Here is a 56563-nt window from a genome sequence, read left to right as displayed (position 1 = left end):
GCGGTGAAGATCAGCTCGGCGGCCCGGGCCGCACCCACCCGGCGCGGCAGCAGCTGCGTGCCGCCGCCGCCCGGTACGACACCGACCGACACCTCGGGCAGGCCCAGCACCGCGGTGGGGTCGGCCACGATCAGGTCGCAGGACAGCGCCAGTTCGTACCCGCCGCCCAGCGCGTAGCCGTGCACGGCGGCGATCGTCGGCATCGGCAGCTCCAGCACCCCGGTGTAGGCGGCCCGGGCGTGCGGACGCTGGGCCGCCAGTTCCGCGTCGCTGAAGGAGTTGCGCTCCTTGAGGTCGGCGCCCACGCAGAACGCGCGCTCGTGCGTGGAGGTCAGTACGGTGGCCCGCACCTCGCCGTCCCGCGCGAGCGCGGCGCACGCGTCGGCCAGGGCGCCGGCGAACGCCGTCGACACGGCGTTCATGGCCCCTCTCCGGTCCATCACCAGCTCCGCGACGTGCCCGTCCTTGCGGACCCGCACCCACTCCCCGAACGCCTGCTCGCTGAGATCCATGGCCGCCACGATAACGGTCGCTAACTTCCGCCCGTCAACGTCCGGCGCGCACCCGCCGGCCGCGCCCCCACATCGATGCCCCGGACACGGAGTGGTCACATGACCGGCCGGAGACGTCCTAGTCGCCGGTCGTCCCGTCGAGCATCTCGCGCAGGATGTCCAGGTGGCCGTTGTGGCGGGCCGTCTCCTCGGTGAGGTGGAGGAGGATCCAGCGCAGGTCGACGTGGAGGCCGTTGCGCACGGCTCGCCTGGCCTGCTCGTCCAGACCGTGCCGGGCAACCAGTTCGCGGTGGCGGGCGCTCTGTTCGGCGTACTCGTCGAGCAACCGGGCGAGCGGGAAGTCGACGGCGATACGCATCTCGCGGTCGGGGTCCTCCTCGGTCCAGGGGCCCCGGTCCTCCTCGCCGAGGAAGACCACCTGGAACCAGTGGTACTCGACCCAGCGCAGGTGGTTGATCACTCCGCTCATGGTCATCAGCGGCGATCCCGGCAGGAGTGCCCTGCGGGCGTTCTCCGCCGAGACGCCGTCGCACTTGGCGCGGGCGGTGTCACGTGCGTAGTCGAGAAACGCGGTGAGCTGGGAGCGCTCGTCCCACGCGGGCGGCGTGTCGTCGATTCCGGTCATCGCGCGAAGGGTTCCCGATCACCGCGAACGATGTCGAGGCATTTACGGAACGGACCCCACCTGCTCCGCCCGGCTCCCTGCCGCGACGGTTCGGCGCCGGTGCCCGCCCGGCATGATCCACCGGGCACTCGCTAGCCCCCGGTGCCGCGGCGCCGCAGCAGCCAGGGCTCCACGACGCCCAGCCCGCGCACCGGACGCTGGTAGAGCGGCTGGAGCGCGAACCGGTACCCGGACAGGTCCTCGCTCTCCTTCTCCGACTCCGGCGCGGCGCCCGAGGCGGTCAGTTCGGCCCGCAGCGCACCGTCCACCAGCACCGTGTCCTTGGGCGCTATCGAGGTCAGCCTGCTGGCGAGGTTGACCGTGTTGCCGAAGACATCACCCATCCGGGTCGTCATCGTCCCGAAGGCGATACCGACCCGCAGCTCCGGCATCGTCGCGTCGTTGGCCATCGTCTCGATCAGCCGCAGCCCGATCTCCGCCGCCGTGCCCGCGTCCTCGGCGACGTAGAGGATCTCGTCGCCCAGCGCCTTGATGAGCCGCCCGCCGTGCGCGGCGACCAGGTCGGCCGAGGTGGTCTCGAACGCCTCCACCAGCTCGCCCAGTTCCTCGTCCTCCAGGCGGCGGGTCAACCGGGTGAAGCCCACCAGGTCGGCGAAGCCGATGGCCTGCTGCCGGTTGACCATCTCCTCGTCGTCCTGCGCCTGGACGACCCGGCCGGTGGCGGCGGCCAGCTGCCGCCGCCACACATAGACCAGGAACTCCTCCAGCTCCGGCAGGAGGAGCTGCACCAGCGGGAAGGTGACCTCGTTGCGGGTCATCCCGGGCTCGGGCGGCTCGGTCAGCCCCATCAGGAACGAGTCGATCTGCCAGTCCGCGAGCCGCGCCGTGGTCTGCCCGGTGGAGCGGGCCACCTGCACCGCCATCGTCTCGCTCAGCAGCCCCGCCTCGACCAGGCCCGACAGCCGCCGCAGCGCCAGCACGTCGGCCTCGGTCAGCGCCCGGGCCTGACCGACGTCGGCGAAGCCCATCGCCCGCCAGAACCGGGAGGCCAGCTCCATGGACACCCCGGCGGCGCGGGCGGCCTGGAAGGGCGTGTACTGCCGCTCGGACCCGAGGATGAGCTCCTCGATGCGCAGCGCGCTGGGATCGGGCTCGTCGTCCGGGTCCCCCGCGCCCTCGGCGAAGGGGCCCGCCGGACCGTCCCCGGCGGACGGCCCGGCACCGGCACCCGCGGACCCGGTGGAGCCGCCCACGGCGGGCGGGTCCGCGTCGCCCGCCGGAGCCGGACCGGCTCCGCCGGCGGATGCGGCTCCGGCGGCGGACGGCATCCCGACGGCGGACGCGTCGGCGTCCGCCGCGGAGAGCGCCCCTGCGGAACCGCCGGGCCCACCGTCCGCGGGAGCGCCGGGCGCCGGATCGCCGTCCGCGGGATCACCGGGCGGACCCGCCGCGGCGTCCGCCGGATCGGCGGCGTCCGGCGTTCCGCGGTCCCCGCTCCCTGCTCCGGTCCCGTCCCCGGCCCCGGCGCCCGCGGCACCCGGTACCGGTACGGACCCGGCGGACGCCGCTCCGCGTCCGGGCACGCCCGGTTCGTCCACGGTCACCGCGGGCTCCCCGCACGCTCCGCGGCGTGGTGTCGCGGCCTCGCGTCGTCCCTGCGCACAGCCCTTCCGTTCCCTCTTGCCCGATCTGCCGGCGGTCCGGCCACCGCTCCCGGATGGCACTCGATGTCACCGCCGATTGCCCACCATACGGCAGTTGTGCGCTACCTCACTGTCCGGTCGCGGGGCGCAGATGGACGATGTCACCAGCTGCGACCGGATGCTGTACGCCCTGTTCCGAGGCGATGACCAGCCGGCCGTCGCCGTCCACCGCGACGGCCTCGCCCACCAGCTCGCCCCCGCCGGGCAGCGTGGCGCGCACGGTCCTGCCGAGCGTCACGCAGCCCGCCGCGTAGGCGTCCAGCACGGCCGAGGCCGCCGGGTCGCCGTCCGCCGCCGTCCAGCGGCCGTACCAGTCCTCCACCGCGCGAAGCACCGCGCGCAGCAGCGGGTCCCGGTCCGTGCCCTGGGCTCCGGCCAGCAGCAGCGAACCGGCGGTGGGGACCGGCAGCTCGTCCTCGCGGAGGCTGACGTTGAGCCCGATACCGAGGACGACGGCGTCGGAGTCGACGCGCTCCGCCAGGATGCCGCCGACCTTGCGTTCGCCGCCCCGGCCGGTCGTCAGCACGTCGTTGGGCCACTTGAGGCCGGTGTCGACACCGGCCGTACGGGCGAGCGCGCCGGCCGCGGCCACTCCGGCCAGCAGCGGGAGCCAGCCCCAGCGCTCAGCCGGGGGCTCGGGGCGCAGCAGCATCGAGAAGAAGAGGCCGGAGCGGGGCGGGGCCGTCCACGAGCGGTCCAGCCGGCCCTTCCCCGCGGTCTGCTCCTCGGCGACGAGGACGGCGCCGGGCTCGGCCTTCCCCGAGCGGGCGCGGGCCACCAGCTCGGTGTTGGTCGAGCCGAGCGACTCGGCCACCTCCAGGTCGGTCCAGAGGGAGTCCCCGCCGAGCAGTGCCCTGCGCAGGGCCGCCTGGCGGAGCGGGGGGCGGTCGAGGTCGGACCAGCGGTGTGACGTCATGCGGCCAGGTTATGGGGGTGCGCCGGATCCGGCCCCCGCCACCCGCCGACGAGGCCGGACACCGGTCCGCGTGGACCCGAGTGTGGCCAACGACGCACTCCGTGACGGGCAGGTCGCCGATAGCCTACGGGTCGGTAGCCAACCCGCGACGGTAAGGAGCCCTCCGAGATGTCCTCGCCCAGCCCCGACATCGACGACCTCGACATCCACACCACCGCGGGCAAGCTCGCGGATTTCGAGCAGCGCACGGCGGAGGCCGTGCACGCGGGCTCGGAGCGTGCGGTGGAGAAGCAGCACGCCAAGGGGAAACTGACCGCCCGGGAGCGGGTGGAACTCCTGCTCGACGAGGGGTCGTTCACCGAGCTGGACGAGTTCGCGCGGCACCGCTCGACCAACTTCGGGCTGGAGAAGAACCGCCCGTACGGGGACGGCGTGGTCACCGGCTACGGCACCGTCGACGGCCGCCCCGTGTGCGTCTTCTCGCAGGACTTCACCATCTTCGGCGGCGCCCTCGGCGAGGTCTACGGCGAGAAGATCGTGAAGGTCATGGACTTCGCGCTGAAGACCGGCTGCCCGGTCGTGGGCATCAACGACGGCGGCGGCGCCCGGATCCAGGAGGGGGTGGCGGCCCTCGGCCTGTTCGCGGAGATCTTCCGCCGCAACACCCACGCCTCCGGGGTGATCCCGCAGATCTCCCTCGTCCTGGGCCCGTGTGCCGGCGGCGCGGTCTACTCGCCCGCGATCACGGACTTCACCGTGATGGTCGACCAGACCTCGCACATGTTCATCACCGGGCCGGACGTGATCAAGACGGTCACCGGTGAGGACGTCGGCTTCGAGGAGCTGGGCGGCGCCCGCACGCACAACGCGACCTCGGGTGTGGCGCACCACATGGCGGGGGACGAGAAGGACGCCATCGAGTACGTCAAGGCGCTGCTGTCCTACCTGCCCTCCAACAACCTCTCCGAGCCGCCCGGCTATCCGGAGGAGGCGGACCTGGAGACCTCCGAGGAGGACCGGGAGCTGGACACCCTGATCCCGGACTCGGCGAACCAGCCCTACGACATGCACACCGTGGTCGAGCACGTGCTGGACGACGGCGAGTTCCTGGAGACGCAGGCGCTGTTCGCGCCGAACATCGTCACCGGTTTCGGCCGTGTCGAGGGCCGCCCGGTGGGGGTGGTCGCCAACCAGCCGCTGCAGTTCGCGGGCTGCCTCAACATCGACGCGAGCGAGAAGGCGGCACGCTTCGTGCGCACCTGCGACTCGTTCAACATCCCCGTGCTCACCTTCGTGGACGTCCCCGGCTTCCTGCCCGGCACGGACCAGGAGTACGACGGGATCATCCGGCGCGGCGCCAAGCTGATCTACGCGTACGCGGAGGCGACGGTGCCGCTGATCACGGTGATCACCCGGAAGGCGTTCGGCGGCGCCTACGACGTGATGGGGTCCAAGCACCTGGGCGCCGATCTCAACTTCGCCTGGCCGACGGCGCAGATCGCGGTGATGGGCGCGCAGGGCGCGGTCAACATCCTGCACCGCAAGAAGCTGGCCGGCGCCGGTACTCCCGAGCAGACCGAGGAGCTGCGCGCCCAGCTCACCCAGGAGTACGAGGACGCGCTGCTGAACCCGTACGTGGCGGCCGAGCGCGGCTACGTGGACGCGGTGATCCGCCCGGCGGAGACCCGCCGCCACATCACCCGCGGTCTGCGCACGCTGCGCAGCAAGCGGGAGCAGCTCCCGCCGAAGAAGCACGGCAACATCCCGCTGTGAGGAGAGTGCGATGACGACGGAGTCCGCCGAGACCGCCCCGCGGGGCGCAGCCGAGGGCACTGCCGGGGCCGAGCCGTCCATCCGGGTCGTCCGGGGCAACCCCACTCCCGAGGAACTGGCGGCGGCGCTGGCGGTGGTGCGGGTGCGCGCCGGCGCCGTGCCGGCCGGTGAGCCGCGGCGGGCGGCGCCCAGCGCCTGGTCCGATCCGGCCCGTACGGTGCCCGGCCCGCCCCCGGCGCCGGGTCCGGAGGCCTGGCGCCGCACCTTCTGGGCCGGCTGACCGGCCGGCCGCGCAGGCCCGCGGGCGTGCCGCGCGTGCGCCCGCGCCTGAGTACGCATACTCAGGCGCGGGCGCCGGGGTGCGGCCACCATGGGCGGATGCTGTGGTCCGATCCCCGAGACGAGCCGCCGCCGGACATCCGCAGGACCCAGGAGAAGGTGCACCGACTCGGCTGGGTGCTGCTCGTGGTCACCGCGGTGGTGATGATGCTGCTGCTGTCGGTCACGTACTCGTAGGCTGCCCAGCAGGCACTCCAGAAGCTCCAGGTGCCCCGGGCGCCTCGGGCGCCCCCGCGGGGCCCGGCACGACGACTCCTTACGATGGCCCGCATGAACTCACCGCGTCTTGTGCTGGCCTCCGCCTCCCCCGCCCGTCTCGCGCTGCTGCGGCAGGCCGGGATGGCGCCCGAGGTGGTCGTCAGCGGGGTGGACGAGGACGCGCTCGACGCGCCGACGCCCTCCGAACTGGCCCGGGTGCTGGCCGAGGCCAAGGCCGCGGCGGTCGCCGCGCGGGCCGAGGCCGCCGAGGCGCTGGTCGTCGGCTGCGACTCGGTGCTGGAGCTGGACGGGCTGCCGCTGGGCAAGCCCGCCGACGCGGCGGAGGCGACGGCCCGCTGGCGGGACATGCGCGGCCGCTCCGGGGTGCTGCACACCGGGCACTGCGTCGTGGACACCCGCGCGGCAGCGGAAGGCGCGCGCCGCTCGGTGACGACCTCCACTACGGTGCACTTCGGGCGGCCCTCCGACGCGGAGGTCGCGGCCTACGTCGCCAGCGGTGAACCGCTGCACGTGGCGGGCGCGTTCACGCTCGACGGTCGCTCGGGGCCGTTCGTGGACGGTATCGAGGGCGACCACGGCAACGTGCTCGGGCTCTCCCTGCCCACGCTGCGCAGGCTGCTGGGCGAGTTGGGGGTCGTCGTCACGGACCTGTGGGCTCCGCGCTGACGCCGGGCCCGTCGCCGGGGTGTCCGGCGGGCCGCCCGGGCGGCTCCGCCATCGCCTCGCCGTACCAGGTCAACGACCAGACGATGAGGCCCAGAACGCTCATCATCAGCACGAAGGCCAGCCAGCCGACGAGGCCGACGCAGAACGCGCCGAGCACTCCGTGCACCACCGCGCAACTGATCAGCACGATGCGCCAGAAGCCGCGCGGCGGTACGTCGCGTATCGCCGTACGGAGGAGGATCAGCGCACAGCCCAGCACATAGCCGCCGACCAGCACGGCGCCGAGCACCGCTGAGATCGTCATGGCGCGCGGTTCGATTCCGGCCAGGGACATCTGCTGGGCATCCGCGACCTTGCCCAGGAAGAGATTGAGGCCCACGAGCACGGCTGCTTCCATCGTGAGCACCACCGCGGTCACCGCGGCCACTGCCCGTCTGCGCCCTGCCACTCCGCCACCTCTTCCGTCGCCTGCATCTTCGGTGCGCCGGCGGCCGTTTGACGGCTCGGCGGCCGTACCGCCCGGCGCGCGGTTCCGCTGCGCGCCGCGGGTTACTCCAGGTACGTGCTCTCGGCAGGGCGAACGCTACTCACGGGTACAAGCCGGGGCAAGAGAATCGACGCAAAGCAAAAATTCCGTCTGCGAGTCGTAGGGTCCCCACAAAGACGACGCGCTCAGGCGCACGACTCCGACAGAGAGCTAGCCCACATGCCCAAGGCGCACGTTCCACCGCCGAATGCGGCGTACCGTGGGACAACGAGGGGAGATCCGGTTCTGCGCGACCCACGGGTGACACTCCGTGTGGGCAAGCTCACCCCCCTTGGCGGCTCGGCGTCAGGTGTCGCCTGTACCTAAACTCAGGTTGTTCCAAGGAGGGAGCCATCGTGCGCAAGGTGCTCATCGCCAACCGCGGCGAAATCGCCGTCCGCGTCGCCCGCGCGTGCCGGGATGCGGGAATCGCGAGTGTCGCCGTCTATGCCGAGCCGGACCGGGACGCGCTGCACGTCCGCGTGGCCGACGAGGCATTCGCCCTGGGCGGTGACACCCCGGCGGCGAGCTATCTGGATGTCGGCAAAGTACTGAAAGCGGCCGCCGACTCGGGAGCCGACGCCGTCCACCCCGGCTACGGATTCCTCTCCGAGAACGCCGAGTTCGCACAGGCGGTGCTCGACGCGGGCCTCAACTGGATCGGCCCGCCCCCGCAGGCCATCCGCGACCTGGGCGACAAGGTCGCCGCGCGGCACATCGCGCAGCGCGCGGGCGCCCCACTGGTCGCCGGCACCAAGGACCCGGTCTCCGGCGCGGAGGAGGTCGTCGCCTTCGCGGAGGAGAACGGCCTGCCCATCGCCATCAAGGCCGCCTTCGGCGGCGGCGGGCGCGGCCTGAAGGTGGCCCGCACGCTGGAGGAGGTCCCCGAGCTGTACGACTCGGCGGTCCGCGAGGCCGTGGCCGCCTTCGGCCGCGGCGAGTGCTTCGTCGAGCGCTATCTGGACCGGCCCCGGCACGTGGAGACGCAGTGCCTGGCCGACAAGCACGGCAACGTGGTCGTCGTCTCCACCCGCGACTGCTCCCTCCAGCGCCGCCACCAGAAGCTCGTCGAGGAGGCCCCGGCGCCGTATCTGACGGGCGAGCAGAACGCCGAGCTGTACCGCGCGTCCAAGGCCATCCTCCGCGAGGCGGGCTACGAGGGCGCGGGCACCTGCGAGTTCCTCGTCGGACAGGACGGCACGATCTCCTTCTTGGAGGTCAACACCCGCCTCCAGGTGGAGCACCCGGTCACCGAGGAGGTCACCGGGATCGACCTGGTCCGCGAGATGTTCCGGATCGCCGACGGCGAGAAGCTGGGCTACGACGACCCGCCGCTGCGCGGTCACTCCTTCGAGTTCCGGATCAACGGCGAGGACCCGGGCCGCAACTTCCTCCCGGCACCCGGCACCGTCACCACCTTCGCGCCGCCCAGCGGTCCCGGCGTGCGGCTGGACGCGGGTGTCGAGTCCGGTTCGGTGATCGGCCCGGCGTGGGACTCGCTGCTCGCCAAGCTGATCGTCTCCGGCGCCACCCGGCAGCAGGCGCTCCAGCGCGCCGCCCGGGCGCTGGACGAGTTCGAGGTCACCGGCATGGCCACGGCGCTGCCCTTCCACCGCACGGTGGTCCGGGACGCGGCGTTCGCGCCCGAGGTGAGCGGCCGCGAAGGTGAGCCGTTCGACGTCCACACCCGGTGGATCGAGACGGAGTTCGTCAACGACCTCAAGCCGTTCGCGGCTCCCGCACCCGGCGAGGCCGAGGAAGAGGACGCCGCGGGGCGCGAGACCGTCGTCGTCGAGGTCGGCGGCAAGCGGCTGGAGGTCTCGCTGCCCTCCTCGCTGGGCATGCCGCTGGCGCGGGCCGCGGTCGAGGGCGGTGCCCGCAAGCCGCGGCGCAAGGCCGCCAAGAAGTCCGGCACCGCCGTCTCCGGCGACGCGCTCGCCTCCCCCATGCAGGGCACCATCGTCAAGGTGGCCGTGGAGGAGGGCCAGCAGGTCGAGGAGGGCGAGCTCATCATCGTCCTGGAGGCGATGAAGATGGAGCAGCCGCTGAACGCGCACCGCGCCGGTACCGTCAAGGACCTCAACGCGGAGATCGGCGCCGCGGTGACCGCGGGCGGCGTCATCTGCGAGATCAAGGACTGACCGGGACCGCACGGGACCGCACGCCGCGCCCGCCGCCGGAGGTACGCCTCCCGCGGCGGGCGCGCGTCGTGTGCGGCCGGGTCAGCGGCGCCTGGGCGCCAGGTCCGCCACCCGGGGCGGCACCGCGGCCGGCGCGGACCGCAGATGGCCGGGCGGGGCGCCGCCCGCCGGACCCGCGGACGGTCCCGGGTGGTTGTGGTTGCCGGGGTGGCCGCCGGAGTGGTTCCCGCCCTGCGGGGCCGCCCTGCGGGGGGTGGGCATCGGCACCTCGGGGCGGCCCCGATCCGGAGCGGCGGACGGCGTCCCGGCGACGGCCACCTGGACACCGCGGTCGGCGAGGGCCTGCAACTCGGTCTCGGCACGGTCGTCGTGCGGCGGGGGTTCGTCCGTCACCAGCCGGGTGATCACATCGGTGGGCACCGTCTGGAACATCGTGTCGGCACCCAGCTTGGTGTGGTCGGCCAGCACCACCACCTCCCCGGCCGCCTGCACCAGGGCCCGGTCCACGCTCGCGGAGAGCATGTTGGAGGTGGACAGCCCACGCTCGGCGGTCAGCCCGCTTCCGGACAGGAAGGCCCGGGAGACCCGGAGTCCCTGCAGGGACTGCTCGGCGCCACTGCCGACCAGCGCGTAGTTGGAGCCGCGCAGGGTGCCTCCGGTCATCACCACCTCCACCCGGTTGGCGTGCGCGAGGGCCTGGGCCACCAGCAGCGAGTTGGTGACCACGGTCAGGCCCGGCACTCTCGCGAGCCGGCGCGCCAGCTCCTGCGTCGTCGTACCGGCTCCGACGACGACGGCTTCGCCCTCCGAGACGAGGCCCGCGGCCAGATCGGCGATCGCCGTCTTCTCCGCGGTGGCCAGGTGGGATTTCTGGGGGAAGCCGGACTCCCGGGTGAAGCCTCCCGGCAGCACGGCTCCGCCGTGACGGCGGTCGAGGAGTCCTTCGGCCTCCAGCGCCCGTACGTCACGGCGCACGGTCACCTCGGAGGTCTGGACTACGCGGGCCAGCTCACGGAGCGAGACTGCTCCGTTCGCTCGCACCATTTCTAGGATCAATTGACGACGTTCCGCAGCGAACACGAAACTGACAGTAACGCCAACGACCGTCTGGTTTCAGCGCTATCCGCCGATTAACAGAAGTTGTCCGTCCGGCGTCCCCGAATGTGGTATAGCGGACTGTTCGGGACTACGGCGCCCCGGCGGCGGCCCGCTTCCGCACCGGTTCAGTGCAGTTCGGTCATCTTGCGGGTGTGCAACTGACGGGCGACCTCGGCGATCGAGCCGGTCAGCGACGGGTACACGGTGAACGTGTTGGCGATCTGCTCCACGGTCAGATTGTTGTCAACCGCGATCGAGATCGGATGGATCAGCTCGCTGGCCCGCGGCGAGACGACCACTCCGCCCACGATGATGCCGGTGCCGGGGCGGCAGAACAGCTTCACGAAGCCGTCCCGGATGCCCTGCATCTTGGCCCGCGGGTTGCGCAGCAGCGGAAGCTTGACGACGCGGGCCTCGATGGCCCCCTTGTCGACGTCCGCCTGGCTGTAGCCGACCGTCGCGATCTCCGGGTCGGTGAAGACGTTCGCGGAGACCGTCCGCAGGTCGAGCGGGTTCACCGCGTCGCCGAGGAAGTGGTACATCGCGATCCGGCCCTGCATCGCCGCGACGGACGCGAGCGCGAGGACGCCGGTGCAGTCACCCGCGGCGTAGACGCCGAGGGCCGAGGTGCGCGAGACCTTGTCGGTCCAGATGTGCCCCGAGTCCTTGAGTCGGACCCCGGCCTCCTCCAGCCCCATGTCCGTGGTGTTGGGAATGGCCCCGACCGCCACCAGGCAGTGTGTACCGGTGATCGTCCGGCCGTCCTGGAGCGTGACCTCGACCCGGTCGCCGTCCGCCTTCGGCGGGCCGCCGGCCGCGGCCACCCGCTGCGCCGAGGCGGCCCGCGAGCGGCTCATCACGTTCATCCCGCGGCGCCGGAAGACGTCCTCCAGCACCGCCGCCGCGTCCGGGTCCTCGCCCGGCAGCACCCGGTCCCGCGAGGAGACCAGCGTGACCTGCGAGCCCAGCGCCTGGTAGGCGCCCGCGAACTCGGCCCCGGTCACCCCGGAGCCGATGACGATCAGCTCCTCGGGCTGCTCCTGGAGGTCGTAGAGCTGCGTCCAGTTCAGGATGCGCTCGCCGTCCGGGCGCGCGTCCGGGATCTCCCGCGGGTGGCCGCCGGTGGCGATCAGCACCGCGTCCGCCGTGAGCTGCTCCTGGCTGCCGTCCGCCGCGGTGACCGTCACGACGCGGGAGCCGTCCGTGGCCTGGCCGGGCTCCAGCCTGCCGCGGCCGCGCACCACCCGGCCGCCCGCCCGGGTGACCGAGGCCGTGATGTCGTGCGACTGGGCCAGCGCCAGCCGCTTGACCCGCCGGTTGACCTTGCGGATGTCGACCCCGACCACGCGCGCCGGATCGTCCGGGTCGTGGGTGGTGTCCTCCACCCGGATGCCCAGCTCCTCGTACGAGGAGTCGAAGTTGGTCATCACCTCGGCCGTGGCGATCAGCGTCTTGGACGGCACGCAGTCGGTGAGCACCGACGCGCCGCCGAGGCCGTCGCAGTCGACGACGGAGACTTCCGCGCCGAGTTGCGCCGCCACCAGCGCCGCTTCGTATCCGCCAGGGCCACCACCGATGATCACGATCCGAGTCACATGCTCCATTGTCCCGCACCCGTCAGGTCCGGACCCGCCGGGGGTGCTCGCCCTCCGCGCCGGTCCGGCGCCGCGGCGGGTCCGCGCTCCGCCCGCGCCGCCCGGTCCACCGGGCGCGGCCCCGGGAAACGCCCGTCCCGCGAGGGCCGCCGTTACCCTCGTGGGATGTCGCTCTACGCCGCCTACGCCGGCAACCTCGACGCCCGCCTGATGGCCCGCCGCGCCCCGCACTCCCCCCTCCGCGGCACCGGCTGGCTCACCGACTGGCGGCTCACCTTCGGAGGCGAGCACATGGGCTGGGACGGCGCACTGGCCACCCTCGTGGAGGCACCGCGCTCCCAGATCTTCGTCGCGCTGTACGACATCGCGCCGATGGACGAGGACTCGATGGACCGCTGGGAGGGCGTCGGCCTGGACATATACCGGCGGATGCGGGTGCGGGTGCACACCCTGGAGGGCGAGGAGCCGGCCTGGTGCTACGTCCTCAACGGCTACGAGGGCGGCCTGCCCTCGGCCCGCTATCTGGGGGACATCGCCGACGCCGCCGAGTCCGCCGGCGCCCCGCACGACTACGTCATGGAGCTCCGCAAGCGGCCGTGCTAGCAGCTGTGCGCTAGCGTCGTGGGCCGACGGATTCTCCACACGCACCCCGCCCGCCCCCGCTGTCGCCCGTGCGTTCGTCCGGACCTGCGGACGAGTTGCGCCACACGTCTACGCGCGTAGGCGATAACGGGCTACCCTCGTCGCGTGAACGCATCTGCCACTACTCACGCTGCCGACGACCCCTACCGCTCCGCCGAGGAGGCCGCCGCCCGGCTGCGGGCCCTGACCGGCGAGGACAGCCACGACGTGGCACTCGTCATGGGTTCGGGCTGGGTCCCCGCCGCCGACACGCTCGGCACGGCCGACCACGAGCTCACGATCACCGAGCTGCCGGGGTTCCCGCCGCCCACCGCCGCGGGCCACGCCGGCAAGATCCGCTCGCACCGGGTGGGCGACAAGCGCGCGCTCGTCTTCCTCGGCCGTACGCACGCGTACGAGGGCCGCGGTGTCGCGGCCGTCGCGCACGGGGTGCGCACCGCCGTGGCCGCGGGCTGCAAGACCATCGTGCTGACCAACGGCTGCGGCGGGCTGCGGCCGGGCATGCGCCCGGGCCAGCCGGTCCTCATCAGCGACCACATCAACCTCACCGCCACCTCGCCGATCGTCGGTGCCAACTTCGTCGACCTGACCGACCTGTACTCGCCGCGGCTGCGCGCGCTCTGCCAGGAGATCGACCCGAGCCTGGAAGAGGGCGTCTACGTCCAGTTCCCCGGCCCGCACTACGAGACCCCCGCGGAGATCGAGTACGTCCGTACCATCGGCGGCGACCTGGTGGGCATGTCCACCGTCCTGGAGGCCATCGCCGCACGCGAGGCGGGCGCCGAGGTGCTCGGGGTCTCCCTGGTCACCAACCTCGCCGCCGGGATGACGGGCGAGCCCCTCAACCACGAGGAGGTGCTGCAGGCCGGCCGCGACTCCGCGGTGCGCATGGGCACCCTGCTCGGCGAGGTACTCGAGCGGCTCTGACGGCCCGGGGCCGCCCCGGACCATCCCGGGGGCGGCTCTCCCCGGGCCCCACGGGCCCCTCGGCCCCACCGGGCCCCTCAGCCCACCGGCTCCCCAGCCCCACCGTGAAAGGCAGGACCACGAAGATGACCGACAGCCTGCGGGAGGGCGCGACAGCCGCACCGGACGCGCCCGCGCCCGGATCGGACGACGCGCTGCTCGCCCGTGCCCGCGACTGGCTGGCCGAGGACCCGGACCCGGAGACCCGCGAGGAACTCGCCGCGCTGCTCGGGGCCGGCGACCTGGCCGAGCTGCGGGACCGGTTCGCCGGCACCCTCCAGTTCGGCACCGCCGGACTCCGCGGTGAGCTGGGCGCGGGGCCGATGCGGATGAACCGCGCCGTCGTCATCCGCGCCGCGGCCGGCATCGCCGGGTATCTGCGCGCCCGCCTCCCCAGCGCGGCGGAGGGCGACACGCCGCTGGTCGTGATCGGCTACGACGCACGCCACCGGAGCGCCGACTTCGCCCGGGACACCGCGGCGGTCATGACCGGCGCCGGGCTGCGCGCGGCGACGCTGCCCGAGCCGCTGCCCACCCCGGTGCTGGCGTTCGCCGTGCGGCAGCTCGGCGCGGCCGCCGGGATCATGGTCACCGCCAGCCACAACCCGCCGCGCGACAACGGCTACAAGGTCTACCTGGACGACGGTCTGCAGATCGTGCCGCCCGCCGACGGCGAGATCGCGGACGCCATCGCTGCCGTCGGCCCGCTCGCGGGCGTCCCGCGCCCCGAGTCGGGCTGGCAGGTGCTCGGCGACGAGGTGCACGACGCCTACCTGGCCCGCACCCGGGCCGTGCTCAGCGAGGGCTCGCCCCGCGAGGTGCGGGTCGTGCACACCGCCCTGCACGGCGTCGGCCACCGGACGGCGCAGCTCGCCTTCGAACGGGCGGGCTTCCCCCGGCCGGTCCCGGTGCCCGAGCAGGCGGAGCCGGACCCGGACTTCTCCACCGTCGCGTTCCCCAACCCGGAGGAACCCGGCGCGATGGACCGCGCGTACGCCACCGCCCGCGCCTGGGAGGCCGAGCACGGCGAACGCCCCGACGTGATCATCGCCAACGACCCGGACGCGGACCGCTGCGGCGTGGCCGTACCGGACGCGGCGGCCGGAAGCGGCGACGCAGCGGCCGGGAGCGGCTGGCGGATGCTGCGCGGCGACCAGGTGGGCGCGCTGCTGGCCACCCATCTGATCCGCAAGGGCGCCTCCGGGACCCTCGCGACGACCATCGTCTCCTCTTCGCTGCTCTCCCGGATCGCCGAGTCCGCCGGGCTGCCCTACACCGAGACCCTGACCGGCTTCAAATGGCTGGCCCGCGTGGAGGGGCTGCGCTACGGCTACGAGGAGGCGCTGGGGTACTGCGTCGACCCGCGGGGCGTCCGCGACAAGGACGGCATCACCGCGGCGCTGCTCGTCGCCGAGCTGGCCGCCGAGCTCAAGCAGGCCGGGCGCACGCTGTCGGACCTGCTGGACGAACTCGACGTCGAGCACGGCGTGCACGCCACCGACCAGCTCTCGGTGCGGGTGGCGGACCTGTCGCTGATCGCCTCCGCCATGGAGCGGCTGCGCGCCCAGCCGCCGACCACGCTCGGCGGGCTGGCCGTGGCGCAGGCCGAGGACCTGAACCGGGGCAGCGCAGCCCTCCCTCCCACGGACGGGCTGCGCTACCTGCTCGCGGGCGCGGACGGCAAGGGCGAGGGCGACGGCGACAGCGCCGCGCGACCGATCGCCGGGGGCCGGGTCGTGGTGCGGCCCAGCGGTACCGAGCCGAAGCTCAAGTGCTACCTGGAGGTCGTCGCCCCGGTCGGGACGGCTGCCGGGACGGAAGCCGGTCTCCGCGCGGCGCGGGAGCGCGCGGCCGGGGTGCTGGAGCGGATCAAGGACGGCCTGAAGCGGGCCACCGGGTTCTGAACCGTCCGCAGGGCGGGGCGGCTGTCGCGGGGAACAGCCGCCCCGCCGCGCGGGTTGCGTGGACAGGGGCACCGCCCCGGCTCGGGGAAGTCCGGGCACACCACACGCAGCGGGGAGACCGACGACCATGTGGCACGGCGAACAGCTCGACCTCGACGCCTACCTCGCACGACTCACGTACGAGGGGGAACACATCCCCACCGAGGCGACGCTGCGCGCACTGCACCGCGCGCATGTGCTCTCCGTGCGCTGGGACAACCTGGACAGCTTCCTGCACCGGTCGGTCTCCCTCGACCTGGCCGACGTCCAGGACAAGCTCGTCCACCGGGGCCGCGGCGGCTACTGCTATGAGCACATCACCCTCTTCGCGGCGGCGCTGGAGCGGCTCGGGTTCCGCTTCACGGCGCTGGCCGGACGGGTGCAACTGGGTGCGGAGAAGATCCTTCCGGCGACGCACGCCATGCTGCTGGTCGAGGTCGGCGGGCGGCGCCTGCTGGCCGACGTCGGCTTCGGCGCCGGCCCGCTCGCCCCCATCGAGCTGGTGGACGGCAACGAGGTGACGATCGAGGGGCGGCCGTTCCTGCTGCGCCGTACGGAGATCACGCCGGGCGCGGACGGCTGGGCGCTGCACCAGCCCGACGGCCGAGGTGGCTGGATGGTGCGGCACACCTTCACGGAGACCCCGCAGTACCCGGTGGACAACGAGGTCGGCAACCACTTCATCGCCACCGGCCCGCACTCCCCCTTCAACCGGCGCCCCTTCGTCCAGCGCATCCGCGCCGACCGTACCGACCAGCTCGACGACCTCACCTGGACGACGACCACGGCGGCCACCGCCGCGACGGGCGGCGAGCCGGACGAGAAGCGCACCGTCGATCCGCACGAGCTGCCCGGAGTGCTGGCCGGCACCTTCGGCCTGGAGCTGTCCCCCGCGGAGGCGCGGTCCCTGGTCGAACGGGTTCAGCAGCGGGAGGGGTAGCGCGCAGTTCCACCCGCGCCGCGGCCGGGTCAGCCCGTCGCCAGCAGCACAGCCAGCAGCACGGCGCCCGCCACCGCCGGGGCGATGACCTCGAAGGACCACCGGACGGCGACCTCTCCCTGGGCCGCCTCCTTCCGGCCGTGGGTCTCGGCCAGTTCGCGGAGCTCGTCCACGGACTGGTCGGAGGCGGCCCGCTTCTCCCGCAGCTCCGACGCGTCCGGACCCACGTTCGGCACCCCGCGTCCGCCGAACAGCCCGCCGGGTCCGGTGGCGGGCGTCCGCCCCGAACCGATCCGCTCGTTGTGCCGGGTGGCCTTCTTGCGGGCCCGCAGCGAGACGGGGATGGACCACAGCTGGTACTTCGCACCTCCGGCCAGCACCTCGCTGGAGTACCCGGCCCGCAGCGACTCCACGGCTCCCCACGGCACCTCGATGGTGCGGAACGGGTTGCGCACCCGCATCCGCCGCTCCCCCGCGAACACGGCGGGACGCAGGGTGAAGGCGACGACGAGCGGCACGACGCACAGCATCGCGGCGAGCGTCAGCCACGGTGTCCGGCCCTCGCCCCCGATGACCGCGTCGGTGGCGAGCCACAGCCCGATGGCGAGCAGGACGATGCCGCCCGCCATCCCACCGGCCGAGCGGTACACCCGGTCGGGGAACTCCTGTCCCCCGGTCCCGCTCCCGGAGCCGCTGTCGCTTCCGGAACCGGTCTCCCCGCCGGAGCCGGGAGCGCTTCCGGGTTCCCTCCCGGCCGCGCGGTCGCCGTCCGTCGCGCCGCCGCGGTCCTCGCCCTCGCCCGTGCCCTCGCTGTCCTCGCTCGTCATGCGAACGATTGTGCCGGACCGTCCGCATGACGGACATTGCGGTACGGCATCGAAGAGGCAGCCGATGGGCCGTAGTCCCCCCACAGCGTCCGGACCGGACTCACCGCGGCTGCCACCCCGGCCCCGGCGCCGGCATGGCCCTGCGGGCTCAGCCGCCGACCGTCCTCCCGTGCCGAGCCGGGGCGCCCGTCGGCTCCGGCAGCAGATCGGGGCCGGCCGGCTCGCGCAGCCGGCGCAGGAAGGCCAGGATGCCCGCATATCCCTGCGCCCACGAGTAGCGGGCGTCCCTGGTGTGCGTGTTGGCCATGAGGGCGGGCGCGTCGTCCGGGCCGTGGCTGCGCCGCATCAGATGGCGTGCTGCCTCGTGGGCGGCGTCGAGGTAGCGGTCGTCCCCGGTGTCCACGGCCAGGTCCAGCAGGACCGCGCCGAGCCCGGCGGTGCCGCAGCACTGGCCGAGCGTGCTGAGCCTGGTCAGCCAGGGCAGACAGCCCCTGGTGGCGGTCTCGGCGGCCCGGCGCAGTTCCGGTTCGTCGAGGACCAGCCAGGCGTGGCGCAGGACACGGGCCAGGCCGCCGAGCCCCCGGCACCAGGAGACCGCCATCTGCGAGGCGGTGGGCGCGCCGGCGGCGGCGACCAGGTCCGGGACGAGGGCGGCCAGCCGGTGGGCCCGCAGCCGGCCGGCCTCCAGCAGCCCCCGGTCGCCGTTGCGGGCGGCGAGCAGCAGCAGGAAATCGGTGACGCCGAGATATCCGTGCGCGTAGCCGAAGGTGGTCTCGCGGCCCAGTTCACCGGCCAGGTGTGCGGACGGGACGGCAGGGTCCTCGCGCCGCAGCAGCGGCTCGGCGAGGGCCGCGGCCGCCGCCGGCGCGCCCGGGTCGCCGAGGTCGGCCAGCAGGAGCCTGCCGAGTCCGACGCCCGCGTGCCCGGAGACGACGTCGATGTCGACGGCCCGCAGCACTTCCGGGACCTCCGCGGCATCCGTGGCGTCCGGTGCGCGGCTGCGGGTGGCGGCGGGCAGCACCGGTCCGGTCGGTACCTCCACTCCGGCGCGGCGGGCCGCGGCCAGGAACACCTCGGTGCCGGTGCGGCCGGAGAAGAGGCCGTCCGCGGTGGGCACGGTGGCCAGGCTGCGGTGGGCGTGCCGGGCGAGCCGCCGCAGCAGTTCCGGGACGCCCGGGCGGTGGCGGTGGTGCAGCAGTTCCAGCCCGACCCCCGCGCTTCCGGTGTACAGGCTGGCGTCGACGGCCGGGAAGTCCACGCCCTCTCCGCCGAGGTGGTACTCCCCCGCCTCGGCCAGCAGGATCTCCAGCACCCGGTCGGCGAGGTCGGCCACCTGGCCGGTGGGGGCCGCGGGAGGGGGGAGGGCGTGGCCGCCGGTGCGGGCGCGCCAGTCTCCGGAGGCGAGGTCGGCGAGCGCCCCGGCGGAGCGGTCCGGATCGCGGGAGAGGAGGTCGCCGACCACCGCGCGGAGTTCCGGCCGCCGGGTGCCGTGTACGGCGTGCAGGCACTGCAGCGCCCGGGTGCGGGCCAGGGCGGTCGACGCCTCCCCGGTGACCGGGGGCAGCCCGGTGGCGGCGAAGACGAGGACCATGCCGAGCGCGTAGTGGTCGTCGGCCGCCGACGGTTCCTGCGTGCGGTCGAGTTGCTCCCGCGGGGCGTAGCCCGGGGTGCCGCCCGGCAGGTGGATGCCGTCGAGCGCCGAGATCCCGAAGTCGATGAGGTGGGCCCGCCCGGTGTCGTCCAGGACGATGTTGCGGGGCGTCACGTCCCGCATGACCACGCCCTTGGCGTGCAGAGCGCCGAGCGTGGTGGCGAGTTCACGTGCGAGCCGGGTGAACGCGTCGGCCTCGTCCGCTGGCCAGGTGGCCCCCGCCTCTCCGGTGGCCCCGGGGTCCTCGCCGTCATCGGCGGCGGGCATGGAGGCGGGCGGGCAGGGGGCCGGCAGCAACGCGCCGTTGCGCCATATGTGTTCCATGAGGTTGCGGTCGCCGACATCGCTGGTGACCAGGTATTCGTCGGCGGCATGGGCGAAGTGGTCGAGGAAGGCGGGGATGCCCGGCACCCCGGCACACGCCGTCAGGACGCGGCGCTCGTTGCGCAGCCGGACCCGGACGTCGTTGCCGTCGCGGTCCTCGCTGACGTGCGCGCGGGCGGTCTTGACGATGACGGTGCGCGCGTGCGCGGCGTCGCCGGCCCGGCCCGCCGTCTCCACGGCGCGGTAGACGTTGCCGCGGGCCGACTCGTACACACCCTCGACGGCGCGGTAGCGGCCGCCCAGCAGCACGTCGGCGGCGGGGCGCGGCGCGTGGTCTTCCGGCGCGGGGTGAGCCGCGGTGTCCGTGGGGGCGACTTCGGTGCCGGGCGGCGTTTCGTCCGTACGGAACGGGTCGCTCACCCAGGGGGGCTGGCGGTAGCCGAGCGAGGCGGCTGCCTCGAACTCCTGGCCGTCCGGGCCGTGGATGACCACCACCAGGGTGCCGTAGGGGCCGCTGCGCCAGTGGGTGCGGAAGGGGCCGTAGCGGTAGTACACGGGGGCGTCCTCCGCCACCCGTCGGTCGCTGGGCACTCTCGGGCCGGGATGGCCCCGGAGCAGCTCCGCCAGCTCCCGGCCCAGCTCGCGGACCCGTTCGGGCGGCGGATAGACGGTGACGGCCTTGCCCACCGCTCCCGACCCGACTCCGGCGTCGTTGAGCCGGCGCAGCACCCGGTCCGAGCGGGCCACCTTGAACCCGCAGCCCTCGCTGAGCAGGTGGGGGAAGAGGGCCGCGGCCAGTTGCGGCAGCCCGTCGACCCGCGAGGAGATGTGCAGCTTCCAGCCGTGTTCGGGGAGGTCAGGTGCGGGCTCGCACCTCACCCGTGTCCAGGTGGCTCCGGTGGACAGCGAGTGCGGAGCCCGGCGGTCCGCGACCAGCCTCCGGAGTACGTCCTCCGCGTTCCAGTCGGCCACGCTTCTGCTCCTCGGTCGTCACGGTCCGGCCGGACCAGCCAGTCCGGCTCCCGGGAAGTCCGCCGGTCGGGATGAGGGGTGTTCACTTGGCGGACCAGTCGGTCCGGGGTGCCGGAGGTCGCCGGGCGGAACGGTCGATCTTGGCGGACCGGGCGGTCCGGGGTACCGGGGTCTTGGCCGTCGGCCGGTGTTCGCCCGCCGACACACGGGCGGCCCGAGGCGGCCCGGTTCGCGAACGCCGTGGCGTCCGGTCCGGTGACCTCCTCGGGCCGTCGTGCGGAGCACCGACCACTGCGCACGAGGGTCGGGGCATCCCGGGTGGTGATACGTGGGTCAGCCGGTGTTGCCGGTCCCCATGCAGGTGTAGTCGCACGCGGTGATCGGGCAGCGGTCGGTGGCTCCGGCGGCGAGGTCGTTCTCGTGGAACGACACCTCCGGGTCCTGGTTCAGCACCCCTGCCTCGCGGGGCGTGAACTGGGACAGGAATTCCATGATCTCTCCCATGCCAGTAGGGACAGTTTCGTGAACTCCGTTCTGTACCACCGCACTTGAGGTTCCAGCGCCTGGTGGTGCGAAAGAGGCTAGGACGCCCACTGAAGACCCGGCAACCCCCCTGTGACGTGCCACGACACTCCGGCTTCCGACCTGCGCTCCGACACAGGTTCAGACCCTTGGTACCGCCCCGTGCCCCGAGGTCAGGAACCCGAAGGGAGGTCAGGAAGGGGAGCACGCCTGAGCGATCGACAGGCTGTTCTCGTAGAGATGGTGTCGGATGATCCGGCCGTTCTCGACGGTGAGGCGGAGCGCGAACGGGCCCTCGAAGCTCTTCCCCGTCGCCCGCACGGTCCCCGAGAGGTGCCCCGTCAGGACGGCGTCGGCGCCGTCCACCAGGAAGGCGTCGAGGGAGGCCCGCGCGTCCTCGGCCACGGTGTACTCGGCCAGCTCCGCGGACTGGGCCGCGCATGCGGCCCCGGTGGAGCGTGGCCGGATCCACGGGACGGCCGGGTTCTCGGCGAGCAGCCAGTCGACCTCGTCCGCGAAGAGTTCGAGGAGCCGCGCGGTGTCCCCGGCCATCCGGGCGGTGAGGAACTCCTGGACGACCTCGCGGGTGGCCTCGGCGACCGGCCGGACGGCGGCGTCGGGGGATGTGGCGGGCATGGTGCGCTCCTCGGATCTGCGGTGCGGGGCCCCTGGGCGGGATCCCGTCGCCGTGCACCACATTGCCGCGGCGGGGCCAGGGGGTCGATGACGTCAGGAGTAAGGACCCGGGTGACGCACTGTGCCCCGCGCACTCCCGGGTACGGTGCGCTATTCCGCCCGGCGGCGCCGCCGGTGGGTGATGGCGGCGGGACGGCGGGACGCCCCTCGGCGGCAGTACCCCGGCGGCGGCCCCGCGAAGCCGGGGTGGCCCATGGGGTGACAGCCACTACGCGCGTAGATATGGTGCTCTGGTGAGCATGCCTACCGATGCGGCCCCTCGCGACGCGGGGAGGGGCTCCCTCTCCGACGTCGCGACCTCCGATGCCGCACTCCGCCGCTTTCTGCAGGGGCTCCCCGGTGTCGACGCGGTCGGGCTGGAAGCCCGGGCCGCCGCGCTGGGGACCCGTTCCATCAAGACGACCGCCAAGGCGTACGCGCTCGACCTGGCGATCTCGATGATCGACCTGACGACGCTGGAGGGGGCCGACACACCGGGCAAGGTGCGGTCCCTGTGCGCGAAGGGCGCACGTCCCGACCCGGGTGACCGCTCGGCGCCGCGCGTCGCGGCGATCTGCGTCTATCCCGACATGGCGGCCACCGCGCGGCAGGCGCTGACGGAGCTGGGCGCCGACGGGGTCAACGTGGCGTCCGTCGCCACCGCGTTCCCCTCCGGCCGGGCCTCGATGGCGGTCAAACTGGCGGACACCCGGGAGGCGGTCGCCGCCGGGGCCGACGAGATCGACATGGTGATCGACCGGGGCGCCTTCCTCGCCGGCCGCTACCTCCAGGTGTTCGAGGAGATCCGCGAGGTGAAGGCCGCCTGCGGGTCGGCGCACCTGAAGGTGATCTTCGAGAACGGGGAGCTGGCCACCTACGACAACATCCGCCGGGCCTCCTGGCTGGCGATGCTCGCGGGCGCCGACTTCATCAAGACCTCCACCGGCAAGGTGGCCGTGAACGCGACGCCGCCGAACACGCTGCTGATGCTGGAGGCCGTCCGCGACTTCCGCGCCGCCACCGGGCAGCAGGTGGGCGTGAAGCCCGCGGGTGGCATCCGCACGGCCAAGGACGCGTTCAAGTACCTGGTGATGGTCAACGAGACGCTGGGGGACGACTGGCTCAGCCCCCACTGGTTCCGCTTCGGCGCCTCCAGCCTGCTGAACGACCTGTTGATGCAGCGCCAGAAGCTCGCTACCGGCCGCTACTCCGGCCCCGACTACGTAACGGTGGACTGAGCCATGAACGACCAGCAGTCCGGGTCGACGACATCGACGCTGTTCGACTACGCGCCCGCGCCCGAGTCGCGGTCCGTGGTCGACATCGCACCGTCCTACGGCCTGTTCATCGACGGGGAGTTCCGCGAGGCCGCCGGCGGCAAGATGTTCACGACGCACTCCCCGGCCGACGAGGAGGTGCTGTCCGAGGTCGCCTACGGCCAGGCGGACGACGTCGACGCGGCGGTACGCGCCGCCCGCGCCGCGTTCGAGACCTGGTCGACGCTGCCCGGTACCGAGCGGGCGAAGTACCTGTTCCGGATCGCCCGGATCGTCCAGGAGCGCTCGCGCGAGCTGGCGGTGCTGGAGACCCTGGACAACGGCAAGCCGATCCGCGAGACGCGGGACGCGGACCTGCCGCTGGTGGCGGCGCACTTCTTCTACTACGCGGGCTGGGCCGACAAGCTCTCCCACGCCGGCTGCGGGCCCGATCCGCGGCCGCTGGGGGTCGCCGCGCAGGTCGTCCCGTGGAACTTCCCGCTGCTGATGCTCGCCTGGAAGATCGCCCCGGCGCTGGCCGCGGGCAACACGGTGGTGCTCAAGCCCGCCGAGACGACGCCGCTCTCGGCGCTGTTCTTCGCGGACATCTGCCGGCAGGCGGGACTGCCCAAGGGCGCCGTCAACATCGTGACGGGCGACGGCGCGACGGGCGCGGCCCTGGTGGGCCACCCGGACGTGCACAAGGTCGCGTTCACCGGCTCGACCGCCGTCGGCAAGGAGATCGCGCGCACGGTCGCCGGCACGGACAAGCGGCTGACCCTGGAACTCGGCGGCAAGGGCGCCAACATCGTCTTCGAGGACGCCCCGCTCGACCAGGCTGTCGAGGGCATCGTGGGCGGGATCTTCTTCAACCAGGGGCAGGTGTGCTGCGCCGGCTCCCGGCTGTTGGTGCAGGAGTCGGTGCACGACGAGGTGCTGGACGCGCTCAAGCGGCGGCTGCGCACCCTGCGGGTCGGCGATCCGCTGGACAAGAACACCGACGTGGGCGCCATCAACTCCGCCGAGCAGCTGGCCCGGATCACCGAGCTGGCCGAGGCGGGCGAGGCCGAGGGCGCCGAGCGCTGGTCCCCGCCGTGCGAGCTGCCCGAGCGCGGCCACTGGTTCGCGCCCACCGTCTTCACCGGCGTCGGCCAGGCGCACCGGATCGCGCAGGAGGAGATCTTCGGCCCGGTGCTGTCGGTGCTCACCTTCCGTACGCCCGAGGAGGCGGTCGCGAAGGCCAACAACACGCCCTACGGGCTCTCGGCGGGCATCTGGACGGAGAAGGGCTCGCGCATCCTGAAGCTGGCGAACCAGTTGCGCGCGGGCGTCGTCTGGGCCAACACGTTCAACAAGTTCGATCCGACCTCGCCGTTCGGCGGCTACAAGGAGTCCGGCTACGGCCGCGAGGGTGGCAGGCACGGTCTGGAGGCATACCTTGAGCACGCCTGAGGCACGTACATCCCCGGCACGGGGCGCACGGCTGTCCGTGCTGAAGACCTACAAGCTGTACGTGGGGGGCAAGTTCCCCCGCAGCGAGAGCGGCAGGGTGTACGAGGTGACCGACGCAACGGGCCAGTGGCTGGCCAACGCCCCCCGCGCGTCCCGCAAGGACGCGCGGGACGCGGTCGTCGCGGCCCGCAAGGCGTTCGGCGGCTGGTCGGGCGCGACAGCCTACAACCGCGGCCAGATCCTCTACCGCGTCGCGGAGATGCTGGAGGGCCGCCGCGAGCAGTTCGCCGCCGAGGTGGCCGCGGCCGAGGGGCTGTCGAAGGCGAAGGCGCAGGCCCATACGGATGCGGCCATCGACCGCTGGGTCTGGTACGCGGGCTGGTCGGACAAGGTGGCCCAGGTGGTGGGCGGCGGCAACCCGGTCGCGGGCCCGTTCTTCAACCTCTCCACGCCCGAGCCGACCGGTGTGGTGGCGGTAACGGCCCCGCAGAACTCGTCGCTGCTGGGTCTGGTCTCCGTCCTCGCGCCGGTGATCGTCACCGGCAACACGGCCGTCGTCGCCGCCGCGCAGGACGCTCCGCTGCCCGCGCTCTCCCTCGCGGAGGTGCTGGCGACCTCCGACCTGCCCGGCGGTGTGGTCAACGTGCTCTCCGGCGGTACCGCCGAACTCGCCCGGCCGCTCGCCGCGCATCAGGACGTCAACGCGATCGACCTGGCGGGCGCGGACCCGGAGTCGGCCACGGAGCTGGAGCGGGCCGCGGCGGACAACCTCAAGCGGGTGCTGCGCCCGGCGCCGGAAGCCGTCGACTGGACGGCCGAGCCGGGGCTGGAGCGGATGACGGCCTTCCTGGAGACGAAGACCGTCTGGCATCCGATCGGCGCCTGAGCACAGCCGGGACGGGCGCCCCGCGCGGCGGGCGCCGATCACCGGCCGGGCCGCGGCCCGCCCCCCGGAGGGGGTGCGGGCCGCGGCCCTTCTCGTGTGCCCGGCGTGGTCCGCGGCCGGTGCCGTGGTGCGCCCGCGCGGTCCGCGCCCCGGGCCCGGCCCGTCCTGCCCGGGTGCCCCGCGGCCGGGGCGCCGGCGGGAGGGCGCTCAGCCCGCCGCGTCCAGCGCGTGCGCCAGCGGTCCCTCCCGGCCGCCGTCCGGGAACGTCACCCGCACCGTCCCGGCCCGGATGCCGTCGGCCAGCGCCAGCGAGCCGTCCGCGAGGGCCGCGCAGGCCTCCGCGTCCAGTTCCAGCCGCGCCTCGGCGTCGTCCGCCGGGCCCTCGCCGTACAGCGGACCGTCCGGCGCGTCGCCCACCCGCAGGTGGAACGCCCCTTCGGGCAGGACGACCTCGATGAGCGCGGCCGCGCCGGCTCCGGTCAGCCGGCCCACCGCGTCCCGCAGCGGGAGGGCCCACCAGTGGGCGCGTACCGCGTCGGTGGGGCGGGGTGCGCCCAGCGCGGGGGCTCCCCAGGAGGCGAGCGCGGTCAGCACGGGCAGCAGCGCACGGCCGCGCCCGGTCAGTTCGTAGACGTGGCCGGAGGCGGGGCGCGGCTGGCGGCGCCGCTCGGCCAGCCCCTCGCCCTCCATGTGCTTGAGCCGCGCCGCCAGCACGTCGGTGCTGACGCCGGGCAGGTCGGCGTGCAGGTCGGTGTAGCGGCGCGGTCCGGCGAGGAGTTCGCGGACGATGAGCAGGGTCCAGCGGTCCCCCACCGAGTCGAGGGCGCGCGCCGTGGCGCAGAACTGGTCGTAACTGCGGCGGGTGCGCCCGGGACTCGGCTGGCTGGCGTGGCTCGGCATGCCGCTCAGTGTAGACATGTGGTTGGACTTTCCAAGTGCCGACTTGGTAGAACCAAGAAACCAGGGTTGGACCAGGAGGGTGGGGCAGCATGGAGTTCCGGCAGTCGAACAAGCTCAGCGAGGTCTGCTACGAGATCCGCGGTCCGGTGATCGAGCAGGCCGACGCGCTGGAGGAGGCCGGCCACAGCGTGCTGCGGCTGAACACCGGCAACCCCGCGCTCTTCGGCTTCGAGGCGCCCGAGGAGATCATCCAGGACATGGTGCGGATGCTCCCCCAGGCGCACGGCTACACCGAGTCCCGCGGCATCCTGCCGGCCCGCCGCGCCGTCGCCCAGCACTACCAGCAGCGCGGCTTCCCCGACGCCGACGTGGACGACATCTATCTGGGCAACGGCGTCTCCGAACTCGTCTCGATGGCCGTGCAGGCACTGGTGGAGGACGGCGACGAGATCCTCATCCCGGCACCGGACTTCCCGCTGTGGACGGCCGTGACGACGATGGCGGGCGGCAAGGCCGTGCACTACGTGTGCGACGAACAGGCCGACTGGCTGCCCGACCTGGACGACATGGCGGCGAAGATCACTCCCCGCACCAAGGCCGTCGTCATCATCAGCCCCAACAACCCGACCGGCGCCGTCTACCCGCGCGAGCTGCTGGAGGGCATCCTCGACCTGGCGCGCCGCAACGGGCTGCTGGTCCTCTCCGACGAGATCTACGACAAGATCCTCTACGACGGCGCCGTCCACCACCACGTCGGCGCCCTCGCCCCCGACCTGGTCTGCCTCACCTTCAGCGGACTGTCCAAGGCCTACCGGGTGGCGGGCTTCCGCTCGGGCTGGCTGCTGGTCTCCGGCCCCAAGCAGCACGCCCGCGACTACCTGGAGGGGCTGGGCATGCTCGCCTCCATGCGGCTGTGCCCCAACGCCCCCGCCCAGCACGCCATCCAGGCCGCACTCGGCGGCCGCCAGTCCATCGAGGACCTGGTGCTGCCCGGCGGGCGGCTGCACGAACAGCGGGACGTGGCCTGGCAGAAGCTGAACGAGATCCCCGGCGTCAGCTGCGTCAAGCCGAAGGGGGCGCTGTACGCCTTTCCGCGGCTGGACCCCGAGGTGCACCGGATCCACGACGACGAGCGGTTCGTCCTCGACCTGCTGCTCCGGGAGAAGATCCAGGTCGTCCAGGGCACCGGCTTCAACTGGGCCCGCCCCGACCACTTCCGGGTGCTCACCCTGCCCCGGGCGGAGGACCTGGACGCGGCCGTCTCCCGGATCGGCCGCTTCCTGGAGAGCTACCGGCAGTGACCGTCCGTTCCGCCCCGGCCGGGACGGAACGGACGGTGCCGGGCTCCTGCGTCAGACGTTCGCCTGCTCGGCGCCCACCGTGGTGCTGTCGCCGTGCCCGGTGCGCACGACGGTCTCCGGCGGCAGGGTCAGCAGCCGCTCCTTGATCGACCGGACGATGGTCGGGTGGTCGGAGAAGGACCGGCCGGTGGCACCCGGACCGCCCTGGAAGAGGGTGTCCCCGGTGAAGACCGTCCCCAGGTCCGGCGCGTGCAGGCAGACCGCGCCGGGTGCGTGGCCCGGGGTGTGCAGGACGGCCAGTTCGACCCCGGCCACCCGCACGGTCCCGCCGTCGGTCAGTTCGCCGTCCGGCGACCGGTCCGGGTGGGTCATCTTCCACAGCGGCAGGTCGTCCGGGTGCAGCAGGATCGGTGCACCCGTGCGGTCCGCGAGGGCGGGCGCGGCGTCGATGTGATCGTTGTGCGCGTGTGTGCACACGATCGCACGCAGCGTCCGCTCCCCCACCGCCGCCGCGATGGCGTCGGCGTCGTGTGCCGCGTCGATGACGACGGCCTCCGTGTCGTCGCCGACGATCCAGACGTTGTTGTCGACCTGGTGCGTCTCGCCGTCCAGGCGGAACTCCCCGCTGGTGACGAGGTGGTCGATCCGGGCGGCCGTCACAGGACCACCACCGAACGCAGCACGTCGCCGCCGTGCATCCGCTCGAACGCCTTCTCCACCTCGTCCAGCGCGATGGTCTCGGTGACGAAGGCACCCAGGTCGAGCCGCCCCTGCTGGTGCAGATCGATCAGCATCGGGAAGTCCCGGGAGGGCAGGCAGTCGCCGTACCAGGAGGACTTGAGCGCACCGCCCCGGCCGAAGACGTCCAGCAGCGGCAGCTCCAGCGTCATCTCCGGCGTCGGCACGCCGACCAGGACGACCGTGCCCGCCAGGTCGCGGGCGTAGAACGCCTGCTTGTACGTCTCGGGGCGGCCGACCGCCTCGATGACCACATCGGCGCCGAAACCGCCGGTCAGCTCCCGGATGGTGGCGACCGGGTCGGTGGTGGCGGAGTTGACGGTGTGGGTCGCGCCGATCCTCTCGGCGGTGGTGAGCTTGCGGTCGTCGATGTCCACGGCGATGACCTTCGCCGCGCCCGCGAGCCGCGCCCCCGCGATGGCGGCGTCCCCCACCCCGCCGCACCCGATGACCGCGACCGAGTCGCCGCGCGTCACCTGGCCGGTGTTGATCGCCGCGCCGATCCCCGCCATGACGCCGCAGCCCAGCAGCCCGGCGACGGCGGGCGAGACCGACGGGTCGACCTTGGTGCACTGCCCGGCGGCGACCAGCGTCTTCTCCGCGAACGCGCCGATGCCCAGGGCCGGCTCCAGTTCCCGCCCGTCGCTCTTGAGGGTCATCTTCTGCTCGGCGTTGTGGGTGTCGAAGCAGTACCACGGCCGCCCGCGCTTGCAGGCCCGGCACTGTCCGCACACCGCACGCCAGTTGAGGACCACGAAGTCCCCGGGCGCCACCTCGGTGACCCCGTCGCCGACCGCCTCCACGACACCCGCCGCCTCGTGCCCGAGGAGGAAGGGGTAGTCGTCACTGATGCCGCCCTGCTTGTAGTGCAGGTCGGTGTGGCACACGCCGCACGCCTGCACCTGGACGACCGCCTCGCCGGGCCCCGGGTCCGGAACCACGATCGTCTCGACCCGCACCGGCTCGTCCTTGCCCGGTGCGACGACCCCGCGTACTTCCTGAGCCATACGTGCGGGCCTCCCTCTTCGCTCGATTGCGTGGGGGGTCATTCTCGCTGGCCGGGGGCCGATTTCGGGAGGGGCGGAGGCGAGTCGGCCCGGACGAGTTTTCCACGGCCCCGCCACGCGGGGGCGCGGGCCCGCGGTGCGGGAACGCGGTGCGGGAACGCCGGCTCGCCGTGCGGGGCTTGCGGGCCCGCCGTGCGGGAGGGGGTGCCGGTCCGCCGCGTCCTGCGGGACCGCCGTCCGTCGCCGTCGGGCCGCCTCGCACCGGTTTCCGCACGCGCCTTCGAATCCGGCGGGGTGATGGCGGACAATGGGTGCCCGTGACCGACTCCAGCCACGCATGCGACCTGTCCGAGCGAACGGCCTCCGCCGGGGGCACCGCGCGGGTCATCCTGCTCTCCGGCCCCTCCGGGTCCGGCAAGACCCGCCTCGCCGCGCGCAGCGGGCTCCCCGTGCTCCGCCTGGACGACTTCTACAAGGAGGGCGACGACCCCACCCTCCCCCGCATCGGAGCCGGCACCGACTGGGACTCCCCGCTCTCCTGGGACGCCGACGCAGCCGTGCACGCCATCGCCCGGCTCTGCCGCGAGGGCGCTGCCACCGTGCCGCTCTACGACATCGCCACCAGCGCCCGCACCGGCGCCGAGCACCTTGCACTCGGCGGGTTCCCGCTCTTCATCGCGGAGGGCATCTTCGCCGCGGACATCACCGCGCGCTGCGCGGCGCTCGGCCTGCTGGCCGACGCCATCTGCCTGCGGGGCCACCCCACCACCACGTTCCGCCGGCGGCTGCTGCGCGACATCCGCGAGTCCCGCAAGCCCCTCCCGGTGCTGCTCACCCGCGGCGTACGGCTGCTGCGCGCCGAACCCGCCATCGTCGCCCGCCACCGGTCGCTGGGCGCCCACGCCTGCGCCCACCGGGAGGCCGCGGCCCGCATCGCCCGGCTCTGCCGGGCGCCCGCACCGGCGAGGCAGGGGAACCACTGAGAGGGCGGTCGCGGCCGGGACCCCCGTCCCGGGCGCGACCGCCCTCTCTCATCCCCCGATTCCCCCTGTTTCCCCTTTTCCTCTTCCCCTGGATTCCCCCAGGTTCCCCCGTATCCCCGTTTCCCCCGTATCCCCCTTGCGCCCCATGTCCCCGAGGGGCGGCCGGAGGACCGTCCGTGCGGCCGAGCGGTGCGCCGTCAGGCGACCAGCTCGCCGAAGCTCTCCTCCTGGTCCCGGCCGAAGCTGAGGACCTCGTCGTCGCGGAGGCGGCGGAGTGAGCGCCAGATGCTGCTCTTGACCGTGCCGACGCTGATGTCCAGTATCTCGGCGATCTCCGGGTCGGTGCGCCCCTCGTAGTAGCGCAGCACCAGCATGGTGCGCTGCAGCTCGGGCAGCCGGGCGAGGGCCTGCCACAGGACGGTGCGCAGTTCGGTGCCGCGCATGGCGTCCTGGTCGCCGGCGGTCTCCGGCAGCTCCTCGGTCGGGTACTCGTTCAGCTTCCGGCGGCGCCAGGCGCTGATGTGCAGGTTGGTCATGGTGCGGCGCAGGTAGCCGCCGAGTGCCGCCTTGTCGCTGATCCGTGACCAGGCCCGGTAGGTGGAGAAGAGGGCGCTCTGCAGCAGATCCTCCGCTTCGTACCGGTCACCGGTGAGGTGGTAGGCGGTGGCGTACAGGGAGGCCCGGCGCTCGCGTACGTACGCGGTGAACGCCGCTTCGGCGTCCGCGTCCGCACCGTCCGCGACGGCGTCCCCCGTGGGCGCCTCGGCCGTCCCCAGGACGGCCGCCTCCCTGTACTCGCCACGTTCCCGGGAGCCCCCCTTGCTCCCGTTCTCCCCCGTCCCCCCGGGGGCCTCCCCCCGGAGCCCCTCGACCACGGGACCGAAGACGGTCCGCGGACGCATACGCGCCGCACCGCGAGCGCACCCCCGTCCGCTCACGGAACCGGGCTTCTCGGCAGACCGGGTCTGCTGAGCGGGAACCGAGGGGAGGTGCAGACGCGTGTGAAGGACTGCGCTCGTGTTGGTGCCGTGCAGTGTGTTCATCTCGCGCCCCCTCGGAGCAGACCCAGTCGCTTGCTTGACCCCGTAAACATTGCCGCCCCGACTTCATCGCCAGGTCCCCCGTCTGTCACAGCGGTGTCACAAGGCTCAGCGGACCGCATACTGCGCAGGTCGGCGGGCGTGTCGCTGCGCTGCGGCGACCGCCGGTCGAACTATGGGTGGGCCATGGGCCAGAATGGCGCGCGTGCCTTTCCTGTTGCTGATCGAGGACGATGACGCTGTCCGTACCGCCCTGGAGATGGGTCTGACCCGCCAGGGGCACCGCGTGGTGACTGCCGCGTCCGGCGAGGACGGCCTGAAACTGCTGCGCGAGCAGCGCCCCGACCTGATCGTGCTGGACGTGATGCTGCCGGGCATCGACGGCTTCGAGGTGTGCCGCCGCATCCGCCGTACCGACCAGTTGCCGATCATCCTGCTGACCGCGCGCAGCGACGACATCGACGTCGTGGTGGGCCTGGAGTCGGGCGCGGACGACTACGTCGTCAAGCCGGTGCAGGGCCGGGTGCTGGACGCGCGCATCCGCGCCGTGATGCGGCGCGGCGAACGGGAGTCCAACGACGCGGCGACGTTCGGCTCGCTGGTGATCGACCGCTCGGCGATGACGGTCACCAAGAACGGCGAGGACCTGCAACTGACGCCGACCGAGCTGCGGCTGCTGCTGGAGCTGAGCCGGCGGCCCGGTCAGGCCCTCTCCCGGCAGCAGCTGCTCCGGCTGGTGTGGGAACACGACTACCTGGGCGACTCGCGGCTGGTCGACGCCTGTGTGCAGCGGCTGCGGGCCAAGGTCGAGGACGTGCCCTCCTCGCCCACCCTGATCCGCACGGTGCGGGGTGTCGGCTACCGGCTGGACGTCCCCCAGTGAGCGCACGACACCCCGGGGCGCCCGCATCCGCGACAGCACCACGCGTGACGGAACCGGGCACGACGGGGGCGGGCACGACGGGGGCGCACGCCACGGGACCGGGCGGGACGCCGGCGGCGTGCACGGCGAACGGATCCGCCGCGTGACCGAAGCTCACTCCACCGGCGGGCGGCTGAGCACCCGCCTCGCCGGTGTGCTGCCGACTCTGCGACTGCGGCTGGTCGTCGTCTTCGCACTGGTGGCGCTCACCGCCGCCGTCTCCGCTTCGGGCATCGCCTACTGGCTCAACCGCGACGCGGTGCTCACCCGTGCCCAGAACGCGTCCCTCAACGACTTCCGCAAGGCGATGGAGGACAACGCGGGCAACCTGCCCCGCAAGCTGAGCTGCCAGGAACTGCGCGAGGCCGCCGCCAAGATGGCCCGCAGCTCGCAGAACTACCAGGTGCTGCTCATCGACCGCACCGAGGACGGCAAGACCTGCGCCACGGCCTCCAACGAGGACGACTTCACCCTCGGCGACGTCCCCGGGCAACTGCGCAGGGCCGTCGCCAAGAAGCGCACCGTCGACGAGAAGAACAAACACCCGTACCACCTGTACTGGCAGCGGATCACGCTGGACGGCGACCCGTACCTGGTGGGCGGCGCCAAGGTGGTGGGCGACGAGCCGACCCCCACCGGCTACCTGCTCAAGTCCCTGGGACCCGAGCGCGACGACCTCAACTCGCTGGCCTGGTCGCTGGGGATCGCCACGGCGCTGGCCCTGATCGGCGCGATGCTGCTGGCCCAGGCGGCGGCGACCACCGTGCTGCGGCCGGTGCGAAGGCTGGGCGACGCGGCCCGCAGGCTGGGCGAGGGCAAACTGGAGACGCGGTTGCGCGTCTCGGGCACGGACGAACTGGCGCAGCTCTCCCGCACGTTCAACGACGCGGCCGCCTCGCTGGAGCAGCGCGTCGCCGAGCTGAGCGCCCGGGAGGCGTCCAGCAGGCGCTTCGTCGCCGACATGTCGCACGAGCTGCGGACCCCGATGACGGCGATCTCCGCGGTCACCGAGGTGCTGGAGGAGGAGCAGGAGAATCTCGATCCGATGATCGCTCCGGCCGTGCAGCTCGTGGTGAGCGAGACCCGGCGGCTCAACGACCTGGTGGAGAACCTGATGGAGGTCACCCGCTTCGACGCGGGCACGGCCAAGCTGGTGCTGGACGACGTGGACGTCGCGGACCAGGTCACCGCCTGCATCGACGCCCGTGCCTGGCTGGACGCGGTGGAACTGGACGCCGACCGCGGCATCATGGCCCGGCTCGACCCGCGCCGCCTCGATGTCATCCTCGCCAATCTGATCGGCAACGCACTCAAGCACGGCGGCTCCCCGGTGCGGGTCTCGGTGCGGACCCGGCGGCGGGAGGACGGCGCCGGAGTCGCGGGAGGCGGCGACGAGCTGGTGATCGAGGTCGCCGACCAGGGCCCGGGCATCCCGGAGGACGTACTGCCGCACGTCTTCGACCGCTTCTACAAGGCCAGCGCCTCCCGGCCGCGCTCCGAGGGCAGCGGTCTGGGCCTGTCCATCGCGATGGAGAACGCCCACATCCACGGCGGTGAGATCACCGCGCACAACGCACCCGAGGGGGAGGGCGGCGCGGTCTTCACCCTGCGGCTGCCCCGCGACGCCCGCCGGATCGCCGAGGAGCGGGAGGGCGGCGAGGAGCGGGAGGACGGTGCCGGGCACGCGGACGAGGCCGGGGGCGACTCCGGCGACGACCCACGCCGGGATGAGGGACGGGACCGGGGAGGTGACCGATGAGCGACCGTACGACCCACCGCACGAGGCCGGACACCACCCCGCGTCCCACGCCCGAAGCCGCGCCCGCACCCGCACCGGTCTCGGCGCCCGCGCCGCTCGCCGCGCCCGCATTCCCGCGGCGCCGGGTGCTGGGAGGCCGGGTACCGGGAGGCCGGGTGCTGGAAAGCCTGGCACCGGGCGCCGGACGGCGGCCCGTCCGGGGGCTGCGCCGCGCGGCGCTGGGGGCCCTGGCGCTGTCGCTCCTCGTCCCGCTGGCCGCCGGGTGCGGCATCCGGGCCACGTCGGTGCCGGTGGACGCGGGGGCCGCGCCGTCCCGGGTGGGCTGTGTGCTGCCGGACGACCACGAGAGCCCGGAGGGCGGCGGCGGAGCGTCCGTCGTCCGGGTCTACCTGGTGTGCGGGGCGCGCGTCTCGCCCGTCGAGCGGAAGGTACGGATGCCCGGCGGACGTTCCTCGGCCCGGCGGCTGCCGGTGGCCCGGAAGCTGCTGGACGAGCTGCGGCAGCGGCCGGAACCGGCGGAGGACACGGCGGGCTTCGAGACGGCCGTACCGCGCAGGCTGACGGTCAGCGGTGGCACGGACGGCGACCCGGACGAGGCGCTGCGGCTGAGTGAGCCGCTGGAGGAGCTGCCGCCCTACGCGCTGGCGCAGATCGTGTGCACGTACGCGGTCACCTCGGCGGCCGACGCCGAGGGCGGCGTGGTACTCGGCGGGCCCGCCGGCGGCCGTGCCACGGGCGGCGACGACGCCGTCAGCGAGGCGGAGGGCGCCGACGGCGGGGCGCGCTCGCCGCTGCGCCGTTACGAGTGCGGGACGTCGCTGCGCACCCACCCCCGGTCCGCCGAGTCGGCCGGCACCCAGGTGTGAGCGCGGCGCCCCGGGCACCCGGTTACCCGGGGTGGCCGAGGCGCAAGATGCGGGCAGGACGGTAGGGACGGTAGGGGCAAGGCCGACAGCCGCTGGAACACGCGTGTGACAGAGCCTTGACCCGCTCAGGACACCGCGCCGGAACCGCGGCGGAACGGAAGGGCGTCTTCAGTGACGTGCAGCGCCTAGGCCACGGCGGCCCGACCTCCGCCGCCTCCCGAATCCGCCTCGCGGGACTCCTCCTGTTGGCGGCGCATCTGTGTCTCGTCGGCTGGCTGACGCTGCGCCCGCTGGCGGTGCCCTGGGTGACGCCGGCCCAGCTGCACCCGCTGGCCACCATCCGCACCGATCTGTCCGACGGTCCGCGCGCCGCGCTGACGGGGATCGGCGGCGATCTGCTGCTGCTGGCGCCGCTGGGCGTCCTGCTGCCGCTCGCCACCGGGCGGCTGCACCGGGGGCTGCCGGGCACCGTGACCAGGACCATCTTCGCGGGCGCGATGCTCTCGGTCGTCCTCACCCTGGCGCAGTCGGGGGTACCGGGGCACGTGGCCGATGTCGACGCGATGCTCCTGAACGCCACGGGGGTGGCGCTGACCGTCGGATTCGCCTTCCCGCCGCTGCGGCGCAGGCTGCGGCACCGGAGCGGCGGCCCCGGCCGGGCCGACCCGCTCCGGACCGGACGGCGGGGAACCGAGCGGCTCGGCGCGGAACTGCCCGGGGACGCCGGGACCGCGGCCGACCGCACCGGGGGCGCCGGAACCGCGGAGGTGCGGCTGACGGGCGGGCGGATGACCGACCGGCTGTCCAGGGGAGCGGGCTCCGGGGGCACGTCACCGCGGGCCGGGCTCCGACTGCGGGAGGGGAAAGCTCAGGGTGCGACCCCGAGAACGACCAGGGTCGGAACAGCCCCCTGAGGGGAGGTTTCGCACCCTCTGTCCGGTCTACCGTCGAAAGCAGGACGTCAGCACACGCGGCGACGGCCGCGGCGGCACCCACAGGGCAACCGCCCGGCGCAGACAGCGCAATCGCGCAGCCGCACCGGACCGGAGAGCTAAGGAGCGTTCCTCATGTCCACACTCGCCCGCCCCACCGAAGGCCGGATGATCGCCGGCGTGTGCGCCGCACTGGCCCGCAGGTTCGGCACCACACCCACCACGATGCGGGTGATCTTCCTCGTCTCGTGCCTGCTGCCGGGACCGCAGTTCCTGCTCTACCTCGCGCTGTGGATCCTCCTCCCGGAGGAGGGGCGCACACACAGCTCCGCCTGGTGATCGCCTGGTAGCCGCCCGGTGACCGGCTGCGGGCCGTCCGGTGGGCCGGCGGACAGCCGTCTGCCCGGCTGTCCGCCGGCGGCTCCGCACGAACGGCGACAGCACGTGGCGGCGGGCACCCCGAGGGGTGCCCGCCGCCACGCGTGTCCGGACCATGCCTGCCCGTGAGCAGGAACGTGTCAGGTCAGTGCGAGCCGCCGACCGGCAGGGCGCTGCCCAGCGGCAGCCCGCCGATCATGCCGCCGCCGGGTGCGGAGCTCTTGCCCTCGACGGACTTCTGCGCCTGGCCGGCCACCTTCTCGGTGGCGTCCAGCGGGGTGCCGGTGAGCGCGCCGGACAGCGCCTCCTGGGCGACACCGACCGGCTGCGAGAGCCCGCCCGGAAGGCCCTGGGTGGCCTCCTCGAGGGGGAGGCTCCCGAGGGTCTGCCCCGCGGTCTGGGCGAGCGGGCCCAGGGCCCGGCCACCGGCACCCACCGCGTCGGTGCCGACCACGTCGGTGGGGGCACCGAGACCTTCGACGGGGAGCGCGGAGGCGGCACCGGCGCCCGCCACGACGACCGCCGCGCTCATCGCGGCGACACCCAGGGTCTTCTTGGCTACCTGCTTCATCAGTTTCTACGTCCTCGGAATGGGGGCTTGAGCAACCCGGAAAAGGGCTTGAGCAGCCCGGCGAACGTAGCCAGGAATTCCGAGGGGCCGCAAACACCCCGGTGCTGCCGTAAGTCGCCGCCACGCGGCGCTTTCCGGCTCCGCGCGGCACCGGCCCAGCCGCCCCGCACGGAGGGTGCGGCGACGGCTGAACCGCTGGTCACAGGGGGTCAGCGGGGTGCGTCCTGGAAGAGCCACTCGGACTTCAGCGCGGCGTAACCGGGCTTGACCACATCGTTGATCATGGCGAGACGTTCATCGAAAGGAATGAACGCCGACTTCAACGCATTGACCGTGAACCACTGCATGTCGTCCAGCGTGTAGTCGAACGTCGAAACGAGGTGCTCGAATTCGCGGCTCATGCTCGTGCCGCTCATGAGCCGGTTGTCCGTGTTCACCGTCGCACGGAAGTGCAGCCGCCGGAGCAGTCCGATGGGGTGCTCCGCGTAGGACGGAGCGGCTCCGGTCTGCAGGTTGGAGGAGGGGCACAGCTCCAGCGGGATGCGCTTGTCGCGCACGTAGGCGGCGAGACGGCCGAGCTTCACCGATCCGTCCGCGGCGACCTGGATGTCGTCGATGATCCGCACGCCGTGGCCCAGCCGGTCGGCGCCGCACCACTGCAGGGCCTGCCAGATGGAGGGAAGCCCGAACGCCTCACCCGCGTGGATGGTGAAGTGGTTGTTCTCGCGCTTGAGGTACTCGAACGCGTCCAGGTGGCGGGTCGGCGGGTGGCCCGCCTCGGCGCCCGCGATGTCGAATCCGACCACGCCGGGGCCGCTCAGGTCGCGGTAGCGGTTGGCCAGCTCGGCGATCTCCAGGGCGCGGGCGGCGTGCCGCATGGCCGTCAGCAGCGCGCCGACCCGGATCCGGTTGCCCGCTGCGCGGGCGCGGCGCTCCCCCTCGCGGAACCCCTCGTCCACGGCCTCGACGACCTGTTCGAGGGTGAGCCCGCCGAGCAGGTGCTGCTCGGGTGCGTACCGGACCTCGGCGTAGACCACGCCGTCGGCGGCCAGGTCCTCGGCGCATTCGGCGGCGACCCGGAAGAGCGCGTCGCGGGTCTGCATGACGCCCACCGTGTGGGTGAACGTCTCCAGATAGCGCTCCAGTGAGCCGGAGTCGGCGGACTCGCGGAACCAGACCTCCAGTTCGTCCGCGTCGGTCGCCGGGAGCGCGTCGTATCCGGTCTCGCGGGCCAGCTCGACGATCGTCGCGGGGCGCAGCCCGCCGTCGAGGTGATCGTGGAGCAGGACCTTGGGTGCCCGGTGGATCTGCTCCTTGGTGGGGACGGTGCTCGAAGATTCGCTTACCATCACGGCACTGTAGCTCCTACGCGCGTAGATCGCATGTGCTTTCCCAACTGCCTTACGTACGCGTGCGGCCGTGCCATTGTTGCGCCATGGCTCAGCGAGCTTCGCCCGAGAGGGACTCACGACTGGGAAGGCCCCGCGGGGCCGTGGGAAGGGCCCCGCACGCCGCCGTCCTCGTCCTGCCGGGCGGCGGATCCTCCGGGGGCGCCCGCGGCGGAAGCGTGCTGGCGGCGGCCTCCGCGCTGCCGCTGGCGCGTCGGCTGGGGCGCGCGACCTCGGACGACGACCCCGTGGTCACCCACCTGGTGCACTACCGCAACGGACGCCGGAACCGCCCCGGAGCGGACGCCGCACGCCGCACGGCGGACTGCGCGGCCGACGCGGAGGACGCGGTCGCCGAGGTGGTGCGGCGGTACGGCGACATCCCGGTGTGCCTCGTCGGCACCGATGTCGGCGCCCTGGCCGCACTGCGCGCCGCGGGGCACGAGGCGGTCGCCTCCGCCGTCGCCCTGGGGCCGCTGCTGCGGGCGGACCCGGACGAGCACCGGAGCGGGAGCGGGCCGGCGGAAGGAGGCGGGCCCGCCGAGGGGAGCGGGGGCGGGGACGGCGAGGAGCCCGTGCAGCAGTTGCGCGGGCGTGACGTGCTGATCGTGCACGGGACGAACGACACCCGCTGCGACCCCGAACTGTCCTTCCGGCTCGCGGAGCGTGCGAAGAAGCTCAACGCCCGGGTGTGCCGCTTCGAGGTGCACACCGACGGACACGGCCTGCGCGGCTACGCCGCCGAGGTCGCGGCGCTGACCGAGGACTTCGCGCTCGGCACGCTCTGCGGCCGCGACCTGTGCCGCCCGCTCACCGACGCGCTGGCCGCGCCGCCGCCGCTGGGGCTGCGGATGCCTCTCGCGAGCGGTTTCGGGAAGAACCTGCGCTAGCCGCAGCACCGCTGGACCTGCCACCGCGCCTTCCGCGGCGGCACCGGGCCCGTGCCCCGGGCCAGGGCCCAAGGCCCGGGGCACAGGGCACAGGGGCCCGCTCCGGCACGGCTCCGCGGGGACGGCAGCCCACCGGCGACAGCACGGGCGCGAGCGGCGGACCGGCGCGCGGCGGCGGCCGGAAGCGGACCCCTCAGGTGCGTACCGCCGTGTGCACGGTGGTCGCCGTCAGGAAGAAGACGTCGGGGCGGCGCAGGAGGCCCTCAGCGGAGCCGTCGTCGAGCAGGGTGTCGAGGGTGGCCAGGTCCTCGGCGGAGAGGTCGTCCGCCAGGCTCTGGCGGAGACGCTCGACGCGGGCGCGCACATGGGCGCGGGCGACGGGGTCCAGCGGGGCCGGGAGGTCGGTGAGGAAGGTGCGGCTGCCGGTGGGTGCGAGTCCGGCGGCGACCAGCAGCGCGGGCCAGTCCTCCACGGCGTGGGTGTGGTCGGGCAGTTCGGCGCGCATCGCGCTGAACCCGTCCTCTTCGGCGGCGTCCAGGCGCGCCTGCAGGCCGGGGCGCCCGAGACCGATGTCGCGGGGCAGGAACCGGGTGGGCAGCCCGCCCTCGCGCACCGCCAGCACCCCGCCGGGGCGCAGCACCGCGGCGAAGGCCTCCAGCGCGGCGCGCTGGTCCCCCAGGTGGTGGACGACGTTGCTGGTCCAGACGAGTTCGGCGGTCCCCAGGTCCGGCAGCGCGGCGGGGAGTTCGGCCGCGCGGGTGGTGATGCGGTCGGCCAGGCCCTCCCGTTCGGAGCGGGCACGGGCCCGCTCCAGCAGCACGGGTGAGCCGTCGACCGCGACGGTCTCGGCACCGGGGAAGGCGTGCGCGAGTGCGACGGTGGTGACCCCGGGGCCGCTGCCCAGGTCGAGGACGCGGGTGACGTCGAGCGGCCCGAGCAGGTCGTGCAGCCAGGCCGCGGCCTCCTCCAGGACCGGCACCTTCAGCTCCGCCTCCCGTTCGAGATGCACGGCCAGCGCGTCCCAGTCGGGCTCGGTCCCGGTGGGTCCGGTGTGCTGGGGGCGGTGCGGGTGGGGGGTCATGGGCGCTCCTCGGGGGCGGGGGGTGCGGACCGGTCGGGGACGGGGTGGGGCGACGGGGCGCGCAGGAGCCGTCCCCTGCGGCCGAGCAGGAACTTCTTGAAGGCGGCGACCGGCGGCGGGTCGGGGCGCCCCGCGAGCCAGGCGAGCCCGATCTCGCGGACGGCGCGCGGCGCGGTCACCGTCAGCTCGCGCACGCCGGGCCGCGGGAAGACCGGCGGCGGCAGCAGCGCGACGCCGAGCCCGGCGGCGACCAGCCCGCGGATCGTCTCGGCCTCCTCGCCCTCGAAGGCGATCCGCGGGGTGAACCCGGCTTCGGCGCACAGCGTGTCGAGGATGCGCCGCATCCCGTAGCCGGGCTCCAGGGTGACGAAGGACTCCTCGGCGGCCTCGGCGAGCCGTACCCGCCTGCGCGCGGCGAGCCGGTGGTCGTCCGGTACGACCAGCCGCAGCCGCTGCTCGTCCAGCCGCCGGGCCACCAGGTCCGGCGCCTCCGGCATGGGCGAGGTGAGGCACAGGTCGAGTTCACCCGCGCGGAGCCGCTCGAGCATGGCCTCGCCGTAGTTCTGCACCAGCGCGAAGCGGACCCGCGGATGGTCGGCGCGGAAGGCACGCAGCAGTTCGGGGACCGTCTCCCAGCCGAGGGTGTGCAGGAAGCCGAAGGCGACCTTGCCGGTGGCGGGGTCGGCGTCGGACCGCACGTCCTCGGCGGCCTGTTCGACGGCGGCCAGGGCGCGTTCCGCGGAGGCCCGGAAGGTGCGGCCGGCCGGGGTGAGGGAGAGCGTACGGCCGTGCCGGGCGAACAGGGCGACTCCCAGGTCCTCCTCCAGCCGGGCCAGGGCGCGGCTGAGGGAGGACTGCGGGATGCCCAGCTCCTGCGCGGCACGGGTGACGTGTTCGTGCCGGGCCACCGCGGCGAACTGCGCCAACCGCGGGGTGAGGGAGAGCGCCGAGGGCGGAGCGGCCTGGCGCGGCGCCGTGGCCGAGGGGTCATTCTTGTTGCGCGGCGGTGACACAGGGCGCTCCCGCTGTCGGCTGGCTGCGATGATGCGTGAGGGGATCGATTGTCGCACTTTCATGCATTGGACGGATGAAAGGCCGGGTCGTACGTTCGGGGCATGCCTGCTCTCGATACCGAGGCGTCCTCCGGTCCGGTGGACGCCTCCCCCGCCGGTCCCGCCTCCCCTGTCACGGACGCCTCCCCCGCCATTGCCGTCGCCGCTCCAGCCGCTCCCGATGCTTCAGCCGCTCCCGATGCCGCTCCCCCCGAGCACTCCGACGCGTCCAAGCTGAGCCCCGGCGACCCCGGGCACGGGCGGATGCGGCTGGCGCTCTTCGCCGCCGGACTGTCCACCTTCGCGCTGCTCTACTCCACCCAGGCGCTCCTCCCCGAGATCTCGCAGGCGCTGCACGCCGCCCCCGAGCAGGCGAGCTGGACGGTCTCCGGTGCGACCGTCGGGCTCGCCGTCGCGGTGCTGCCGCTGGCGGCGCTCTCCGAGCGGTTCGGACGCCGCCGGATGCTGACCGCCTCCCTGGCGGTGGCGGTCGCCCTCGCCCTGGTCATCCCCTTCGCGCCCAGCCTGCCGGTGCTGATCGCGCTGCGGACGCTCCAGGGCGCAGCCGTCGCCGGGGTGCCCGCCTCGGCCATGGCGTTCCTGTCCGACGAGGTGCGGGCGCGGCATCTGGTGGGCGCCGTCGGGCTGTTCGTCGCGGGCAACAGCGTCGGGGGGATGAGCGGGCGGATCCTCACCGGATGGGTCACCGAGGCGTGGGGCTGGCGCGCCGGGCTGGGCGCCGTCGCCGTCACCTCGCTGCTGTGCGCGGTCGCCTTCCGGCTCCTCGTCCCGCCCGCCCGGCACTTCACCCCCGCTCCGCTGCACCCGCGCCGGGTCGCCGCGACCGTGCGCACGCACCTGGGCAACCCGCTGCTGCTGCGGCTGTACGCCATCGGACTGCTGTTCATGGTGGTCTTCGGCGCGGTCTACACCGTCATCGGCTACCGGCTGGTGGCCGAACCGTTCGGGCTCTCGCAGGGCCTGGTCGGCTCCGTCTTCGCCATCTACCTGGTGGGCACGGCCGCCTCCGCCACCGCCGGGCGGCTCAATGCGCGACTCGGCCGGCGCGGCACCCTCTACCTGGGCATCGGCACCGCGTCCGCGGGGCTGCTGATCAGCCTCGCGGACAGCGTCGCGGCCGTCGTGGCAGGGCTCGTGCTGATCACCGCCGGGTTCTTCGCCGGGCACGCGGTGGCCTCCGGCTCGGTCAGCCGTACCGCGGCACACGGGGCCGCCCAGGCGTCCGCGCTGTACCAGATGAGCTACTACGTGGGCAGTTCCCTGGGCGGCGCACTGGGCGCCGTCGCCTTCGCCGCGGCCGGCTGGGCCGCCACGGTCGCGCTGGCGCTGGGCGCCATGGTCCTCGCGGCCGGCATCACCCTGTACGCGAGCCGCCGCGCGGCGGTTCCGGCCCGCGCCTGACCCGGTTCCGCCGTGCGCCGTACCGGTCCCGGGCGGCGCGCGGCGGAGAACAGCGGGGCGCGCGGCAGAAGACGGCGCAGTGCGCGGCGGAGGGCGCGGCGCGCGGCGGAGGGCGCGGCAAGTCGCCGAAGTGCGCCGGAGGAACGTCACCCGAACGGCCCTGCCCGTGCGCCGCCGCATCATGTTCGAAACATCTGTCCCCGAAAGGTGCCCTCTCCCCCGTCCGTCTCGTTGTGCTCCCAGACGTGAGGCTGCGATCGGGAGTTGGTACGGATGGCCAGGTTCGACATCGGTGAGGGTCTGCCGTTGACGGCGGCGCAGTCGGGGATGTGGTTCACCCAGCAGCTCGCGCCGGACAGCCCCTGCCTCCGGCCCGCCGAGGTGATCGAGATCCGGGGCGCCGTCGACGAGGAACTGCTGGAGCGTGCCCTGCGCCGCACCGTCGCGGAGACGGAGGCGCTGCGCGTCCGGTTCGTCCCCGAGGGCCCCGAAGGGGACGGCGGTGTCCGGCAGCTCGTCGAGCCCTGCGCGGACTGGCCGCTGCACCGCCTCGATCTGCGGCACGAGGCCGACCCCTGGGCCACGGCACACTCCTGGATGCGGGCGGACCTGGAGTCGCCGCTGGACATGCGCGGCGCCGGACTGTTCTCGTTCGGACTGCTGCGCACCGGCGACGCCCGCTACCTCCTCTACATCAGCAGCCACCACATCCTGATGGACGGCTACGCCACCAGCCTGTTCCTGCCGCGCGTCGCCGAGGTCTACACCGCGCTGGAGGCCGGTGCCCCCGTACCGCCCACCCGGCTGGCGCCGCTGCGGCAGGCGCTGGAGGAAGAAGCCGCCTACGCGGGCTCCGAGCGGATGCGGCGGGACCGCGACTACTGGTCCGGCGAACTGGAGCGGTGCGCCGCGGTCACCCACCAGGCGCCGGGCCGGCTGCCCAGGCCGGCGCCCTCCTTCGTACGGGAGACCGGCCATCTGGACCCGGAGACGGCCGGAAAGCTGCGCGCGCTGGCCCGCAGCGCCCGCACCGGGCTCGCGACCGTGGCCATGGCGGCGCTGGCCCTCTACGTCCAGCGGCTCGCTGACGACCAGCGGGAGGACGCGGTCGTGGACGTGACCGTCGCGGCGCGCGGCCCGGCCAGCCGCGACGTCCCCTGCATGGTCGCCAACGTGCTGCCGCTGCGCGTCCCGCAGCCGTCCAGCGGAACCGTCGGCGAACTGCTGCGCAAGACCGCCGCACAGGCCAAGACGCTGCTGCGGCACCAGCGCTACTCGTACGTCCACCTGGTACGCGGCCCGCACGCGCGGCGGCCGACGGCCGGAAGGATGGAGGACTGGGGCATCAACGTCATGCTGCACGACCCGCAGATCAGCTTCGGCCGCCACCCCGCCACGCTGCACAACCTCTCCAACGGCCCGGTCACCGGCATGGCCGTCAACGTCTACGACCGCCCCTCGGACGGCTCCCTGCGCATCGACTTCCAGTCCGATCCGGAGATCTACCCGGCCGAGCGGATCGCCGCACACCACCGCCGCTTCCTCGCGCTGCTGCACACCCTCACCGACGCCACCGAGGCGACACCGCTGGCCGACATCGAACTGCTGACGCCGCAGGAGCGGACGCGCGTCCTGGAGTGGGGCCGCGGGCCCGAGGCCGATTTCGGCCAAGAGCTGCTGCACACCGCTTTCGAGGAGCGGGTGCGCGAGGAACCCGCGGCGACCGCGCTGGTGTGCGGCACGGGCACCGCCGCCGTCGCCCTCTCCCGCGCCGAACTCAACGCGCGCGCCAACCGGCTCGCCCACCTGCTGCTCGCCCGCGGCGCGGGCCCCGGCAGCACCGTCGCGCTCGTACTGCCCCGCACCGCCGACTACGCCGTCGCACTGCTGGCCGTCCTCAAGTCCGGCTCCGCCTGCCTGACGCTGGACGCCGACCACCCGGTGGCCCGCACCCGGCAGATGCTCGCCGACGCCGCGCCCGTGTGCGTGCTGGCGGCCGGGGAACCACCCTGCGCCGACTCCCGTCCGCCGCACACGCTCCTCGACCTCGGCGCGGCGGCGACCGTACGGGCCCTGGAGCAGCAGCCGGCCACCGACCCCGGCGACCGCGACCGGCCCCGCGCGTTGCGGACGGACGACGTGGCCTACCTCGCCTTCACCAGCGGCACGACCGGCCGCCCCAAGGGCGTACAGGTCGAGCACCGGCAGCTGGCCAACCTGTACCACGACCACCGCACCGCCCTCCTGCCCCCCGCGGCGCCCGCGCCCGCGCCCGGTTCCTCGCCCGCGCCCTCGTCCCCCGCGCCCTCGTCCCCGCCCTCGTCCTCGTCCGGACCCGGGCGCCGGCTGCGGGCCGCGCAGACCGCCTCGTTCTGCTTCGACGCCTCCTGGGAGGGGTGGCTGTGCCTGGCGGCCGGATACCGGCTCCACCTGATCGAGGACGCCGTACGCCACGACCCGGACGCGCTCGCCGCGCTGATCCGGGAACAGCGCATCGACCTGCTCGCCCTCACCCCCACCCATGTGCGCGCACTGCTCGCCGCCGGGCTCCTGGACTCCGCCGGGCACCGCCCGTCGGCGCTGATCGTCGGCGGTGAGGCGCTGGACCCCACACTGTGGCAGCGCTTGCGCGCGCTTCCGGACACGTCCGTGTACAACTGCTACGGCCCGGCCGAGTGCACGGTCGACGCCGTCTGGTGCCGTCTGGACGAGCAGGGCCCGCACCCGGTCATCGGACGCCCCGGCCACAACATGCGCGCCTACGTCCTCGACCGGCACGGACACCTGGCCCCACCCGGCGTCGTCGGCGAACTCCACCTCGGCGGCGCCCAGGTGTCCCGCGGCTACCTGGGCGCGTCCGGTCCGACGGCGGAGCGGTTCGGCCCGGACCCGCACGGCCCGCCGGGCGCCCGCCGGTACCGCACCGGAGACCTCGTGCGCTGGACGGAGGACGGCGTACTGGAGTACCTCGGCCGCTCCGACACCCAACTGAAGGTGCACGGCGTACGCATCGAACCCCAGGAGGTCGAGACGGTACTGGCCCGGCACCCGCACATCGCCCACGTCGCCGTCGCCGCACAGCCGGCCGCCGAGGGCGCGGCGACCGGCACCGTGCGGCTGGCCGCACACGTGGTGCCCGCACCTCGGACGGGTCAGCAGCACCCGGATCAGGCCCCGGCCCTCGATCCGGTCGAGCTGCGCGCCTGGGCCGCCGCCCGGCTGCCGTCCGCCATGGTGCCCGCCGCCTTCTATACCCACGAGGCGCTGCCCATGACCCCTCAGGGCAAGCTGGACCGCACCGCGCTGCACACCGCCGCGGCCCCGCTCCTCCCCGCCGCCCGCGCACCCCGCGAGCGGCAGGCCACCGACCGGGAGCGAGCCCTGTGCGCCCTGTTCGCCGAGGTCCTCGAACTGCCGCCGAGGAGCCCCGAGGACCTGCCCCGCGTCGGCCCCGACGACGACTTCTTCGCCCTGGGCGGCCACTCCCTCTCCGGCACCCGCCTGCTGGGCCGCGTCCACGCCGAACTGGGCGCGGAACTCTCCCTCGGCGCCCTCTACGAGTCCCCCACCCCGGGCCAACTGGCCAAACGGCTGGACGCCTCCGCCCACCCGCACCCGTCCGGGGAAGGGACCGACAGCGCCGACAGCGCGCCGGACGCCTACGAGATGCTGCTGCCGCTGCGCACCCACGGCACGGAGGCGCCGCTGTTCTGCGTCCACCCGGCGGGCGGACTGGGCTGGTGCTACGCCACACTGCCCCCGCACCTGCCGCCGTCCGTCCCCGTCTACGCGTTGCAGGCGCAGGGCCTGCGCGCCGGGGACGAGTCGGCCGCCACCTTCCCCGACCTGATCTCCGCCTACACCGCCCGCGTCCGCTCCGTCCAAGCCAGCGGCCCCTACCGGCTGCTGGGCTGGTCACTGGGCGGCGCACTGGCACACGCCGTCGCCGCCCGGCTCCAGGACGAGGGCGAACACGTCGACGTCCTCGCCCTGCTGGACGCGGCACCGCTCGACCGCACCCCGCGCCTGGACCCGGACGCCGGCCCGGCCGTGGTGCGGCGCCTGATCACCGAGGCCATGGGCCACGACCTGCCCGACGACACCCGGCTGACGGCCGTCACCCGCATGCTGGCGCACTATGCCTCGCTCCGCCCGACCTGGACCCCGGCCGTCCACCGGGGCGACGCCCACTACTTCCGCGCCACCGGCACCGCCCCGGACCTGGCACCCGCCCCCGACGCCTGGCACCCCCACCTGACCGGCACCCTCACCGTCCACGACCTCCCCTGCACCCACAGCGCCATGGGCCAACCGGAAGCCATGGCCGAGGTGGGCCGCCTGCTGAGTCCGCTGCTGGCTCGGCCGGAGTAGCGGCCCCCGGGCGGGCGGAGGATCCCCGCACCGCCTGCAACCGGGCGCGCCGGTCAGGCGTGCCCGGGGGCGTCCACCTCGGCCCAGACGGTCTTGCCCGGACCCGGCCGCGCGCTCACGTCCCACCGGGAGGCCAGCGCGTCGACGAGCAGCAGGCCGCGCCCCCAGTCCTGGTGCGTGGAGGGCGCCAGCGTTACGGGCAGTCCGGGGTAGGTGTCGGAGACCTCGGCCCGTACCCGCCCGTTCTCCCGGTCGCGGAGGAGCCGCAGTTCGAAGTCACGGCCCGGAACGCGGCCGTGCAGCACCGCGTTGGAGCTGAGCTCCGCGACGATCAGCGTCACCGCCTCGGAGAGCGGGGCGCCGTACGGCACGCCCCACACATCGAGCTGCCACGCGGCCAGCCGGCGCGCGAGCCGCGCACCGCGCCGGGTCGCGGAGAACCGCTGTACGAACACATCGGTGGTGAGGGGCGCTTCGGCCCGGGGAACGTGCATGATCCTCAGCGTTCCGGGACGCCCTGGTCACTGACAGATACGGCACCGGTACAGATCCCGCTGCACTGGTTCACACACTGGACTGGGCCCGCCACCGTCCGTGACCCTGAACAGGTTGAGCGGGGAAGGCACACGGCACGGAAGGCACGCGACGATGACGTCGGACCAGGACGCGACCGCACCCAGCGAACCCGAAGTCTCGGACGGACTCAAGACCTTCGGCTCGGTACTGAAGGCCCTGCGCGACGAGGCGGATCTCACCCAGGAGGAGTTCGCCCCACGCATCCGCTACTCGACCCACTACGTCGCCAAGATCGAACAGGGCAAGCGGTTCCCTCCGGGCGACCTGCCGTAACGGTCCGAACCGGTACTGGGCCCCCTCGCGGCCAAGGTCCTCAAAGCCGCCGCCAAGAGCCTGCGGCGCAAGGCCGGACTGGCCTCCTGGTTCCAGCAGTGGGCGGGCATCGAAGAGGAAGCGATCACCCTGTACGCCTACGAGTGCCGGGCGATCCCGGGGCTGTTGCAGCCGGAGGCGTACATCAGGGGCCTGTCCGAACGCAGGCTGCCGCCCCTCACCCCGGAGCAGATCGACTGGCAGGTGGCTGCCCGGCTGGAACGCCAGAACCTTCTGGTCGAGCGCCCCAACACCGCCTTCAGCTTCATCATCGAGCAGTACCTTCTCGAACGCGATCTGGGCGGCCCCGAGGTGACCCGCGCGGTGATCGACCACCTGCTGGAGATGGGAAGCCGGATCAATGTAGAGATCCAACTCATGCCGGTTCACCAGCCCGAGCACGTAGGTGCTGACGGCCAGATGTACCTGGCAGAAACACAGACCAACGAGTGGGTCGGGTACGTGGAGGGACACGAGAGCAGCGCTCTCCTCACCGACCCGAAAGCTGTCAGTGCAATGCTCCAGCGCTATGGCAAGATGCGCTCACAGGCCCTGAGCCACGAAGCCTCGGTGAGCCTGCTGAAGCAGATGCGAGGAGCGCTATGAGCACCGAACTGGACTGGCACAAGAGCAGCTACAGCGGCAGTAGTGGCGACAACTGCGTCGAGGTCGCTGTCGGGTCGGAGACGGTCCACGTCCGCGACTCGAAGGACACCGGGATCCGCCCCCTCGCCGTCTCGCCCAGCGCATGGGCAGCCTTCACCACGCAGACGGCGACCACCACCCTGTGAGCTGACCACTCAGCCGTCGGCGGGGCGGAGCACCACCCGTCCGCCCCGCCACCCAGCGGTTACTCGTCGCCCGGTACCAGTTCGTCCTGCTCGGCGACGGCCTTCTTGCCCGGTTGAGCGGCCGAACAGCGCCTTCGGCTTCGTTGTCGACCAATGCCTTCTGGACCAATGCTTGGGCGGCACGGATGCCACCCGCAGCCCCTCGATCGCATCCTGGAGATGGGAAGCCGGACGAACGCGGAGATGAGGAGCGCTATGAGCACGGCCGATGACCTGTCCTGGTTCAAGAGCAGCTACAGCGACGACAGCGGCGGCAACTGCGTCGAGGTCGCTGTCGAGTCGGAGACGGTCCACGTCCGCGACTCGAAGGACACCGGGATCCGCCCCCTCGCCGTCTCGCCCACCGCATGGGCAGCCTTCACCGCACAGACGGCAACCACCGCCCTGTGAGCTGACCACTCAGCCACCGGCGGGGCGGAGCACCACCCGTCCGCCCCGCCACCGAGCGGCCACTCGCAGCCGGTACCAGTTCGCCCTGCTCGCCGGGGTCTTCATGCTCGGCTGAGCGGCCCGCCGCCCGCGCCCTTTCTTGGACCGGCCGCAACGCCATCAACTGGACTTCTGCGCACCCGTGCTGACGCAGCAACGCTTGAGGACAGCTCACTGCCGGACAGTTCATCCTGCCTCCGCACCGCCGGCACCGCCCGGGAACTGGCACCCGCCCCCGACGCCTGGCCCCCCATCTGACCGGCACCCTCACCGTCCACGACCTCCCCTGCATCCACGGCACCATGGGCCAACCGGAAGCCAGCCCAAGCAGGCAAGCTGCTGACCCCGCCGGAGTAGCGGCCCCCGCGCCCGCGGTGAATCGCCACCCCGCCTGCAGCACGGATGTGCGAACATATCTCCCGGTGTCCGTACGGTGACGCTGCGGAGGGGGAGAATCCGCAGCAGCGCGGCGAGGGCGGTCAGGGTCCCTCGCCCTCTTGTCTCCGCCCGGCTCCTCGTGCCGGAGACGGCCGAGCGGGGGAGCAGCGTCTCGGAGACGGCCGAACTCGCGGGCGGCGGGGGAAGGAAACGGGTATGTCGGGGGACGACAAGCCGCAACACGGGCCGGGCGGCCCGAAACCGGGTGACGGCTACGCATTGGAGATCTCCTCAGTCCGCAAGGTCATGGAGCCGCTGCAGGAGTCCGTCCTCGCCGCCCACCGGATCAAGGACGACTGGAAGCCGATGGCTGCCGACATCCACCTCGCGGCCACCATCGAGATCGAGAAGCCCGCCAAGGAAGTGCTCTCCGAGTGGGGCTTCGGCATGGGCCGTCTCGCCGAGCACACGGAAGACATCCTCAAGACGCTGCAACAGGTCATCTCCGCCTACATCATGGCCGACCTGCTGCGAGTGAAGGACTTCTCCCCGACGGAAGACAACATGGCGAAACTTCCGACGGGCGACCACGGACTGCGGGCGTGGAATAACAAGGACCGGGGTGATTTCGACCCGGCACCGAAGAGCCTCCAGGAGCAGTGGGAGGACGAGCCGCAGATGCCCTCGAAGCCCCGGGTCAAGGACGGCGAAGGTACCGGGAAGGGGTGGCTCGTCGACGGCGGGGGCCCCAAGGAGGAGGGGAAACCCAAGATCGCATGACCTCGAAGGACGCGACAGAGGGCAGTTCACCGGGCAGCCCCACCGAGCGCATACCGCCGCACGCCAAGCCCGACGACGTCATACCCGGCGATCCGGACAAGGTCGATGATCTGGTCGTCAAGCTGCGTGCCTACGCGGGTGCGTTCAAGGACGGCAACGACAAACTGGCAGTCCTCTCCCGGATGGCATGGACCGGCGCGGCCTCCGAGAGTTTCACCGACGCCATCGAGGTCCTGCCGAAGGAACTGAAAAGGGCGCGCAAGCACTTCCTCTCGGCTGCTCACGCCCTCGATGCCTACGCGGACAAACTCCGCTCCGTCCATAAGCGGGTCAAGCCGATCATCACGGACGCGGACGCTGCTCGGGCGGCCTCGAAGAAGTACGTCACGCAGTCCCACGAGTACGACGCAGCCGTGGCCCGCAAGGACGAGGACCTGCCGGACAAGCCACCGGACGAAGACCCCGGCGTCTCCGCGCTCAGTGACTGCTACCGCCGTCTGGACATCCTGGAAAAGGAGCTTCAGGGCGTCGTCGACGTCTCGAAGCGAAAGCTGGAGCAGGCAGCGGAAAAGGCCCCTGACCCGCCCAAGGGCATGGCAGGCGTCCATGAACGGGGCCAGGACTTCCTCAGCGGTGCGGCCGAGAGCATCCGCGGCATGTACAAGCAAGGCGAGTACTTCTTCGAGGACGGCTACGGCGGCGCGTCCATGCAGCTCGCCGGCATGGCGGACGGCACGGTCTACGCGGCGCAGCATCCCAAGGAGTTCGCCAAGGCGGTCGTCAACTGGGAGGAGTGGCAGCGCAACCCCTCCCGTGCGGCGGGACAGCTCACCCCGGACCTGCTGATGGCACTGGCGACCGGCGGGGTCGGCAGTGCTCTGCGCAAGGGAGGTTCCGCAGCCAAAGATGCCGCGAAACGGCTGGCCAGCCGGGAGCGGGCGCTGCGCCGCGACGGCAGCGCGCGGGACCGGGCGGACGGGCCGGACCAGAGCGACGTGGGCAACGGCGAGCGGACCGGCGAGAGCGATCCGGTCGATGTGGTGAGCGGTGAGATGTTCACCTCCACGACGGATGTTGCTCTGCCCGGGGATCTGCCGTTGTTGTTGGAGCGGCATTATGTGTCGGGGCATCCGTGCGGGGGCTGGTTCGGGCCGACGTGGGCGGGGACGCTGGATCAGCGGGTGGAGCTGGACGAGCGGGGGACCGTCTTCGTCGCGGACGACGGGATGGTGCTCAGCTATCCGGTGCCCGAGGCGGAAGTACCGGCACTGCCGGTCAGCGGGCCCCGGTGGCCGCTGTGCTGGGACGGCAAGCCGGACGGCACGATGACGATCACCGCACCCGAACGCAACCGCACCCTGCACTTCGCCCCGCTGCCCGCCGGCGGACGCGAACTGGCGCTGCGCGCGATCAGCGACCGGGCGGGCAACCGCATCGACATCACCTACGACCAGACCGGCGCACCGCAGCGGGTGACCCACTCGGGCGGCTACCGGATCGCGGTGGACACCGATCCTGACCTGATGCGGATCACCGCGCTGCGCATGCTGCACCAATCCGACGAGGAGCGCAGCACCCGCCTGGTCTCCTACCGCTACGACCCGGCCGGGAACCTCGCCGAGATCCTCAACTCCACCGGGCAGCCGCTGCGCTACCGCTACGACGAGGCCCACCGCATCACCTCGTGGACGGACCGCAACGGCACCGCCTTCGGCTACGTCTACGACCACCGCGGCCGCGTCCTGCGCACCATCGGACCCGACGGCACCTTCTCGGGCCGCTTCCACTACGACCAGGCGGCCCGCACCACCCGCTACACCGACTCCCAGGGCCACCAGTCCCTCTACGTCCACAACGAGGCCCACCGCATCGTCGCCGAGACCGACACCCTCGGCCACACCACCCGCACCGAATGGGACGCGGCCAACCGCCACCCGGTGGCCGTCACCGACCCGCTGGGCCGCACCACCCGCTACACCTACGACGAGGCCGGCAACCTCACCCGCATCCAGCGCCCCGACGGCAGCACCACCACCGCCCTCTACGACGACGACTGCCTCCCGCTGGAGATCCGCGACCCCAACGGCGGCCTGTGGCGGCACACCTACGACGACCAGGGCAACCGCACCTCCACCACCGACCCGGCCGGCACCACCACCCGCTACACCTACAACCAGACCGGACACCTCACCTCCGTCACCGACCCCCTCGGCCACACCACCACCGTCACCCCCAACCCGGCCGGCCTCCCCACCGCCCTCACCGACCCCCTCGGCAACACCACCCACATCCACCGCGGCCCCCACGGCCGCATCACCACCCTCACCGACCCACTGGGCCACACCACCCGCCACGGCTGGACCATCGAAGGCAAACCCGCCTGGCGGCAGGACCCGGACGGCAATATCGAGAAGTGGGACTGGGACGGGGAAGGGAATCTCGTCTCCCACACCGACGCCGCAGGCCACACCACCGCATACACCCACACCCACTTCGACCTGCCCGTCACCCGCACCGACCCGGACGGCGCGAAGTACGCCTTCGCGTACGACACCGAGCTGCGTCTGGTGGAGGTCACCAATCCCCAGGGCAGGACGTGGCGCTACGAGTACGACCCGGTGGGCCGTCTCGTCGCGGAGACCGACTTCAACGGGGCGACACAGACGTACGAACTGGACGCGGCAGGCGGCCTCCTCGCGCAGACGAACGCGATGGGCGAGCGGCTGGCCTATGTGCGGGACCAGCTCGGACGCCCCGTCGAACAGGCCGACGAGACGACCGGCGAGGTGACGACGTACGCGTACGACACGGCAGGTGCGCTCGTTCGCACAGCGAACGCTGCGGCGGAGGTGACGCTGGAGCGGGACGCACTCGGCCGCGTCCTGTCGGAGACCGTCAACGGCCGCACGGTCTCGTACGCGTACGACGCGGCAGGCCGCCGCACCCGTCGCACGACGCCGGCCGGGCACACTTCCACCTGGACGTACGACGCGGCGGACCGCCCGCTGTCCCTCACGACCGATGGTGGCTCACTGTCCTTCACCCACGACGCGGCGGGCCGCGAAACACACCGCCAATTGACGGACACCGTGGCACTGTCCCAGTGCTGGGACGCGACCGGCGCCCTCACTCGCCAAACGGTGGAGGCGGCACACGGAGAACTCCTCCAGCACCGCACCTACGCCTACCGCCCCGACGGCTACGTCACCGAGATCCGCGAACTGACGTCCGGCACCCGTCGCTTCGACCTCGACAAGATGGGCCGCGTAACGGGTGTCCAAGCGCACGGCTGGACAGAGAAGTACGCCTACGACACGGCAGGCAACCAGTCCCACGCGGAGGCCCCCGCCCACCCCTCCTCAGGCAAACGCAGCCACGACGGCACGCTGATCCGCCGTGCGGGTCGCACCACCTACGACCACGACGCCGCGGGCCGCCTCATCCGCAAGACCCGCAAACTCCTCAACGGCCAGACCCGCACCTGGACCTACACCTGGAACGCCGAGGACCGCCTCATATCGGCGACCAATCCCAGCGGGGAGGAGTGGCACTACTCCTACGACCCGCTGGGCCGCCGCCTCACCAAAACCGGACCCGAAGAACGCTCCACCACCTTCACCTGGGACGGCACCCGGGTGGCGGAGCAGACAACCGAGGACGGCGCGACCACGACCTGGGACTACGAACCGGGCACCCACCGCCCCCTGGCCCAGACCACCCGCGACCCCCTCGTGCAGGACCCCACATTCCATGCGATCGTCACGGACGTGGTGGGCACGCCGACCGAACTCCTCACCCCCGAGGGCAGCCTGGCATGGCAGTCCCGCACCACCCTCTGGGGCACCGCTCTGCCCACCCCATCGGGAGCCGCGAACTGCCCCCTACGCTTCCCCGGCCAATACGCCGACCCCGAAACCGGCCTCAGCTACAACTACTTCCGCTACTACGACCCCGAGACGGCGCGGTACCTGACACCTGACCCACTCGGTCTCGTTCCAGCACCCAACCCGACCACGTATGTCAAGAACGCTCTTTCTGAAATTGACCCTCTCGGGTTGGCCGGTTGCGGGATCGACTTGTCCAAGGCGACTCCGCACAGCGGAAGATTCCCGAAGACAGCAAATCCCGACGAGATCTTGGTGCGGCGAAAGGACGACGGAACCGTGACAGCGTATGCTGTCTATGACGCTGAGGGGAAAACCTTGAAACGCGTGGACGTAGACCCAGACTCGAAGCCGCACGCAGGAATCCCGGCACCGCATGTCCTCGAGACGGAGAAACACGTAAACCCGAAAACAGGCGAAGAATTCAGGACCTGGAAAAAGATGCCACGCCCCGCCCGTCCCGATGAACTCCCACCTCCATAAGGGAGAGGTAACAGCAAGATCAGATCCATCAAACCGGGAGAATCACGTGGATCAACTGTACGATGATCTCGACTTCTTCGATTACGCTGCATATCGCCTGAATTTGTCAGACTGGGCAGCCGTCGCAAGAGTCTTCCATCCTCGCTTCATCGAAGTCTCTGGGTGCATCATCTGGGAACGTGCGTATGAGGAGCAAAATTTTTCGGACTGGTTTGAAAAACTCAATGGTGACGCCACGGCAGTAGAAAGTACCTTGAATCAGCTAAGACTATGGCAACTTGTCGATAGCGACACGGGCAGTCCAGTCGAGATGGAATCTGAAAAGCAACTCGCACATGAGATTGCTTTCTTCTGGAGAGCAGCTCTGGAGTCAGCCTATCCTGATAGAGATTTTGATGGAGGGGTCGTGGAAACCGATGACGGCCCTGTCATCAGGTTCGTCGTCCGCCGATAGGCCAGCATAGAAACATGGTCAGATAGCCCCAAACCGGATCCTGGCGCACCCTGACCGGCGCGAGACGCTTCGCCCGGATCCGCTCCTACATCTCCACCGTCCGCAAACACGGCATCAACCCCCTCACCGCCCTACGCGACCTCTTCGCCGGACGGCCCTGGACGCTGCCCGCAACCAGCTGAAACTTCTAAACAGTTACGTTCGATCGACGTTGATCACGCATCGCGCTCGGGATCGAAGACCGACCCTGCGGATAAACGCGGGGAGTACTCGATGTCCGGACGGGCCCTCCAGAAACATGCAAGCAGGAACGGCAATCCGAATGGCTGGCCCGTACCCTCGGGCAAGCAGAATCCCGGCGCGTGGAACAATATAGGGCAGGACCTGCTCGACGACATTCTCACCGACCCGAGGTCCGTCGAGACACGAGGACGTGGAAGGATCGGCGGAAAATAGCAAGACGTCGTCGACATTCGCCTACCGGACGGCAGAGGGGCGAGATTCACCCCGGGAGGCGAGTTCTCAGGATTTCTGGACTAACAGGGAAGAACACCTCATGCGAATGGTGAAATTCGACGACACGGCTATTGAAGTCATTAATTTTGATGATGTCACCTCAGGGGAACGGGTGCTGGAATTCCATTATAGAGAACCCTCCACCCCCCGAAACGCATTCGCCGCCATTATCATTCCGGACGAAGGAGACTGGTCACAGGCCCGCCTGAGCATCGACCCCAGCCTGAAAGACATTTCAGCCAACTTGGTGCGCTTCCTGATCAACTTCTCGGAAAAACTCCTAGCGGAGGAGTCACCCTGAGGCGAGAATAGCGGCCAAGCATTCGACTGGCCACACTCAAAGAACGATTACTATCAGCCCTGCCCACGGTTCGCTGACACCATTACGGCGCATCGACGGGTGAGAAAATAATGAACACTGAAACCGTAAGCACTTATCCCGCACAATCCATTGACAGGGTCTACTATATAGGTTCCGGTGCGGACGGGGCCGACGCCCTTGAAGGGATCCGACTGCAGCTCGCAAACGGGATCGACGTCTATCTGAGTTCGGGAACCGACTGGACTTTGGACTGGGATGAACGCGCCGATTCAGAACTTCCCAGTTGGTGTTACCCGGCGAGCAGTTGGGAACTGCGGACGCCGGAAGAGGGCATCCCTTCAGAACTGGGGCACTGCCTGGAAACTGAAGAAATTAGGAATGCCGTAGGGGAGATTTACGGCTTGCTGATCACTTATGCGCACGTCAAGATTAGGGCGACAGCTGGAGAGAATTTCGATGTTGAAATCATCCCATCAGAATCTTGACGTCGCCCCCCTTTTCCAGCTTCGCGCCGGTGACGACACAAAGGATCTCTGAGGCCGTAAGGCGGAAAGGGATCTTCGTCGTGTCGGGGAGCATGGGGATGCTCCGTAGCCCATACTCGGCATTTCGGCGAGTGGACCGTCGATCGAGCCCGGGGAACCGGAAATCTGCAAGGTCAATGGCTTAACAACGCCAAAGCCGTGGAGTTCCTACTGAGGTTGAACTCGTGTTGTCGCCTCCGGTCAGGGGCTGATGGCGAGACCGGTCTCGGCGAGGCAGCCGTCGATGAGCCGGGGTCGGTACTGGATGTGGCGTAAGCCGCGGC

General features: G+C 72.4%; 49 protein-coding genes and 1 pseudogene (1 of these 50 cut by a window edge). 30 read left to right on the top strand and 20 right to left on the bottom strand.

Annotation, left to right across the window (positions count from 1 at the left end):
* The 4 genes from ACFYMO_RS15230 to ACFYMO_RS15215 form a co-directional block, all read right to left on the bottom strand.
* Nucleotides 1-512: the 5' portion of an enoyl-CoA hydratase-related protein gene (locus tag ACFYMO_RS15230; protein ID WP_366774459.1), read on the bottom strand. It extends 289 nt beyond the left edge of the window; 512 of the gene's 801 nt are visible here — the first part of the coding sequence; its start codon is at nucleotides 510-512; its stop codon lies off the left edge, out of view.
* A 118-nt stretch (nucleotides 513-630) separates the two neighbouring features.
* Nucleotides 631-1137, bottom strand: a complete 507-nt coding sequence (locus ACFYMO_RS15225; RefSeq protein WP_366774460.1) for a DinB family protein — start codon at nucleotides 1135-1137, stop codon at nucleotides 631-633.
* Nucleotides 1138-1268: 131 nt separating this feature from the next.
* Nucleotides 1269-2465, bottom strand: a complete 1197-nt coding sequence (locus tag ACFYMO_RS15220) for an adenylate/guanylate cyclase domain-containing protein (protein ID WP_388546989.1) — start codon at nucleotides 2463-2465, stop codon at nucleotides 1269-1271.
* 442 nt (nucleotides 2466-2907) lie between these two features.
* The gene (locus ACFYMO_RS15215) at nucleotides 2908-3756 is read right to left on the bottom strand and encodes a biotin--[acetyl-CoA-carboxylase] ligase (RefSeq protein WP_366774462.1); all 849 of its coding nucleotides are present in this window, start codon (nucleotides 3754-3756) and stop codon (nucleotides 2908-2910) included.
* 168 nt (nucleotides 3757-3924) lie between these two features.
* On the opposite strand from ACFYMO_RS15215, the gene ACFYMO_RS15210 reads away from it, so the two are divergent.
* The 4 genes from ACFYMO_RS15210 (at nucleotide 3925) to ACFYMO_RS15195 (ending at nucleotide 6753) form a co-directional block, all read left to right on the top strand.
* Entirely contained in the window at nucleotides 3925-5529 is a 1605-nt protein-coding gene (locus tag ACFYMO_RS15210) for an acyl-CoA carboxylase subunit beta (protein ID WP_366774463.1), read from the top strand.
* A gap of 10 nt (nucleotides 5530-5539) precedes the next feature.
* On the top strand, nucleotides 5540-5809 hold the full coding sequence (locus ACFYMO_RS15205) for an acyl-CoA carboxylase subunit epsilon (RefSeq protein ID WP_366774464.1): 270 nt from the start codon (nucleotides 5540-5542) through the stop codon (nucleotides 5807-5809).
* Between the two features lie 98 nt (nucleotides 5810-5907).
* A complete protein-coding gene (gene mmpB, locus ACFYMO_RS15200; RefSeq protein ID WP_019357729.1) occupies nucleotides 5908-6045 on the top strand; it encodes a morphogenic membrane protein MmpB in 138 nt (45 codons plus the stop codon).
* An 84-nt stretch (nucleotides 6046-6129) separates the two neighbouring features.
* Complete coding sequence (locus tag ACFYMO_RS15195; RefSeq protein WP_366774465.1) at nucleotides 6130-6753, top strand: nucleoside triphosphate pyrophosphatase; 624 nt, start codon at nucleotides 6130-6132, stop codon at nucleotides 6751-6753.
* Here the strand turns inward: ACFYMO_RS15195 and ACFYMO_RS15190 are convergent.
* Nucleotides 6728-7180, bottom strand: a complete 453-nt coding sequence (locus ACFYMO_RS15190) for a hypothetical protein (RefSeq protein ID WP_388546986.1) — start codon at nucleotides 7178-7180, stop codon at nucleotides 6728-6730. The genes ACFYMO_RS15195 and ACFYMO_RS15190 overlap by 26 nt on opposite strands.
* 455 nt (nucleotides 7181-7635) lie before the next feature.
* Between ACFYMO_RS15190 and ACFYMO_RS15185 the strand changes: the two genes are divergently transcribed.
* Entirely contained in the window at nucleotides 7636-9420 is a 1785-nt protein-coding gene (locus ACFYMO_RS15185; protein ID WP_388546665.1) for a biotin carboxylase N-terminal domain-containing protein, read from the top strand.
* Between the two features lie 81 nt (nucleotides 9421-9501).
* On the opposite strand, the gene ACFYMO_RS15180 is transcribed toward ACFYMO_RS15185, so the two are convergent.
* Both ACFYMO_RS15180 and ACFYMO_RS15175 read right to left on the bottom strand, forming a co-directional pair.
* Nucleotides 9502-10464 (bottom strand): DeoR/GlpR family DNA-binding transcription regulator, encoded by a 963-nt coding sequence (locus tag ACFYMO_RS15180; RefSeq protein ID WP_388546662.1) that lies wholly within the window; start codon nucleotides 10462-10464, stop codon nucleotides 9502-9504.
* 179 nt (nucleotides 10465-10643) lie between these two features.
* Nucleotides 10644-12122 carry an NAD(P)H-quinone dehydrogenase gene (locus ACFYMO_RS15175; protein ID WP_366774468.1) on the bottom strand — a complete coding sequence of 493 codons (1479 nt, stop codon included), beginning with the start codon at nucleotides 12120-12122 and terminating at the stop codon, nucleotides 10644-10646.
* Between the two features lie 156 nt (nucleotides 12123-12278).
* Between ACFYMO_RS15175 and ACFYMO_RS15170 the strand changes: the two genes are divergently transcribed.
* The 4 genes from ACFYMO_RS15170 to ACFYMO_RS15155 all read left to right on the top strand — a co-directional run bounded on the left by ACFYMO_RS15170 (nucleotide 12279) and on the right by ACFYMO_RS15155 (nucleotide 16604).
* Nucleotides 12279-12716 carry a gamma-glutamylcyclotransferase gene (locus tag ACFYMO_RS15170; protein ID WP_019357735.1) on the top strand — a complete coding sequence of 146 codons (438 nt, stop codon included), beginning with the start codon at nucleotides 12279-12281 and terminating at the stop codon, nucleotides 12714-12716.
* Nucleotides 12717-12860: 144 nt separating this feature from the next.
* The gene (locus tag ACFYMO_RS15165) at nucleotides 12861-13682 is read left to right on the top strand and encodes a purine-nucleoside phosphorylase (protein WP_366774469.1); all 822 of its coding nucleotides are present in this window, start codon (nucleotides 12861-12863) and stop codon (nucleotides 13680-13682) included.
* A gap of 125 nt (nucleotides 13683-13807) precedes the next feature.
* On the top strand, nucleotides 13808-15625 hold the full coding sequence (locus tag ACFYMO_RS15160) for a phospho-sugar mutase (RefSeq protein WP_366774470.1): 1818 nt from the start codon (nucleotides 13808-13810) through the stop codon (nucleotides 15623-15625).
* Nucleotides 15626-15752: 127 nt separating this feature from the next.
* Nucleotides 15753-16604: an arylamine N-acetyltransferase gene (locus tag ACFYMO_RS15155; RefSeq protein ID WP_366774471.1), complete on the top strand. Its 852-nt coding sequence runs from the start codon at nucleotides 15753-15755 to the stop codon at nucleotides 16602-16604.
* Between the two features lie 29 nt (nucleotides 16605-16633).
* On the opposite strand, the gene ACFYMO_RS15150 is transcribed toward ACFYMO_RS15155, so the two are convergent.
* The 4 genes from ACFYMO_RS15150 to ACFYMO_RS15135 all read right to left on the bottom strand — a co-directional run bounded on the left by ACFYMO_RS15150 (nucleotide 16634) and on the right by ACFYMO_RS15135 (nucleotide 21536).
* Entirely contained in the window at nucleotides 16634-17431 is a 798-nt protein-coding gene (locus ACFYMO_RS15150) for a PH domain-containing protein (protein WP_366774472.1), read from the bottom strand.
* A gap of 148 nt (nucleotides 17432-17579) precedes the next feature.
* Nucleotides 17580-20378: a lanthionine synthetase LanC family protein gene (locus ACFYMO_RS15145; RefSeq protein WP_388546655.1), complete on the bottom strand. Its 2799-nt coding sequence runs from the start codon at nucleotides 20376-20378 to the stop codon at nucleotides 17580-17582.
* A gap of 333 nt (nucleotides 20379-20711) precedes the next feature.
* Nucleotides 20712-20870 carry a hypothetical protein gene (locus ACFYMO_RS15140; protein WP_276478138.1) on the bottom strand — a complete coding sequence of 53 codons (159 nt, stop codon included), beginning with the start codon at nucleotides 20868-20870 and terminating at the stop codon, nucleotides 20712-20714.
* Nucleotides 20871-21092: 222 nt separating this feature from the next.
* On the bottom strand, nucleotides 21093-21536 hold the full coding sequence (locus tag ACFYMO_RS15135; RefSeq protein ID WP_360692579.1) for a nuclear transport factor 2 family protein: 444 nt from the start codon (nucleotides 21534-21536) through the stop codon (nucleotides 21093-21095).
* Nucleotides 21537-21835: 299 nt separating this feature from the next.
* On the opposite strand from ACFYMO_RS15135, the gene deoC reads away from it, so the two are divergent.
* From deoC to ACFYMO_RS15120, 3 genes are read left to right on the top strand one after another with little or no spacing between them, the layout of a single operon-like run.
* The gene (deoC, locus tag ACFYMO_RS15130) at nucleotides 21836-22813 is read left to right on the top strand and encodes a deoxyribose-phosphate aldolase (RefSeq protein ID WP_366774484.1); all 978 of its coding nucleotides are present in this window, start codon (nucleotides 21836-21838) and stop codon (nucleotides 22811-22813) included.
* A gap of 3 nt (nucleotides 22814-22816) precedes the next feature.
* The gene (locus ACFYMO_RS15125; RefSeq protein ID WP_366774474.1) at nucleotides 22817-24283 is read left to right on the top strand and encodes an aldehyde dehydrogenase family protein; all 1467 of its coding nucleotides are present in this window, start codon (nucleotides 22817-22819) and stop codon (nucleotides 24281-24283) included.
* Entirely contained in the window at nucleotides 24270-25169 is a 900-nt protein-coding gene (locus tag ACFYMO_RS15120) for an aldehyde dehydrogenase family protein (protein WP_388546650.1), read from the top strand. The genes ACFYMO_RS15125 and ACFYMO_RS15120 overlap by 14 nt, the downstream gene beginning before the upstream one ends.
* Nucleotides 25170-25376: 207 nt before the next feature.
* Here ACFYMO_RS15120 and ACFYMO_RS15115 read toward each other — a convergent pair whose 3' ends face one another.
* Nucleotides 25377-26069: a helix-turn-helix domain-containing protein gene (locus tag ACFYMO_RS15115; RefSeq protein ID WP_366774476.1), complete on the bottom strand. Its 693-nt coding sequence runs from the start codon at nucleotides 26067-26069 to the stop codon at nucleotides 25377-25379.
* An 89-nt stretch (nucleotides 26070-26158) separates the two neighbouring features.
* On the opposite strand from ACFYMO_RS15115, the gene ACFYMO_RS15110 reads away from it, so the two are divergent.
* Nucleotides 26159-27370 carry a pyridoxal phosphate-dependent aminotransferase gene (locus ACFYMO_RS15110; protein ID WP_366774477.1) on the top strand — a complete coding sequence of 404 codons (1212 nt, stop codon included), beginning with the start codon at nucleotides 26159-26161 and terminating at the stop codon, nucleotides 27368-27370.
* A 51-nt stretch (nucleotides 27371-27421) separates the two neighbouring features.
* Here the strand turns inward: ACFYMO_RS15110 and ACFYMO_RS15105 are convergent, their stop codons facing one another.
* Complete coding sequence (locus ACFYMO_RS15105; protein WP_366774478.1) at nucleotides 27422-28030, bottom strand: MBL fold metallo-hydrolase; 609 nt, start codon at nucleotides 28028-28030, stop codon at nucleotides 27422-27424.
* Entirely contained in the window at nucleotides 28027-29115 is a 1089-nt protein-coding gene (locus ACFYMO_RS15100; protein WP_366774479.1) for an S-(hydroxymethyl)mycothiol dehydrogenase, read from the bottom strand. Before ACFYMO_RS15100 ends, ACFYMO_RS15105 begins: the two co-directional genes overlap by 4 nt.
* 317 nt (nucleotides 29116-29432) lie before the next feature.
* Between ACFYMO_RS15100 and ACFYMO_RS15095 the strand changes: the two genes are divergently transcribed.
* Nucleotides 29433-30098: a uridine kinase gene (locus ACFYMO_RS15095; protein WP_388546644.1), complete on the top strand. Its 666-nt coding sequence runs from the start codon at nucleotides 29433-29435 to the stop codon at nucleotides 30096-30098.
* 197 nt (nucleotides 30099-30295) lie between these two features.
* On the opposite strand, the gene ACFYMO_RS15090 is transcribed toward ACFYMO_RS15095, so the two are convergent.
* Nucleotides 30296-31141, bottom strand: a complete 846-nt coding sequence (locus ACFYMO_RS15090; protein WP_366774961.1) for a SigE family RNA polymerase sigma factor — start codon at nucleotides 31139-31141, stop codon at nucleotides 30296-30298.
* A 202-nt stretch (nucleotides 31142-31343) separates the two neighbouring features.
* Here ACFYMO_RS15090 and afsQ1 point away from each other — a divergent pair, with 202 nt between their 5' ends.
* From afsQ1 to ACFYMO_RS15065, 5 genes are all read left to right on the top strand, one after another.
* Nucleotides 31344-32021, top strand: a complete 678-nt coding sequence (afsQ1, locus tag ACFYMO_RS15085; RefSeq protein ID WP_019357749.1) for a two-component system response regulator AfsQ1 — start codon at nucleotides 31344-31346, stop codon at nucleotides 32019-32021.
* A 142-nt stretch (nucleotides 32022-32163) separates the two neighbouring features.
* Nucleotides 32164-33819: a HAMP domain-containing sensor histidine kinase gene (locus ACFYMO_RS15080; protein ID WP_366774960.1), complete on the top strand. Its 1656-nt coding sequence runs from the start codon at nucleotides 32164-32166 to the stop codon at nucleotides 33817-33819.
* Nucleotides 33816-34685, top strand: coding sequence for a hypothetical protein (locus tag ACFYMO_RS15075; protein WP_366774959.1), 870 nt, complete (start codon nucleotides 33816-33818; stop codon nucleotides 34683-34685). The genes ACFYMO_RS15080 and ACFYMO_RS15075 overlap by 4 nt, the downstream gene beginning before the upstream one ends.
* 245 nt (nucleotides 34686-34930) lie before the next feature.
* Nucleotides 34931-35599 carry a VanZ family protein gene (locus ACFYMO_RS15070; RefSeq protein ID WP_388546639.1) on the top strand — a complete coding sequence of 223 codons (669 nt, stop codon included), beginning with the start codon at nucleotides 34931-34933 and terminating at the stop codon, nucleotides 35597-35599.
* 153 nt (nucleotides 35600-35752) lie between these two features.
* Entirely contained in the window at nucleotides 35753-35956 is a 204-nt protein-coding gene (locus tag ACFYMO_RS15065; RefSeq protein ID WP_019357753.1) for a PspC domain-containing protein, read from the top strand.
* Between the two features lie 184 nt (nucleotides 35957-36140).
* Here the strand turns inward: ACFYMO_RS15065 and ACFYMO_RS15060 are convergent, their stop codons facing one another.
* Complete coding sequence (locus ACFYMO_RS15060; protein ID WP_366774857.1) at nucleotides 36141-36566, bottom strand: hypothetical protein; 426 nt, start codon at nucleotides 36564-36566, stop codon at nucleotides 36141-36143.
* A gap of 209 nt (nucleotides 36567-36775) precedes the next feature.
* Nucleotides 36776-37915 carry an adenosine deaminase gene (locus ACFYMO_RS15055; RefSeq protein ID WP_388546636.1) on the bottom strand — a complete coding sequence of 380 codons (1140 nt, stop codon included), beginning with the start codon at nucleotides 37913-37915 and terminating at the stop codon, nucleotides 36776-36778.
* An 86-nt stretch (nucleotides 37916-38001) separates the two neighbouring features.
* Between ACFYMO_RS15055 and ACFYMO_RS15050 the strand changes: the two genes are divergently transcribed.
* Nucleotides 38002-38844 carry an alpha/beta hydrolase gene (locus ACFYMO_RS15050; protein ID WP_366774859.1) on the top strand — a complete coding sequence of 281 codons (843 nt, stop codon included), beginning with the start codon at nucleotides 38002-38004 and terminating at the stop codon, nucleotides 38842-38844.
* Nucleotides 38845-39037: 193 nt separating this feature from the next.
* Here ACFYMO_RS15050 and ACFYMO_RS15045 read toward each other — a convergent pair whose 3' ends face one another.
* Both ACFYMO_RS15045 and ACFYMO_RS15040 read right to left on the bottom strand, forming a co-directional pair.
* Entirely contained in the window at nucleotides 39038-39925 is an 888-nt protein-coding gene (locus ACFYMO_RS15045; protein WP_366774860.1) for a class I SAM-dependent methyltransferase, read from the bottom strand.
* Nucleotides 39922-40938: a LysR family transcriptional regulator gene (locus tag ACFYMO_RS15040; protein ID WP_388546632.1), complete on the bottom strand. Its 1017-nt coding sequence runs from the start codon at nucleotides 40936-40938 to the stop codon at nucleotides 39922-39924. The genes ACFYMO_RS15045 and ACFYMO_RS15040 overlap by 4 nt, the downstream gene beginning before the upstream one ends.
* Nucleotides 40939-41040: 102 nt before the next feature.
* On the opposite strand from ACFYMO_RS15040, the gene ACFYMO_RS15035 reads away from it, so the two are divergent.
* Entirely contained in the window at nucleotides 41041-42399 is a 1359-nt protein-coding gene (locus ACFYMO_RS15035) for an MFS transporter (protein ID WP_366774861.1), read from the top strand.
* A 273-nt stretch (nucleotides 42400-42672) separates the two neighbouring features.
* Entirely contained in the window at nucleotides 42673-46770 is a 4098-nt protein-coding gene (locus ACFYMO_RS15030; RefSeq protein ID WP_388546630.1) for an AMP-binding protein, read from the top strand.
* A 53-nt stretch (nucleotides 46771-46823) separates the two neighbouring features.
* On the opposite strand, the gene ACFYMO_RS15025 is transcribed toward ACFYMO_RS15030, so the two are convergent.
* Nucleotides 46824-47264 carry an ATP-binding protein gene (locus tag ACFYMO_RS15025; protein WP_388546627.1) on the bottom strand — a complete coding sequence of 147 codons (441 nt, stop codon included), beginning with the start codon at nucleotides 47262-47264 and terminating at the stop codon, nucleotides 46824-46826.
* A gap of 154 nt (nucleotides 47265-47418) precedes the next feature.
* Here ACFYMO_RS15025 and ACFYMO_RS15020 point away from each other — a divergent pair.
* From ACFYMO_RS15020 to ACFYMO_RS14985, 8 genes and pseudogenes are all read left to right on the top strand, one after another.
* Nucleotides 47419-48264, top strand: a pseudogene (locus ACFYMO_RS15020) (Scr1 family TA system antitoxin-like transcriptional regulator).
* Nucleotides 48261-48449 carry a DUF397 domain-containing protein gene (locus ACFYMO_RS15015; protein ID WP_388546624.1) on the top strand — a complete coding sequence of 63 codons (189 nt, stop codon included), beginning with the start codon at nucleotides 48261-48263 and terminating at the stop codon, nucleotides 48447-48449. Before ACFYMO_RS15020 ends, ACFYMO_RS15015 begins: the two are co-directional and overlap by 4 nt.
* A gap of 255 nt (nucleotides 48450-48704) precedes the next feature.
* The gene (locus ACFYMO_RS15010; protein WP_388546622.1) at nucleotides 48705-48899 is read left to right on the top strand and encodes a DUF397 domain-containing protein; all 195 of its coding nucleotides are present in this window, start codon (nucleotides 48705-48707) and stop codon (nucleotides 48897-48899) included.
* 633 nt (nucleotides 48900-49532) lie between these two features.
* Nucleotides 49533-50096 carry a hypothetical protein gene (locus tag ACFYMO_RS15005; protein ID WP_388546619.1) on the top strand — a complete coding sequence of 188 codons (564 nt, stop codon included), beginning with the start codon at nucleotides 49533-49535 and terminating at the stop codon, nucleotides 50094-50096.
* The gene (locus ACFYMO_RS15000; protein WP_388546617.1) at nucleotides 50093-54463 is read left to right on the top strand and encodes a DUF6531 domain-containing protein; all 4371 of its coding nucleotides are present in this window, start codon (nucleotides 50093-50095) and stop codon (nucleotides 54461-54463) included. Before ACFYMO_RS15005 ends, ACFYMO_RS15000 begins: the two co-directional genes overlap by 4 nt.
* 46 nt (nucleotides 54464-54509) lie before the next feature.
* The gene (locus tag ACFYMO_RS14995) at nucleotides 54510-54917 is read left to right on the top strand and encodes a hypothetical protein (RefSeq protein WP_388546614.1); all 408 of its coding nucleotides are present in this window, start codon (nucleotides 54510-54512) and stop codon (nucleotides 54915-54917) included.
* Nucleotides 54918-55479: 562 nt separating this feature from the next.
* Nucleotides 55480-55734, top strand: coding sequence for a hypothetical protein (locus ACFYMO_RS14990; protein ID WP_388546611.1), 255 nt, complete (start codon nucleotides 55480-55482; stop codon nucleotides 55732-55734).
* Nucleotides 55735-55844: 110 nt separating this feature from the next.
* A complete protein-coding gene (locus ACFYMO_RS14985) occupies nucleotides 55845-56240 on the top strand; it encodes a hypothetical protein (protein WP_388546608.1) in 396 nt (131 codons plus the stop codon).
* Nucleotides 56241-56563 lie beyond the last annotated feature (323 nt).

It is taken from the genome of Streptomyces sp. NPDC007025 (genome assembly GCF_042869455.1).
In the GTDB taxonomy this organism is placed as follows: domain Bacteria; phylum Actinomycetota; class Actinomycetes; order Streptomycetales; family Streptomycetaceae; genus Streptomyces.
This window is presented reverse-complemented; position numbering and strand designations above follow the sequence as displayed.

Excerpts from the sequence above, each read along its gene's own strand:
- ACFYMO_RS15225 (WP_366774460.1), bottom strand. The coding sequence starts at position 1,137 with ATGACCGGAATCGACGACACGCCGCCCGCGTGGGACGAGCGCTCCCAG.
- ACFYMO_RS15220 (WP_388546989.1), bottom strand. The coding sequence starts at position 2,465 with ATGCCGTCCGCCGCCGGAGCCGCATCCGCCGGCGGAGCCGGTCCGGCT.
- ACFYMO_RS15215 (WP_366774462.1), bottom strand. The coding sequence starts at position 3,756 with ATGACGTCACACCGCTGGTCCGACCTCGACCGCCCCCCGCTCCGCCAG.
- ACFYMO_RS15210 (WP_366774463.1), top strand. The coding sequence starts at position 3,925 with ATGTCCTCGCCCAGCCCCGACATCGACGACCTCGACATCCACACCACC.
- ACFYMO_RS15205 (WP_366774464.1), top strand. The coding sequence starts at position 5,540 with ATGACGACGGAGTCCGCCGAGACCGCCCCGCGGGGCGCAGCCGAGGGC.
- mmpB (WP_019357729.1), top strand. The coding sequence starts at position 5,908 with ATGCTGTGGTCCGATCCCCGAGACGAGCCGCCGCCGGACATCCGCAGG.
- ACFYMO_RS15195 (WP_366774465.1), top strand. The coding sequence starts at position 6,130 with ATGGCCCGCATGAACTCACCGCGTCTTGTGCTGGCCTCCGCCTCCCCC.
- ACFYMO_RS15180 (WP_388546662.1), bottom strand. The coding sequence starts at position 10,464 with ATGGTGCGAGCGAACGGAGCAGTCTCGCTCCGTGAGCTGGCCCGCGTA.
- ACFYMO_RS15175 (WP_366774468.1), bottom strand. The coding sequence starts at position 12,122 with ATGGAGCATGTGACTCGGATCGTGATCATCGGTGGTGGCCCTGGCGGA.
- ACFYMO_RS15170 (WP_019357735.1), top strand. The coding sequence starts at position 12,279 with ATGTCGCTCTACGCCGCCTACGCCGGCAACCTCGACGCCCGCCTGATG.
- ACFYMO_RS15160 (WP_366774470.1), top strand. The coding sequence starts at position 13,808 with ATGACCGACAGCCTGCGGGAGGGCGCGACAGCCGCACCGGACGCGCCC.
- ACFYMO_RS15155 (WP_366774471.1), top strand. The coding sequence starts at position 15,753 with ATGTGGCACGGCGAACAGCTCGACCTCGACGCCTACCTCGCACGACTC.
- ACFYMO_RS15150 (WP_366774472.1), bottom strand. The coding sequence starts at position 17,431 with ATGACGAGCGAGGACAGCGAGGGCACGGGCGAGGGCGAGGACCGCGGC.
- ACFYMO_RS15140 (WP_276478138.1), bottom strand. The coding sequence starts at position 20,870 with ATGGAATTCCTGTCCCAGTTCACGCCCCGCGAGGCAGGGGTGCTGAAC.
- ACFYMO_RS15135 (WP_360692579.1), bottom strand. The coding sequence starts at position 21,536 with ATGCCCGCCACATCCCCCGACGCCGCCGTCCGGCCGGTCGCCGAGGCC.
- deoC (WP_366774484.1), top strand. The coding sequence starts at position 21,836 with ATGCCTACCGATGCGGCCCCTCGCGACGCGGGGAGGGGCTCCCTCTCC.
- ACFYMO_RS15125 (WP_366774474.1), top strand. The coding sequence starts at position 22,817 with ATGAACGACCAGCAGTCCGGGTCGACGACATCGACGCTGTTCGACTAC.
- ACFYMO_RS15115 (WP_366774476.1), bottom strand. The coding sequence starts at position 26,069 with ATGCCGAGCCACGCCAGCCAGCCGAGTCCCGGGCGCACCCGCCGCAGT.
- ACFYMO_RS15110 (WP_366774477.1), top strand. The coding sequence starts at position 26,159 with ATGGAGTTCCGGCAGTCGAACAAGCTCAGCGAGGTCTGCTACGAGATC.
- ACFYMO_RS15100 (WP_366774479.1), bottom strand. The coding sequence starts at position 29,115 with ATGGCTCAGGAAGTACGCGGGGTCGTCGCACCGGGCAAGGACGAGCCG.
- ACFYMO_RS15090 (WP_366774961.1), bottom strand. The coding sequence starts at position 31,141 with ATGAACACACTGCACGGCACCAACACGAGCGCAGTCCTTCACACGCGT.
- ACFYMO_RS15075 (WP_366774959.1), top strand. The coding sequence starts at position 33,816 with ATGAGCGACCGTACGACCCACCGCACGAGGCCGGACACCACCCCGCGT.
- ACFYMO_RS15065 (WP_019357753.1), top strand. The coding sequence starts at position 35,753 with ATGTCCACACTCGCCCGCCCCACCGAAGGCCGGATGATCGCCGGCGTG.
- ACFYMO_RS15060 (WP_366774857.1), bottom strand. The coding sequence starts at position 36,566 with ATGAAGCAGGTAGCCAAGAAGACCCTGGGTGTCGCCGCGATGAGCGCG.
- ACFYMO_RS15055 (WP_388546636.1), bottom strand. The coding sequence starts at position 37,915 with ATGGTAAGCGAATCTTCGAGCACCGTCCCCACCAAGGAGCAGATCCAC.
- ACFYMO_RS15050 (WP_366774859.1), top strand. The coding sequence starts at position 38,002 with ATGGCTCAGCGAGCTTCGCCCGAGAGGGACTCACGACTGGGAAGGCCC.
- ACFYMO_RS15045 (WP_366774860.1), bottom strand. The coding sequence starts at position 39,925 with ATGACCCCCCACCCGCACCGCCCCCAGCACACCGGACCCACCGGGACC.
- ACFYMO_RS15035 (WP_366774861.1), top strand. The coding sequence starts at position 41,041 with ATGCCTGCTCTCGATACCGAGGCGTCCTCCGGTCCGGTGGACGCCTCC.
- ACFYMO_RS15030 (WP_388546630.1), top strand. The coding sequence starts at position 42,673 with ATGGCCAGGTTCGACATCGGTGAGGGTCTGCCGTTGACGGCGGCGCAG.
- ACFYMO_RS15025 (WP_388546627.1), bottom strand. The coding sequence starts at position 47,264 with ATGCACGTTCCCCGGGCCGAAGCGCCCCTCACCACCGATGTGTTCGTA.
- ACFYMO_RS15015 (WP_388546624.1), top strand. The coding sequence starts at position 48,261 with ATGAGCACCGAACTGGACTGGCACAAGAGCAGCTACAGCGGCAGTAGT.
- ACFYMO_RS15010 (WP_388546622.1), top strand. The coding sequence starts at position 48,705 with ATGAGCACGGCCGATGACCTGTCCTGGTTCAAGAGCAGCTACAGCGAC.
- ACFYMO_RS15005 (WP_388546619.1), top strand. The coding sequence starts at position 49,533 with ATGTCGGGGGACGACAAGCCGCAACACGGGCCGGGCGGCCCGAAACCG.
- ACFYMO_RS15000 (WP_388546617.1), top strand. The coding sequence starts at position 50,093 with ATGACCTCGAAGGACGCGACAGAGGGCAGTTCACCGGGCAGCCCCACC.
- ACFYMO_RS14990 (WP_388546611.1), top strand. The coding sequence starts at position 55,480 with ATGGTGAAATTCGACGACACGGCTATTGAAGTCATTAATTTTGATGAT.
- ACFYMO_RS14985 (WP_388546608.1), top strand. The coding sequence starts at position 55,845 with ATGAACACTGAAACCGTAAGCACTTATCCCGCACAATCCATTGACAGG.